The following is a 55,935-nucleotide window of genomic DNA, read 5'->3' as shown; positions in this document are numbered from 1 at the left end:
TCGAGCCTGTCGAAACGACTGAAGACGAGTAAGGGGGTGAGTTGTCGTGGCATCCAGTGACTGGGCGAGCAAGGACTTCTACAAGACGCTCGGGGTCTCCAAGACCGCGTCGCAGGCCGAGATCAAGAAGGCCTACCGGAAGCTGGCGCGCGACAACCACCCCGACTCCAACCCCGGCAACAAGGCCGCCGAGGAGCGCTTCAAGGAGGTCTCCGAGGCGTACGGCGTGCTGTCCTCGCCGGAGAAGCGCAAGGAGTACGACGAGCAGCGCACGCTGTTCGGGCAGTTTCGCGGCGGCTTCCAGGGCGCACCCGGGGGCGGCTTCGGCGCGGGTCCCGGCGTCGACTTCGACCTCAGCGACCTGCTGGGCGGCATCTTCGGCGGGGGCGGCGGTCGCGGCCGTGGGGGCCGCCGCGCGCCGCAGGGTCGTCGGGGCGACGACATCGAGACCGAGGCCACCATCACGTTCCAGCAGGCCGTCGAGGGGGCCACGCTCCCGCTGCGCATGACGTCCGACGATGCGTGCCCCACGTGTCACGGCACGGGCGCGCGACCGGGCACCGTCCCCAAGGTGTGCCCGAAGTGTCAGGGCAGCGGCATGCAGACCGGCACGAGCGGCGGCGTCTTCGCGATGACCGAGCCGTGCGACCAGTGCCGCGGTCGCGGCATGATCGTCGAGGACCCGTGCGCCACCTGCCACGGTTCCGGTCGTGCCCCGTCCAGCCGGACCCTCCAGGTCCGTGTCCCCGCCGGGGTGAAGGACGGCCAGCGCATCCGGTTGAAGGGCAAGGGGGGTCGCGGCGAGGGCCCGGCACCCGACGGCGACCTCTACCTCGTCGTGCACGTCGAGAAGCACAAGGTCTTCGGGCGCAAGGGCGACCATCTCACCATCACGGTGCCGGTCGCCTTCGACGAGGCCGCGCTCGGCGCGACCATCTCGGTGCCGACGCTCGACGGTCCGCCGGTCTCGATCAAGATTCCACCCGGCACGCCGAGCGGCCGCACGTTCCGCGCCAAGGGCAAGGGCGCGCCGATCAAGGGCAGTGCTGGAAAGAATGGGGGCCGCGGCGACCTCCTCGTCACCGTCGACGTGCAGGTGCCGCCCGAGCTCGACGACGAGGCGCGCGCCGCCGTGGAGGCCCTGCGCGCCGCCCGTGGCACCGACGATCCGCGTGCCACGCTGATGGAGGAGGCACGATGAGTCAGCCCTTGGGAGCGCCCGGACCGGAGGCGAAGGTCTTCGTGATCAGCGTCGCGGCCGAGCTGTCCGGCTTGCACCCGCAGACCCTTCGCACCTACGACCGCCTCGGTCTCGTCCAGGCCGGCCGCACCGGGGGCGGCGGTCGCCGCTACTCGCTGCGCGACATCGAGCTGCTCCGCCAGGTCGCCCGCCTCTCCGCGGAGGGCCTCGGCCTCGAGGGCGTCAAGCGCGTCATCGAGCTGGAGAACCAGGTCGCCGCGCTCCAGCAGAAGGTCGCGGAGCTGCAGGCTCAGCTGGCCACGGTCCAGAACCTCCCGGTCCCGATGCGGAGCACGCAGGTCACCCTCTGGCGCCAGCGCTGACCCACGTCACAGGCCGCGAGCGGTGAGGTTGCGGTCGAACGCGACCATGCGCACGGTGTCGACGTAGAAGTCCTCCTGGTGGACGATCTTCCCCCAGCGCGTGCGGCACTTCAGGATCGTGTGGTTCTCGTACACACGATTGCCCTGCTCGTCGTCGGCGTGGTCGTCGAAGGCGGCGAGGATCGTCATCGACCACGGCCAGCCGCCCGTCCAGAGGTCGGTGATCTCGCCCTTCAGGCCGTAGCGGACGAAGTCCTCGAGGAACCGTCCGATCTCGTCGCGGCCGCGGTAGGTGCCGGACCAGCGGTGGTCGCCCTCGGTGAAGACGAGGACGGCGTCCTTCGCGTAGCCGTTCAGCAAGGGGCGGTGGTCGCCGGCCGCCATGGTCGCGACGTCGCGCCGCAGCTTCGCCAACAGCAGTCGCGCGAAGACGATGCGCAGCACGACGAACCCGACGACGCCGATGAGGATCCCGATGACGATGCTCATGCCGTGATTGTCGAACTAAGGTTTCTCCATGGGCAAGACGATCCATGAAGGGCGGCAGAGCGTCCAGATCGACGGCGACTTCATCGTCTTCATCATCGGCGCCCGCCTCGGCCTGCGCGGGCTGCGTGCCGTCCGCCTGCTCTCGACGATGCGCAAGATGCTCAAGGAGGTCGAGGAGAACCCGGAGATCGGACTGCTCGGCTTCCACCAGCACGGTGGCCCGTTCGGGGTCATCGTGCAGTACTGGCGCTCGTTCGACGACCTCGAGCGCTACTCGCGGAGCATGGAGCGCCTGCACCGCCCCGTGTGGCTCGACTGGTACCGGCGGAAGCAGGACAAGAACCGGCACGCCGGCATCTGGCACGAGACCTACGCGGTCCGCGCCGGTGAGTACGAGGCCGTCTACCAGAACATGCCGGACATCGGGCTGATGAAGGCCGGGCGGGTGTTCCCCGTCGGGAGCGGCAGCGACACCGCCCGCACGCGGATCGGCCGCTAGCGCTTCTCGATCGGCGTCATCGGTGGAGCCATGTGGGTCAGCTCGGCGCCGCGGTGCGACCACGGGCTGGCCTTGAGCCACCGGTCGCCCATCGCCGTGCGCTGCCCGTCGCTCCACATCGGCGGCTTGCCGCGCGCCACGGTCAGGGTGCTCGCCGCGGTGACGATGGCGCCGGCGATGCCGCGACGACGCCAGTCCGGCTGGACGTAGACCTGGTCGCCCTCGCCGGTCTCCGGGTACCAGCGGACGGCGGCGACCTGGTCGGCGCTGGTCACCTCGACGTCCGCGAGCGACGTCCCGTCCAGCAGCGTGCCGTCGAGGACGTCGTGCCCCGTGAACGCGACGAGGCTGGTGGCCGGAGGCCTTCCGTCCGGTTCCGGCGCCTCCACGAACCACAGGGGTGGTGCCTTGGGCGCGGCCGCGCGCGGGATCTCGAGTCGGACGACGCGGCCGTCGGCGTCGAAGTGGGCGACGCAGTGGACATCGTTACCCGCGGCCTCACGCGCCTCCGCCTCGGGCAGCTCGACCCGCTCACCGCGTGCATGGGCGTCGGTGTGCACCCCGGCGAACCAGGCGAACGTCCCGTCCTCGCGGCGGGCCCAGCAGTGCCACCAGTCGGTGGCGGAGTCGTCAGTCGGTGACACTGAGCTCGAGACGCCGGCGGCTGCCGGCCGCGACGAGTGCGCCGCCACCGACGACCAGGGCGAGCCCGGTGCCGAGGACCCACGGGTCGCCGCCGCCGGTGTCGGGCAGGACGGCCTCAGGCTCCGGGCACCGCGTGACGTCGACCGTGGCGTCGGCGCTGCCGTTGTCCGTGGTGATGCGGTAGTCGAAGGAGTCGGAGCCGCTGAAGCTCGGGCTCGGCGCGAACCGGATCTTGCGGTCGTCGCCGCTGCCGGTGACGCTCGCGCTGCCCTGGTCCGGGTCGAGGGTCACCTCGAGGTCCGTCAGCGGGGCGCCGCGCAGGGTGTCGTTGTCCAGCACGTCGATGCTTACCGGCTCGCCCGGGTCGACGCAGGTCTCGTCGTCGGCGGCGTCAGGTGGCAGGGGCGCGTCGGTCAGGAGGATGTCGCCGCCGTTGAAGAGGCAGTTCTGGGACTCTTCCGGATCGCAGCTGGGCACGTCGATCTTGGTGCCGTCGACGATGCGCAACCCACCGTTGACGGTGATCTGTGTGATCGTGACCGAGTCGCCGAAGTTCGCCAGGACGAAGTCGTCCAGCGGTGTACCGCTGTCGCCGTTGAGACTTTCGCAGTACGTGGTGGTCGGGTCGACGTCGTCGACGAGCGTCGTCGTGCAGGTGGCGGTGACCTCGCCGCCGGGCACGTTGGGGCCGGTCTCCGTGATCCGGATCTGGCTGCCGAGTGTGGTGACGCCGTCGGGGACGTACCGGCCGTCCTCGATCTGCACGCCGACGCGGAACTTGTTGTAGCCGAAGTCGGGCTCGACGGCGGCAGCCACGGCTGCGGTCGAGCGCTTCTCCGGGGTCGGCTGCTCCGGCTCCTCGGCCGTCTCGCCACCGACAGCCGGGTCCGGCGTCTCCTCGACCCGGTCGTCCGCCGGGGGATCGGCGGGCTCGTCGCTGCCGGGATCGGCGGGCGTCTCAGGCGGCGGCGGGGTGTCCGCCGGCGGCGGGACCTCGACGGTCTGGTCGGCCGGGTCCGGCGTCGTGCCGGTGTCGTCGGCGAGCGCAGCGGGCGCGAGCGTGAGCGCGGACCCCATGACGGCGGCCGCGGCGACGCCGACGGTCGCGGTGGCGCGACGCAGCCGAGCGTGAAGATGACGGTTCCGCATAGATCCCCCTGCGGCCAAGGCCCGAGATCGTCCCGAGACCTCCTGATCATGCTCGTCCGTCGGGCGCTCCTGCAAGCAGTTCAGGACAACTCGGCAGGAATTCCGCGGTACAGCTCGGTCCGGGCGATGACGCGATCACGCTCGTCCGTGTTCGCCGTGCGCCGGGGATCGGCCATGTACGACTCGAACCCTGCCTCGTCGGCGAACGTGATGACCTGCATCTCGGTTGGTGCCGCTGGGTCGTCGCTGCGCAGTCGGGCGTCGACGCGGCCGCCGTGGTCCGGCAGAAGCGCAAGCACGTCGTCCTCGTACGCCGTGAGGTCGTCGGCGAGTCCGGCGTGCGCCCAGAGCAGGACGCCGAAGGTGATGGCCATGACGCGATTCTCTCCCGCTGCGATCGAGGCCGGTCTCGGTAGGTTGGACCTGTGTTCGCCAAGATCCTCGTCGCCAACCGCGGCGAGATCGCCGTGCGGGCGTTCCGGGCGGCGCACGAGCTGGGCGCCCACACCGTCGCGGTGTTCCCGTACGAGGACCGCGGATCCGAGCACCGGGTGCGTGCCGACGAGGCGTACGAGATCGGGGAGCGTGGCCACCCGGTGCGCGCGTACCTCGATCCGGAGGCGATCGTCGGCGCGGCGAAGCGGGCCGGCGCCGACGCCGTCTACCCCGGGTACGGCTTCCTGTCGGAGAACCCCGAGCTGGCCGAGGCGTGCGCCGACGCCGGCATCACGTTCATCGGTCCGCCCGCGTCGGTGCTCGAGCTCACCGGCAACAAGGCGCGCGCCATCGCTGCCGCCCGAGAGGCCGGCGTCCCGGTGCTCGCGTCGGTCGAGCCGTCCGACGACGCGGCCACGCTGGTCGAGGCCGCGGCCGAGCTGACGTACCCGCTGTTCGTGAAGGCCGTCGCCGGCGGTGGCGGACGCGGCATGCGGCGCGTCACGGATCCCGACAAGCTTCGCGACGCCGTGGAGTCCGCGATGCGCGAGGCCGACGGCGCCTTCGGCGACCCCACCTGCTTCATCGAGGAGGCGGTGGTCGACGCCCGGCACATCGAGGTGCAGATCCTCGCGGACACCGACGGGAACGTCGTCCACCTGCGCGAGCGCGACTGCTCGGTGCAGCGGCGCCACCAGAAGGTCGTCGAGATCGCGCCCGCACCGAACATCGACCGCGACACCCGCAAGGCGATGTGCGCGGACGCCGTCCGGTTCGCCGAGTCGATCGGCTACTCGTGCGCCGGCACCGTCGAGTTCCTGCTCGGTGCTGATGGCCGGTACGTCTTCATCGAGATGAACCCGCGCATCCAGGTGGAGCACACGGTCACCGAGGAGGTCACGAACGTCGACCTCGTCCAGGCGCAGATGCGAATCGCAGCGGGCGCCTCGCTCGCCGACCTCGGCCTCGACGTGCAGGAGAACATCAAGGCCCGCGGCTTCGCGCTGCAGTGCCGCATCACCACCGAGGACCCGGGCAACGAGTTCCGGCCCGACACCGGCGTCATCAGCGCGTACCGCTCGCCCGGCGGCCCGGGCGTGCGCCTCGACGGCGGCACCACGTACACCGGCGCCGAGATCAGCGCGCACTTCGACTCGATGCTCAGCAAGATGACGTGTCGCGGCCGCGACTTCGACGCCGCCGTCACCCGCGCCCGCCGGGCGCTGGGCGAGTTCCACGTCGGCGGGGTGTCCACCAACATCGGCTTCCTGCAGGGCCTGCTGGCGCACCCGGACTTCGTGGCCGGCCACGTCACCACCAGCTTCATCGACGAGCACCCTGAGCTGCTGCAGGTGCAGCCTCCCGCCGAGGAGAGCGAGCGGCTGCTCGGTTTCCTCGCCGACGTCACGGTCAACCAGCCGCACGGCCCCGCGCCGGTCAGCGTCGACCCGCGGACGAAGCTGCCCTCCGTCGAGGGGGAACCGCCCGCGGGGTCGCGGCAGAAGCTGTTGGAGGTCGGGCCCACGGAATGGGCTCGCGCGCTCCGGGAGTCGACGACCGTCGGCGTCACCGACACCACGTTCCGCGACGCGCACCAGTCGTTGCTGGCCACGCGGGTGCGAACGCGTGATCTCCTCGAGGTCGCCCCGGTCGTCGCGCGCACCACCCCGCAGCTGCTCAGCGTCGAGTGCTGGGGCGGCGCCACGTACGACGTCGCGCTGCGCTTCCTGCACGAGGACCCGTGGGAGCGGCTCGCCGCCCTGCGCGAGGCGATGCCCAACCTGTGCCTGCAGATGCTGCTGCGCGGGCGCAACACCGTCGGTTACACGCCGTACCCCACCGCCGTCACCGAGGCGTTCGTCCGGGAGGCCACCGCCACCGGCATCGACGTGTTCCGCATCTTCGACGCCCTCAACGACGTGGCACAGATGCGGCCGGCCATCGAGGCCGTCCGCGAGACCGGGCAGGCCGTCGCCGAGGTGGCCCTCTGCTACACCGGCGACCTGTCCGACCCCGGCGAGACGCTCTACACGCTCGACTACTACTTGACCCTCGCCGAGAAGATCGTCGACGCCGGGGCCCACGTCCTCGCGATCAAGGACATGGCCGGCCTCCTGCGGGTGCCGGCCGCGCGCACGCTGGTCACCGCGCTGCGCGAGCGGTTCGACCTGCCGGTCCACCTGCACACCCACGACACCCCGGGCGGTCAGCTGGCCACGCTCGTCGCCGCGATCGACGCCGGAGTCGACGCCGTCGACGCCGCGTCGGCACCGCTGGCCGGCACCACGAGCCAGCCGCCGATGTCGGCTCTCGTCGCGGCCACCGACCACACCGACCGCACCACGGGACTCGACATCGCGGCGGTCAATGCGCTGGAGCCGTACTGGGAGGCGGTCCGCCGGTTGTACGCGCCGTTCGAGTCCGGGCTGCCCGGACCCACCGGCCGCGTCTACCGGCACGAGATCCCCGGCGGGCAGCTGTCCAACCTGCGCCAGCAGGCCATCGCGCTCGGCCTCGGCGAGAAGTTCGAGCAGATCGAGGACATGTACGCCGCGGCCAACGACCTGCTCGGCAACATCGTCAAGGTGACGCCGTCCAGCAAGGTCGTCGGCGACCTCGCCCTGCACCTCGTCGCGGCCGACGCCGATCCCGCCGAGTTCGAGGCGGACCCCACGTCGTTCGACATCCCCGACTCCGTGATCGGGTTCCTCTCCGGCGAGCTGGGCGACCCGCCCGGCGGCTGGCCCGAGCCGTTCCGCAGCAAGGCGCTCGAGGGCCGCAACGCCAAGCCGCGGGTCACCGAGCTCAGCGTCGAGGAGTCGTCCGCCCTGGGCTCCGACGACGCCGGCACCCGTCGCGCGACGCTCAACCGGCTGCTGTTCCCCGGCCCGACCGACGACTACGAGAAGGCCCGCGCGGAGCACGGCGACCTGGCGGCCGTCCCCACGGACGCTTTCCTCTACGGCCTGCGCCCGGACGAGGAGACCGAGGTCGTCCTGGGCGAGGGCACGCTGCACCTGTTCGGCGTCGAGGCCGTGGGCGAGCCCGACGAGCGCGGCATGCGCAACGTGCTGGGCACCGTGAACGGCCAGCTCCGGCCCACCGAGGTGCGCGACCGGTCCGTCGACGCCGCGGTCGCGACAGCGGAGAAGGCAGAACCTTCGGACCCCAAGCAGGTGGCCGTGCCGTTCGCGGGCGTCGTGCACGCGGTGGTGGCGGAGGGCGACCGGGTCGAGGCCGGGCAGACCGTCGCGACGATCGAGGCCATGAAGATGGAGGCCTCGATCACTGCGCCGTCCGCCGGCACCGTCGAGCGGCTGGTCATCGCCGACACCCGGCAGGCCGAGGGCGGCGACCTCCTGCTGGTCCTTGCCTAGTCCTCGACGGTCGTCTTGACGGCGACGTCCCACGGCGTGGGGGCGAGTCCCAGCTCGGCCTCGCTCGCGGAGGAGTCCATGACCAGCGGTCGCTCGAACATGTACAGCATCTCCGCGATGCCGCCGGTCTCCGCGTGCACGCGTCCGACGAGGCGGACGACCCAGGAGGGGAGCCTGCCGACCTTCGGCGTGGGACGCCCGGCGGCGTTCGCGTAGTCCGTGGCGATCTCCCGCTGCGTGCGGGGAGCGTTGGTCGGGGCGAAGAGGATGCGGTCACCCTGCGGCGGCAGCTCGGACGCGGCGATCATCGCGGCGGCGAGGTCCGGCAGGTAGGTCCAGCTGTGCGGCAGGTCGACCGACCCGAGGGCCCGGAAGGTGCCGCCACGTGTGGCCGGCTCGAGCATCCGGTCGCCGGCGTGGGCCCTGGCGCCGGCGCCGGGACCGAAGTAGTCCGACGCCACGACGCTGATGGTGCGAGCCGGGGAGGCCGCGCGGGCAGCCAGGAGCTCCCGGCGGATCGCCGGCTTCCCGCCATTGGTCGAGCGGGGCCCGGACTCGGTGATGACGCCCGAGGTGTCGAACGCGTACAGGCTCTCCGGGAACACGACGACCGCGCCGACCTGCTCGGCGACGTCGAGCACGACCTGCTCCGCGTACGGCAGCTCGCGGCGCCACACGTCCGCGACGTAGGCCGACGCGTGGATGCAGTGGTGGATGACGTCGGCGTCGCGTGCGGCCTTCAGGAGGGCGTCGCGGTCGGTGACGTCGACCTTCCGGCGCTCGACCAGCGGGTGGTCCGGACCGGACCCGGAGCGCGTCAGGATGCGCACGGCGACGCCGCGGTCGGCGTACTGGCGGGCGATGGTGCTGCCGATGGGGCCGGCTCCGGTGATGACGATGGTCATGATCTCTCCAAACTGTGAGCGGTGCTCTCCGTTTCGATCGTGACACGGCCGGGACAGGAAAACAAGAGCAGTGCTCACATTTGTGTCATGATCGGGTCATGACCGGGACACCGCGGCAGCTCGCGCGCGAGCAGACCATGCGCGACATCGTCCGGATCGGCCGCGAGCAGCTCGCCTCCGTCGGTCCGGCGGACCTGTCGCTCCGCGCCGTCGCTCGCGAGCTCGGGGTCGTCTCCTCGGCCGTCTACCGGTACGTCCGCAGCCGCGACGAGCTGCTCACCCTGCTGATCATCGACGCCTATGACGAGATGGCCGACGAGGTCGACGCCGCTCTGGCGGACGCGCCCACGGCGCCCCGGGCGCAGCTGCACGCGCTGGCGTCCGCGGTGCGCGACTGGGCGGTACGGGAACCGTCGCGGTACGCGCTGCTCTACGGCACGCCGGTGCCTGGGTACGACGCGCCCGCCGAGCGCACCACCGAGCCCGGGACGCGCGTGGTCATGTCGCTGATCGCGATCCTGGAGATCGCGTTCGCGGAGGGGCACGTCGAGCACGAGCCGCGGCGCCTCGCGCGCTCGGTGCGCCGCGACCTCGACGCGATCCGGCGCGAGTACGCCCTCACGATGCCCGCCGACCTGCTGAGCCGGGGGTTCGCCGTCTGGTCCGGGCTGTTCGGGGCCGTCTCGTTCGACGTCTTCGGGCAGTACGGCCCGGGGACGTTCTCGGACCCGGCCGCGTTCTTCGAGCACCAGGTCGACGCACTCGCCGACCTCGTCGGCCTCAGTTGACCGCGATCTCCTCGGCGCCGGTCATGGCGAGCAGCTCGTCGTAGGTGGTGGAGAAGATCGCCGCGGGATGGCCGGCGGCGGCCCAGATCTCGTCGTACTGACGCAGGGTCGGGTCCAGGTACGTGCGGATCTCGCGCGGGTGAGCGATCGGGGAGACGCCACCGATCACCTGGCCGGTGTGCTCGCGCACGAACTGGGGCGTGGCCCGCTCGAGCGCCGCGAGGCCGATGGTCCGCGTGACCTTCGTGGTGTCGACGCGGTGCCCGCCGGACGTGAGGATCAGGACCGGCACGTCCTCGCCGTCGTGCTGGACGCCGACGAAGACCAGGCTGTTCGCGATCGCGCCGACCTCGCACCCCACGGCCTCGGCCGCGAGCGCGGCCGTGTGGACGGAGTCCGGGAGGACGACGATCCGCCCGGTGCCGCCCCGCTCCTTGAGAACGGCGCGGAAGTGGGAGATGGACGGGTGCTCGCTCACGGAGGCACCGTACCTCTAGTACTGCGAGAGGGACTTGTCGGCGCCGCGCATGATGAGTCGCGAGATGGCCCGGGTCGTGCGCGGGTTCCGCCGCGCCATCCGGACCCGAGTCCGGTCGAGCGGGCCGAGGTGCTCGTCGACGGACCTGGCCACCGGCTGCGGGTCGACGCCCTCGCCCTCGAGCGCGAACAACGGCCACGTGCCCGGCACGCCCTTCAGCTCGTGCTCCCCGCGCGGGACGAATCGGAAGCCGGAGCCGAACACCAGATCCTTGATGGTCGACGACACGAGCACCTCGCCCCCGCCGGCAGCCGCGCCGATGCGGGCGCCGAGATTCACGGCCATGCCGCCGATGTCGCCGTCGGGGTAGAGCTCCACCTCGCCGGTGTGGACTCCGGCGCGGACCGCGATCCCCAGCTCGCCGACCTCGTCGACGATCGACTTCGCGCAGCGGAGCGCCCGGGCGGGTCCGTCGAACGTGGACAGGAAGCCGTCCCCGATCGTCTTGATCTCGCGGCCTCGGTGGGTGTCGAGCGCCTCCCGCACCAAGGTGTTGTGCTGGTCGAGCAGCCGCCGCCAGGCGTCGTCGCCCAGCTGGGCGTTCTGACTGGTCGACGACACGATGTCGGTGAAGAGCACCGTCGACAGCCCGCGTTCCGGCTCCACCTCGTGCCTGCTGCCGGTGAGGAACTCCTCGATCGCGTTGACGTAGGCGGTCGTGTTGCCCACCCACGGCAGGTGGTCGTCGCCCTCCAGCACCACGAGACGGCCGTCGGGGACCCCGTCGGCGATCTCGCGGGCGTACTCGAGGGGGATCGCCTCCTCGGCACGGTGCACCGCGAGCACGGGCGCCTGCACCGACGGGAGCACCGGCCGGATGTCGATGTTCTTGACGAAGTCCACCAGGGATCGCGCCATGTGCGGGCTGGCGGACGCGCGCTCCAGGAAGCCGAGGGAGCGCCGGAGCAGCGCGCTGGACCGTCGCAGCCCGGGGGACAGCTCGATCGAGACCTGTCCGGTGCCCCACACCTGCGACCCGTCCTCGAGCATCCGCATCATCTCGGACCCGGGCTCGACGTGGCCGAACGATCCGCACACCACGACGGCGTTGGTCCGCTCGGGGTAGGTGGCGGCGAACAGCAGGGAGAGGGGACCGCCCTCGGAGATCCCGATGATGGCTGCGCGGTCCATCCCGACGGCGTCCATGACGGCGCGGATGTCGTCCATCCGTGCGTCGAGCTGCGCCGCCCCGGGAGTCGGGTCGGAGAGGCCGGTGCCGCGCTTGTCGAAGGTCACGACGCGACCGAAGGCGGCGAAGCGCTCCATGAAGTCGCAGAACAGGTCGAACGTGAAGAACAGGTCGAGGTGGGAGAAGATCCCGGGCACGACGACGAGGTTCATCGGCCCGTCGCCGAACACGCGGTAGGCGACGTCGACCTCGCCCGCGTGCGCGTACTTCGTCTCACCGAAGTCCATGAATCCCAGGGTAGAACCGGAACTCGGGTCGAGCCGTCGTTTGCGGCACTCGCCTCAGTTGACCTGGCGCTCGCTGTCCTTCCAGAACGTCTCGCGCAGCTTGAACTTCTGCAGCTTGCCGGTGGCCGTGCGTGCCAGCTCCTCCCGGAACTCGACGCGCTTCGGGCACTTGTAGCCCGCGAGGTTCTCCCGGCAGTGGGCGATGAGCTCGGCCTCGGTGACCTGGCCAGCCTCGGGGTCGAGCACGACGAGCGCGGTGACGAGCTCGCCCCACTTCTCGTCGGGGATGCCGATGACGGCGACCTCCGTGACGGCCGGGTGCGACATCAGGGCGTCCTCGACCTCGATCGACGAGACGTTCTCGCCGCCGGAGATGATGACGTCCTTCTTGCGGTCGGAGATCGAGACGTAGCCGTCCTCGAACGTGCCGCCGTCGCCGGTGTGGAACCAGTTGTCCGCCTGCGCCTCGGCGGTGGCCTCCGGGTTCTCCCAGTACGCCTCGAGGTTGTGGTTGCTCTGCGCCAGCACCTCACCCTCGTCGTCGACCGTGATGCGCACCCCGACGGCCGGGGCGCCTGCGCGGCCCAGGAGACGAGCCTGCTCGTGCGGGTCGAGGTCGTCCCACTCCGCGCGCATGCGGCTCATCGTGAGCAGCGGCGACGTCTCGGTGAGCCCGTAGATCTGGATGAACTCCCAGCCGAGCTCCTCGCGGACGCGCTCGATCGTGCGGGTGGGCGGCGGGGCGCCGGCGACGATGATGCGCACGCGGTCGCGGCCGGGGATCTCGCCGGCCCACGTCTTGGCGCCCTCGAGCGCGGCCGCGACGACGGCCGGTGCTGCGCAGAGGTAGGTGACGCCGTGCTGGTCGATTCTGCGGAGGATCTCGGTGCCGTCGACCTGGCGGAGGACGACGTGCTTCGCACCCATGGCGGTGGCCGCGAACGGCATTCCCCAGCCGTTGGCGTGGAACATCGGCAGCGTGTGCAGGTACACGTCGCGGTCGTCGACCGACGCCTGCCAGCCGAACACCACGGCGTTGAGCCAGTTGTTGCGGTGCGTCAGCTGGACGCCCTTGGGTCGGGCCGTGGTGCCTGACGTGTAGTTGATCGTCGCCGTGGCGCTCTCGTCGCCGTCCCACGGCTGCGGGTCGGCCGAGGAGGACCAGATTTTGTCGTCGTCCTGGCCGAGGACGAACGAGCGCTCGCACTCCACCTCGTCGATCAGGTGCTTCAGCGCGGGGTCCACCATCAGCACCTCGGCGCCGGAGTGCTCCACGATGTACCGCACCTCGGGCACGGACAGCCGGAAGTTGACCGGCACCAGGATGCGGCCCCAGCCGCTGACCCCGAAGAACGACGTCAGGAAGCGCGCGGAGTTCTGCGAGACGATCGCGACGCGTCCGCCCACCGGGACGCCCATCTCGTCGAGCGTCGCGGCCTGCGACCTGGCGCGACGGGCGAGCTCGGCGTACGTGATCTCGCCCCAGGAGTCGGCCGGCTGGTCCGGCTCGTCGACCACCGCCACCCGGTCCGGGTAGACCGTCTCGGCGCGATCGAGGAAGTCACGGATGGTGAGCGGAAAGAACATCAGACCCTCCCTGGATGGTTCCTTCCATCCTGCACCCGGTCACCCGGAGGACGCACGCCACTCGTCGGCTAGCAGGGCGTAGCCGAAGCCGTCGCGCCAGCCGAGCTCGGCGTGCAGGGACTCGTTGACGTTGTGCTGCTCGCGGCGCATGCCGACGCGCTCCATCAGCCGCCACGACGGCTCGTTGTCGGCGAAGCACAGGGCGATGACGCGGCGCAGGCCGAGGCCGTCGAAGCAGATGCCGAACAGGGCGCGCACCGCCTCGGTGGCCAGTCCGCGGCCGCCGACCGCGGGGTCGAACGTCCAGCCGAGCTCGGCCTGGCACTTCGCCACCTGGTCCTTCACCTCGTGCTGGGCCCAGCCGTCCTCGAGCTTCACCATCAGGTCACCGACGATGCGGCCCTCGTGCTCGACGACGAGGGCATCGTCGATCCGCTCCTCACCGAAGAACGACTCCACCCAGGCGTCGTGCTCGGGCGAGAAGCTGCCGGTCCAGCGGCTGACCTCCGGCAGCTGCCGGTACGTCCAGACCGCCTCGGCATCCTCGACGCGGGCGGGCCGCAGCTCGAGGCGCTCGGTGCGGACCGGCCAGGTGAGGTCGGCGAGCGTCGTGGTCATGATCGGACCTTAGCCGCGCGTGTCTCGTCGGTCTGCGCGCGACGGCGCGTGAAGATGGATCCATGCGCATCCCGGCGGCCGCGGCCCTCTCGCTCGTGGTCGTGCTCGGCGCCTGCGGTGGCGGCGGTGACGACACCGCCGAGCCGACCCCGACCCCGACGAGGACGACGGCCTCGCCGTCGCCGGCGGCCTCGAAGGTCACTGGGAAGCCGGCCCCGGCGGACCTCGCCAGCTTCCGGTGCGCCAAGAACGCCGACGGCCGCTGGAACGCGATCGCCGTCGTCAAGAACGGCACGAAGAAGGCGCAGGACTACCAGATCACCGTGCACGTCGGTCCCGCCGAGGGGGAGGCGTCACCGGCCCGCACCCAGAGCGTCGGCCGCGTCAACGCCGGCGGGTCGGTGACCGTCAAGGTGCTGAAGATCCCCGCCTCGGCGCCCGACGGCCCCTGCCAGGTACAGCTGCTCGCGAACCCGGTCTAGCGCGCGAGGTGGCGGCCGATGACGAGCCGCTGGATCTGGTTGGTGCCCTCGAAGATCTGCATGACCTTCGCCTCGCGCATGTAGCGCTCCACGGGGAAGTCACGGGTGTAGCCGGCTCCGCCGAGCACCTGGACGGCGTCGGTGGTCACCTTCATCGCGTTGTCGGTGCACACCAGCTTGGCGATGGAGGCCTGCCGGCTGAACGGCCGGCCGGCGTCCTTCATCCGTGCGGCGGCGAGGTACGTCGCGCGTCCCGACTCGACCGCGGCCGCCATGTCGGCCAGCACGAACGTCAAGCCCTGGTGCTCGATGATGGGCTTGCCGAACGTCTCGCGCTCCTTGGCGTACGCGACGGCGACCTCGAGCGCCTGCTGCGCCAGCCCGGTGGCGACGGCCGCGATGCCGAGCCGGCCGGCGTCGAGGGCCGCGAGGGCGATCTGCAGGCCTTGGCCCTCCTCGCCGAGGCGGCGCTCGGCCGGGATGCGCACGTCGTCGAACATCATCGTCGCCGTGGTGGAACCGGTGAGACCCATCTTCTGCTCGGGGTTGTCGGCGGTGAGCCCGTCCACGTCGGCCGGGACGAGGAAGCAGGTGATGCCGCCCTCGGCCCGGGCCATCAGCTTGTAGTAGTCGGCCTTGCCGCCGTGCGTCGTCCAGGCCTTGACGCCGTTGATGACGTAGTCGTTGCCGTCCCGCACGGCCGTCGTCCGCATCGCCGACGGGTCCGAGCCCGCGTGCGGCTCCGAGAGGCAGTAGGCGCCCAGCAGCTCACCGGACAGCATCTCCGGCAGCCAGCGCTGCTTCTGCTCCTCCGTGCCCGCGGTGAACAGCCCGAAGCACGACAGCGCGTGCACGCTCACCCCGACGCCGATGCTGGCCGATCCGGAGGCGATCTCCTCCAGCGCCTGCAGGTACACCTCGTACGGCTGACCACCGCCGCCGTACTCCTCCGGGTAGGGGAGGCTCATCAGCCCCGCGGCGCCCAGCGTCCGGAACCGCTCCCGGGGGAACGCGGAACGAGCCTCGGTGTCGTTGACGCGCGGCCGGATCTCCTTGTCGACGATCGCGCGCGTCAGGTCGATCAGGTCCTGCGCCTCCTCGGTGGGCATGAGGCGGTCGGCGGGCATCCTTCGCTCCTGTCTGACGATCTACGCCCTCAGTATGGTCGGCGCCCCATACAGTGGAGAGGTGACCACGACCGAGTCCTCCTCGGGCGTCGAGGAGCTGGCGAGCGTCGTCATCCGATTTGCCGGAGACTCCGGCGACGGGATGCAGCTGACCGGCGACCGATTCACCCAGGAGTCGGCGGTGTTCGGGAACGACATCGCCACGCTGCCGAACTTCCCTGCCGAGATCCGCGCGCCGCAGGGCACGCTCCCCGGCGTCTCGTCGTTCCAGCTGCACCTGGCCGACCACGACATCCTCACGCCCGGCGACACCCCCGACGTCCTGGTGGCGATGAACCCGGCGGCGCTGAAGGTGAACCTCGGCGACCTCCGCCGCGGTGGAACGATCATCGTCGACACCCATGACTTCACCGACCGGAACCTCTCCAAGGCCGGCTACGCCTCCAACCCCTTGGAGGACGGCTCGCTCGACGACTACGTCGTGCACGCCATCGACCTCACCGGCATGACCGTCGCGTCGGTCGAGGAGTTCGACCTCGGCCGCAAGGACGCCGCCCGGTCGAAGAACATGTTCGCCCTCGGGCTCGTGTCCTGGATGTACGGCCGCGAGACCGACACCACCGCGGCGTTCATCTCCGCACGGTTCGCGGCCGCGCCGGACGTGCGCGACGCCAACATCGCGGCCCTCACGGCGGGCTACAACTTCGGCGAGACCACCGAGGCGTTCGGCGTCCGGTACGAGATCGGCCCCGCGCCGATGAGGACCGGCACGTACCGCAGCATCACCGGCAACCTCGCGCTGGCGTACGGGATCGTCGCGTCCGGCGTGACGTCCGGCCTGCCGGTGTTCCTCGGCAGCTACCCGATCACCCCGGCGTCGGACATCCTGCACGAGCTCAGCAAGCACAAGCGCTTCGGCGTCACCACGTTCCAGGCCGAGGACGAGATCGCCGGCATCGGCGCCGCCCTCGGGGCGTCGTTCGGCGGCGCTCTCGGCTTCACCACCACGTCGGGTCCGGGCGTCTCGCTGAAGTCGGAGACCATCGGCCTCGCGGTGATGCTGGAGCTGCCGCTCGTCGTCGTGTGCGTGCAGCGCGGCGGCCCGTCCACCGGCCTGCCCACCAAGACCGAGCAGGCCGACCTGCTGCAGGCGATGTTCGGCCGCAACGGCGAGGCGCCGGTGCCGATCGTCGCGCCGCAGTCACCGGCCGACTGCTTCGACGCCGCGCTCGAGGCCGCGCGCATCGCCGTCACCTACCGGACGCCGGTGATCCTGCTCTCCGACGGCTACCTCGCCAACGGCTCCGAGCCGTGGCTCGTGCCCGACGTCGAGGCATTGCCCGCCATCGAGCCGCGGTTCGCCACCGCGCCGCAGAACGGCGACGGGCCGTTCCAGCCGTACGCCCGCGACGCGGCCACGCTGGCCCGTCCATGGGCCGTGCCCGGCGTCGCCGGCCTGGAGCACCGCATCGGCGGGCTCGAGAAGGCCGACGGGTCGGGAGACATCTCCTACGACCCCGACAACCACGACCTGATGGTCCGGCTGCGGCAGGAGAAGGTCGACCGCGTGGCCCAGGACGTCGGCCCCACGTTCGTCGACGACCCCGACGGCGACGCCCGCGTGCTCGTCATCGGCTGGGGCTCGAGCTTCGGCCCGATCGGCGCGGCGTGCCGAGCGGTCCGCGCGTCCGGCATCTCCGTCGCGCAGGCGCACCTGCGCCACCTGAACCCGTTCCCGGCCGACCTCGGCGACGTGCTGCAGCGCTACGACCGGGTGCTCGTGCCGGAGATGAACCTCGGACAGCTGCGCATGCTCCTGCGAGCGAAGTACCTGGTCGACGCCGTCGGCCACAACCGCATGCGGGGGTTGCCACTGCACGTCGACGAGCTGGTCGAGGTCATCACGACGCTCGAGAAGGAGACCCGATGACGATCGAGCTCGAGCTCACCGCGAAGGACTTCTCCAGCGACCAGGAGGTCCGCTGGTGCCCCGGCTGCGGCGACTACGCCATCCTCAAGGCCGTCCAGGGATTCCTGCCCGACCTCGGCCTGCGCCGCGAGAACATCGTGTTCATCTCCGGCATCGGCTGCGCCGCTCGCTTCCCGTACTACCTCGACACGTACGGCATGCACTCCATCCACGGCCGCGCGCCGGCCATCGCCACCGGGCTCGCCACCACGCGGAGCGACCTCTCCGTCTGGGTCGTGACGGGTGACGGTGACGCGCTGTCGATCGGCGGCAACCACCTGATCCACGCGATGCGCCGCAACGTGAACATGACGATCCTGCTGTTCAACAACCGCATCTACGGACTCACCAAGGGCCAGTACTCGCCCACGTCGGAGCCCGGCAAGGTCACCAAGTCGACGCCCATGGGGTCGGTCGACCACCCGTTCAACCCGGTCACGCTGGCGCTCGGCGCGGAGGCCACGTTCGTCGCCCGCACCGTCGACTCCGACCGCAAGCACCTGACGTCGGTGCTCTCGGCGGCCGCCGCGCACCGGGGCACCGCGCTCGTGGAGATCCTGCAGAACTGCCCGATCTTCAACGACGGCGCCTTCGACGCGGTCAAGAAGCCGGACACGAAGGACGACGCGATCATCCCGCTGGTCGAGGGTGAGCCCATCCGCTTCGGCACCGACGGGCGTCGCGGCGTGGTCCGCGACCCCGAGGGCGGCGTGCGCGTGGTCGACGTCGACGACGTCGGGGAGGACGCGCTGCTCGTGCACCGGGTCGGCCTCGCCGACCCGAGCACGGCCTTCGCGCTCTCCCAGCTCAGCGGCGCGGGCGTGCTGCAGCAGACGCCGATCGGCATCTTCCGCCAGGTGGACCGCCCGACCTACGACGACCTCGCCCGCGAGCAGCTCGAGACGGCTGGGGCGGACACGCCGGACACCAAGGCGGCGCTCGGCGCGCTCCTCGCCGGCCACGACACCTGGACGGTCGCCTAGTCCTCGGTGAGCGGGGGCAGCAGCCAGGTGGGGACGCGCTCGCGGCGCATCTCCATGGCGCCCTCGCCGTCGCGCCGGAACGTGACCCGGGTGTCGTCGGGCTCAGGAGCGTCGTCGGTGCAGAGGGCGAACGCGGACTGGATCTGCACCGCCATGCGCGCCAGCGCCGCGAGGTCCTGGTGGGAGTGCTCGCGGACGCCGAGGTCGGTCTGGCCGATCGCGTCGAGTCCGTGCGCGGCGAGCACCTGCAGCAGCATGCCGATCTCGACGCCGTAGCCGGAGACGAACGGCAGCCGCATCATCGGGCCGCGCACGAACGCGGTCTCGCCGGCCAGCGGCTGGACCACCGCGGACAGCTCCGGGGCGAGCCGGCGCAGCAGCGGTCGCGCGACCAGCTCGGTGACTCGTCCGCCGCCGCCCTGGTCCGACGGCCGGTCGTAGAACGCCTTGACGAGGACCAACGACGGATCGCTGATCAGGGCGTCGACGAGCCGCACGACGTACGCGGGGTCGAACGCCCGGACGTCGGAGTCCAGGAACACCCCGACGTCGCCGGTCATGCGGGACAGACCCGCCTGGAGCGCCTCGCCCTTGCCGCCGTCGCGGCCGTGTCGCGGCACGCGGTGCACGATCGCGCCCGACGACCCGGCGCGGATCGTGGTGGCGTCGGTGGAGCGGGAGTCGACCACGATGATCTCGTGCACGAGTGGGATCTCGTCGACGAGCTGCTCGCGAATCGTGGTGACGATCTGGCCGATCGTCGACTCCTCGTTGCGGGCGGGCAGCACGACGCTGACCTGCCGGCCGCGGAGTCGTGCGGCCACCGCGGCGGCGTCATCGGTGCTCGGCAGGGTACGGCGGCGGAACCAGGCCGCTGCCTCGCTAGACAAGGCCGCGCACCGTTCGTGCGGGGGTCCGGTCGCCGGTGATGCTGGCGGTCATCTCCAGCACGCGCCGGGTGGCGACGACGTCGTGCGCGCGGAACGCGGCGCACCCCGCGGCGGCGGCCAGCGCCGTGGCGGCGAGAGTGCCCTCCAGGCGCTCGTCGGGCGGCAGTCCGAGCGTCTCCCCGATGAAGTCCTTGCGCGAGAGCGCCATCAGCACCGGCCACCCGGTGGCGACGAGCTCGTCGACGCGGCGCAGCAGCGCGAGGCCGTGCCAGGTGTTCTTGCCGAAGTCGTGGGTGGGGTCGATGAGGACGCCGTCGCGCGGGACGCCGCGGTCGACCGCCGCCTCCGCCGCCCGGGTCGTCTCGGCGATCACGTCGGCCACCACGTCGTCGTACGCCACCCGGTGCGGCCGGGTGCGCGGCTCGGCCCCGCCGGTGTGCGAGCAGACGTAGCCCGCACCGGCCTCGGCCGCGACGTCGACGAGCTCGGGGTCGGCGCCCTGCCAGGTGTCGTTGACGATGTCCGCGCCCACGGCGAGGCACTGGCGGCCGACCTCGGCCCGCCAGGTGTCGATGCTGATGACCACGTCGGGGAACTCGCCGCGCACGCGCTCGATGAACGGCACCGTGCGGAGTGATTCCTCCGTGGGATCGACCACGTCGCCGGGGCCGGCCTTCACGCCGCCGACGTCGATGATGTCCGCCCCGTCACCGACGGCTCGGCGGACGGCCTCCAGGGCGACGGTGGGCTCGAACGTGGCGCCCTTGTCGTAGAACGAGTCCGGCGTGCGGTTGACGATCGCCATGACCAGCGCCCGGTCGCGCACGACCCGGCGCCCACGGAACGTCAGGTCGGTCGGCACCCCTGAATCCTACGATCGGGCGATCCGCACCATGTCGTTCCGGTCGACAACCTTCACGCGCTCGCGGCTGTGCTCGTGCGCCGCGCCCAGCGCGATCTCGTGCTCGTCGAGCTTCTCCCAGCCCTCCCACGTGGTGACCTCGAGGCCGCGCTCGGCGAAGTACGCGTCGACCGCCTCGCGGGCCGGCTGCTCCAGCTCTTCCCACGTTCCCTGAGCCTGTCGAAGGGCGACGTCGCTGAGCAGCAGCTCGACGGTCTGGGCGGCGTCGGACTTGGTGTGCCCGATCAGGCCGACCGGGCCGCGCTTGATCCACCCGGTGACGTACGCGCCGGGGAGCGGCGAGCCGTCGATGTCGATGACGCGACCACCGTCGTTGGGCACCACGCCGCCGGCGAGGTCGAACGGCAGGCCGGCGAGGTTGTCGGAGTAGTAGCCGACGGCGCGGTAGACCGCCTGCACCGGCCAGTCGACGTGCTCACCGGTGCCGCGGACGTTGCCGGTGCCGTCGAGCTCGGTGACCTCGGTGCGCAGGGCGACGACGCGGCCGTCCTCGCCGAGGATCTCGACCGGGCTCTGGCAGAAGTGGATGTGGATCCGGTGCGGCGCGCCGCTCGGCTCCTTGGCCAGGTAGTTCTGCAGCACGTCGACGACGAGCTTCTGGCTCTTGGCCGCGCGGATGGCGTCCATCGAGCCCTCGTCGAGCTCGAAGCCCTCCGGGTGCACGATGACGTCGATGCTGGGGGAGTGGCTGAGCTCGCGCAGCTCCATCGGCGTGAACTTCACCTGGGCCGGGCCGCGGCGCGCGAACACGTGGACGTCCTTGGTGGCGTTGCGGCGCAGGCCGTCGGCGACGTTGTCCGGGATCTCGGTGACGAGCAGCTCCTCGGCGGTCTTCGCGAGGATGCGGGCGACGTCGAGGCCGACGTTGCCGACGCCGAGGACGGCGACGGTCTCCGCGTCCGGCTCGAACGGCCACTCGCGGTCGACGTCGGGGTGGCCGTCGTACCAGGACACGAAGTCGGCGGCGCCGAACGAGCCCTTGAGGTCGATGCCGGGGATGTCGAGCTCGCGGTCGCGGCGCGCTCCGGTGGCGAAGACGACCGCGTCGTAGAACTGGCGCAGGTGGTCGAGCTTGAGGTCGTCGCCGTAGGAGACGTTGCCGAAGAACCGGATGTCCGGGTTCGACAGCACACGCTTGAGCGCCTTGACGATCTCCTTGATGCGCGGGTGGTCCGGTGCCACGCCGTAGCGGATGAGCCCGAACGGCGTGGGGTCGCGCTCGATGAGGTCGACAGTGACGCTCTCGACGCCCTCGGGGAGCTCGGACTTGGTGAGGATGTCCGCGGCGTAGATGCCGGCCGGACCGGCGCCCACGACGGCGACGCGCAGCTGTCTGCTCATGGGCTCAAACTTAGGGGGCCCTGACAAACGAACTAGAACACGTTCCACCATGTGGACCGTGCCTGACCTGCGGTGATGTGAATCAGGTCACACTCAGGAGGCGAGGATGCCGTCGCGGATGGTCTGCGCCATCTTCGACCACTTGAACGACTCGGTGTACTCGCGACCGGCGTCCAGCTGCTCGGGGGTGCGCTCCAGGGCCTCGTGCATCGCGGCCGCCAGCGTCTCGGGCCGGATGTCGTGGGCGATGGTGGCGTGACCGCCGCTGATCTCCACGACGGCCGGGTCCGTGGAGATGACCACAGGGACGCGGAGTCGCAGGGCCTCGATGGCCGGGAGGCCGAAGCCTTCGAAGTCGGACGGGAAGATCACCAGGCTGGCGCCGGTGAAGCAGCGCTGGAACTCCTTGTCCTCGAGGAACGGCATCAGCTCGACGCGGTCCTGGATGCCGAGCTCGGCGACCAGCGCGGTGCAGACCTCGCGGTCGGCCTTGCTCATGGCGACGAGACGCAGCGTCATGTCGTCGTTCTTCTCGCAGAACAGAGCCCAGCCGTGCAGCACCTCGTGCACGTTCTTGTTGGACGTCTGGCCGAACGCCACCGCCCACGGCGGGGACTCCGGCTTCGGCTCGCCCCAGGTGTCGACGTGGTCGGCGCCGTAGTACGCGACCGTGGTGCGGCCCTTGAGCCACGGGCGGGACTTCTCGAGGTCGTCCTGCGTGCGGCCGGTGATGGTGAAGACCGCGTCGGCGGTGCGCAGCGACCAGCCCCAGGTGACGGCCCGCACGGCGCGGGACTGACGGCTGAACTGGGCCGGGCGCAGCTCGTGGCGGAGGTCGTGGACGACGACGGCGCGCTTCGCCTTCGTGCCGGCGAGCGCGCTCGCGGTGACCGCGCAGACGACGGCGTCGGCGCCGATGGCCTTCGTCTTCCGGCGCAGCCCGAACGAGCGGCGCCAGGCGGTGCCGAGCTTGCCCGAGACGGGCGACTCGACGGACTGGAGCTCGACGCCCGGCGGCAGCGGGAACGGCGACTCACCCTCGGTGAGGACGGTGATCCGGTCGCCGTGCGGGAGCTCCGACCACCCCTGCACCATGTTGCCGATGACGATCGAACCGCTGCCCGGCTTGATGCCGAACGCGTCGAAGACGATGTGCATGCGCGGAACCCTACCCGCGGACTGACCGGCTCCATCTAGAGTGTCCGGGTGACTTCCCCCTCTGCTGATTCTCCTGCGTTCGAGCGCGACGTCGTCGTCGTCGGCGGCTGCGGCCGTGTGGGTCTTCCGTTGGCGATCGCGTTCGCCAAGGAGGGCCAGAACGTGGCCGCGTACGACCTGAACGAGCTCACCGTGAAGACCGTCAACGACGGCACGATGCCGTTCGACGAGCCCGGCGCCGAGGAGGCGTTGCGTGAGGCCGTCGACGCCGGCCGCCTGGTCGCCAGCACGGACGCCTCCGTCGTCGGCAGCGCCCGCCACGTCATCGTGGTCATTGGCACCCCGGTCGACGAGCACCTGAACCCCGACCCCAACTCGCTGCCCCGCGCGCTCTCCGCCTGCTTCGAGCACTTCCGCGACGGTCAGCTCGTCGTGCTGCGCAGCACCGTGTACCCGGGCGTCACCGCGCTGATCGAGCGCAAGTTCGCCGAGGGCGGGATCGACGTCGACGTCGCGTTCTGTCCCGAGCGCATCCTCGAGGGACACGCGATGGAGGAGCTGTACTCGCTCCCGCAGATCATCGGCACCCGCACCGAGTCCGCCAAGGCCCGCGCCACCGAGCTGTTCGGCGTGCTCGCCGACAAGCTCGTCTACACGGGCCCGGAGGAGGCGGAGCTGGCGAAGCTGTTCACGAACGTCTACCGCTACATCCAGTTCGCCACGGTCAACCAGTTCTACATGATGGCCAACGAGCGCGGCCTCGACTTCGAGGAGATCCGCCGAGCCATCACGCAGGACTACGACCGCGCCAAGCACATGCCGCGCGCCGGCTTCGCCGCCGGCCCGTGCCTGTTCAAGGACACGATGCAGCTGGGCGCGTTCAACGACAACAACTTCGCGCTCGGCCACGCCGCGATGCTCGTCAACGAGGGCCTGCCGCTGCACGTCGTCAGCCGGCTGGAGGAGAAGTACGACCTGTCCACGATGACGGTCGCGATCCTCGGCATGGCGTTCAAGGGTGGCTCCGACGACACCCGCGAGAGCCTGTCCTACAAGCTCAAGCGCATCCTCACCTTCAAGGCGGGCGAGGTGCTCACCACCGACCCGTACGTCACCACGGACCCGGAGCTGCGCCCGCTCGACGAGGTGCTCGAGAAGGCCGACCTCGTCATCATCGCGACGCCGCACCCCGACTACCGTGGCCTCGACATCTCCGCACCGGTCGCCGACGTGTGGAACCTCTTCGAGCAGGGAGTTCGCATCTGATGCCCAAGGTGCTCATGACCGGGTCCGCCGGTTTCATCGGTGGCTACCTCGTCGAGGCCATGCTGGCCAAGGGCTGGGACGTCGTCGGGATCGACAACTTCAGCAAGTACGGGCCGGTGCAGCGCTCGTACGACGACCACCCGAACTACCACTTCGTGGAGGGCGACGCCCGCGACACCGACCTGATGGTCGAGCTGCTCGACGGCTGCGACCACCTCATCGCCGCCGCGGCGATGATCGGCGGCATCTCGTACTTCCACGCCCACGCGTACGACCTGATGGCGATCAACGAGCGCATCATCGCGTCGTCGTGCGACGCGGCGATCAAGGTGTTCCCGAAGGGTCAGCTCAAGAAGGTCACGTACCTGTCCAGCTCGATGGCGTACGGGTCCACGGACCGGTGGCCGTCCGTCGAGGGCGACGAGCTGACCATCCCGCCGCCCGGCTCGAGCTACGGCTTCCAGAAGCTGGCCGTCGAGTACTGGGCCCGCGCCGCGTGGCAGCAGTACAAGCTGCCGTACACGATCGTCCGGCCGTTCAACGCCGTCGGCGTCGGCGAGACCCGCGCGCTTGGCGACGTCGCGGAGGAGTCCGGCAACGTCAAGCTCGCGCTGAGCCACGTCGTGCCCGACCTGATCCAGAAGCTGCTCAAGGGTCAGGATCCGCTGCACATCCTCGGAGACGGCAGCCAGGTGCGCTGCTACACGCACGGCTCCGACCTCGCCGCCGGCATCATCGCGACGATGGAGCACGAGGCCGCCACGAACGAGGACTTCAACATCTCCACGCCCACGCCCACCACGGTGCTCGAGCTGGCCGAGGCGGTCTGGCGCAAGATCAAGGGCCCGGACGAGCCCTTGCGCGTCGCGCACGACGACCCGTTCGAGCACGACGTCCAGAAGCGCATCCCGTCGGTCGACAAGGCACGTGACCTGATCGGGTTCGAGGCCAAGGTGACGCTCGACGAGATGCTCGACGAGCTGATCCCGTGGATCGAGGACGCCCTCGAGAAGGATCTGCTCTAGCCGAGCCGATCCTGCAGCCAGGCGATGTCGTCCAGATGACCGTCGCCGGGTGTCTCGAGGATGACCGGGGCACCGGCGTCGCGGACGATCGCGGTGAGCAGATCGGGGTCGACGTGGCCCTGGCCGAGGTTGGTGTGGCGGTCGGCGCCGGAGTCGAAGGCGTCGCGGCTGTCGTTGCAGTGCACGAGGTCGATGCGGCCCGTGATCTTCTTGACGTCGTCGACGATGGTCTCCAACGCGTTGCCGCCGGCATGCGCGTGGCAGGTGTCCAGGCAGAACCCGACGTTCTCGGAGCCCGACGCCGACGAGATGGCGTCGAAGACGCCGGCGATGCGGTCGAGGTAGCGCGTCATGGCGTTGTCACCACCCGCGGTGTTCTCGATCAGCACGGGGACCTTGAGGTCGGTGGCCTCGATGGCCTTGCGCCAGTTGTCGAAGCCGATGGCGGGGTCCTCGCCGGCCTCCAGGTGACCGCCGTGCACGATCAGGCCCTTGGCGCCGATCTCGGCCGCACCGTCGACGTGCTTCTGCAGCAGCTTGCGCGACGGGATGCGGATGCGGTTGTTGGTGGTGGCCACGTTCACGAGGTACGGCGCGTGGACGTAGAGGTCGACGCCGGCCTTCTCGGCGTCGGCCTTGAGCTGCTCGGCGCCGCCGGCGTACTTCACCTCCGGCCCCTTGTAGCCCTGCGGGTTGCCGAGGAAGAACTGGACCAGCGCGACGTCGCGGGCCGCGGCCTCGGCGATCGGATCGACCTGGTCGACGTGGGCTCCGATGGTGATCATGATCGCTAGTCTCCCTCTATGGGTCTCGTCTCACCGAACCTGCCGGACCTCGACGTCGAGGAGTGGCGCGCCAAGCCGCGCGCCGAGCGCACCAAGGCCCTCCAGCAGCACTGGGCCACCAACGGCTTCGGCACCCCGTACGCCGTGTACCTGCTCTACGTCCTGAAGATCGGGCTCTACATGCTCGGCGGGCTGCTGTTCGCCGCGTCGACGCCGGGCATCGGCGGTCTGGGCGACCTGTCGGACTGGTGGAACCAGCCGGTCGTCTTCCAGAAGGTCATCCTCTGGACGCTGATGTTCGAGGTCCTCGGCTTCGGCTGCGGCTTCGGGCCGCTGACGCTGCGGTTCCTGCCGCCGATCGGGACGTTCCTGTACTGGCTCCGGCCCGGCACCATCCGGCTGCCTCCGTGGCCGGACCGCGTTCCCCTCACCCGCGGCTCGCGGCGGACGATCGTCGACGTGGTGCTCTACCTGGGCGTGATCGCCGCGGCGCTCTACGCGCTGCTCGCCCCTGCCGACCGCCTGGTGACGGGCTTGAACGGCGACGGGTTCGCGATCCTCGAGCCGCACCGACTCGTGCCGCTCGCAGTCCTGCTGCCCCTGCTCGGCCTGCGCGACAAGACGATCTTCCTGGCCGCCCGCGCGGAGCACTACTGGGTGACGCTGCTGGTCTTCTTCTTCCCGTTCGTCGACATGATCGTCGCGGCGAAGCTGATCATGGTCGCCATCTGGTGGGGTGCCGCGACGTCGAAGCTCAATGACCACTTCCCGTACGTCGTCGCCACGATGCTGGCGAACTCGCCGCTCGTGCCGCCGTTCCTCAAGCCGTTCCTGTGGCGCGACGTGAAGGAGGACGTCACGCCGTCGCCGTACGCACGGTTCGTCGCGCACGCAGGAACGGTCGTCGAGTTCGGCATCCCCCTCGTGCTGCTGCTGTCGACCGGCGGCTGGTTGACCCTCGTGGCCCTGCTGGTCATCACGCTCTTCCACCTCAACATCCTCAGCGCGATTCCGATGGGCGTCCCGCTGGAGTGGAACGTGATGATGATGTTCGGCGCCTGGGTGCTGTTCGGCGAGTACTCCGACTACGGGTTCGGCGACGTCACCCAGCCGCTCCTCGTCTACGGGCTGCTCGCGCTGATCGTGGCCGCCGTGGCCTGGGGCAACGTGCGTCCGGACCAGTGGTCGTTCCTGCCGTCGATGCGCTACTACGCGGGCACCTGGGCGACGTCGGTCTGGCTGTTCCGGCCGGAGGCCGAGGAGGTCTACGCGCAGAAGATCGCCAAGGCGGCCCAGCTCCCGCAGCGCCAGCTCGCGCGGCTGTACCCGCCGGAGGCCGTGGACCTGATGATGGGCAAGCTCGGCGCCTGGCGCGGCTTGCACCCGCACGGGCGCGCGATGGCGGGCCTGTACCCGCACGCCGCCGACGACCACGAGGACCGGCTGGTCCTCGACGGCGAGATGGTGGCCGGATCGGCGATTGGCTGGAACTTCGGCGACGGGCACCTGCACCACGAGGCGCTCCTCGCCGCCGTCCAGGAGCGCTGCGGGTTCGCGCCCGGCGACCTGCGGGTGATCATGATGGAGTCGCCGCCCATGGGGCGGCCGGTGCAGCAGTACCGGATCCACGACGCCGCGACCGGCCTGATCGAGTCCGGCGAGGTCGACGTCGCCGAGATGATCAGCCGGCAGCCCTGGGACGGGAGCCTGCCGTTCCGGGTGGTTGCACGGACCGACGACTCCGCGCGGTAGCGCGCCGGCCGCGTCACCTTAGGGGCGCGAGATCGTTGAAATCGTGGCAGCATGCATCTACTCCCAGTTGTGCCTTGTGAGCCGTTGCGGGGGACGGGTCACCACTCCCGAAAGGTCCCCTGCACATGAATCACAAGAAGATCAAGGGTGGAGCCCACAAGCGGCCGTCCGCCACCAAGGAGCACATCGCCTCCGCCACGACCAAGGGTGGTCTCCTCGCCGGCAGCGGCGTCCTCGGCCTCGCGGCGATCTTCGCCGGACCGGCCGCAAGCCCGTCGGCGGCCCCGTCGGATGACGTCCAGCTGTCCGCGAACTTCCTGCAGACGCTCGTCAAGAGCCTGATCAGCAACGGCACGAGCAGCGCGACCGGAGACGGTGGCGACGCCGGCCTGCTGCTCGGCAAGGGCGGCAGCTCGGCCCTCGGCACCGGCGGTGACGGCGGCCTGATCGGCAGCGGCGGCAACGGTGGTACCGCGGGCGGCGACGCCGGCCTGATCGGCAAGGGTGGCGACAGCGCGCTCGCCGGCGGTGACGGCGGCGACGTGCTCGGCTTCGGCGGCGGCGCGCTCGTCGGCACCGGTGGCGACGGCGGCCTGATCGGCGGCGGCGGCGACGTCATCGCCGGCGACGGTGGCGACGCCGGCCTGATCGGCAACGGCGGCGACAGCTACACGGTCGGCAGCGGCGGCGAGGGCGGAGCCGTCCTCGGCAACGGCGGAAGCGTCGGGGTGATCGGCGACGGTGGCGACTCCACCGGCCTGATCGGCAACGGCGGTGACGGCGGAGGCTTCATCGGCAATGGCGGTGACGGCGGTGCGGTCATCGGCAACGGTGGCGACGCCGACGGGTTCGGATCCGGCGGTGACGGCGGCCTGATCGGCACCGACGGCTCCTGACCGTCCAGCACCAACGCACGGCGCCCCATCGTCCGCGGTGGGGCGCCGTCGTGTGCGGCACTACGGTGTCTGCATGACCACCGCCGTCGTGATCGGCTCCGGCCCCAACGGGCTGGCGTGCGCGATCGCGCTCGCCCAAGCCGGGCTTGACGTCACGGTGCTGGAGGCGAACGACGAGATCGGCGGCGGCATGCGGTCGGCCGAGCTCACGGTCCCCGGGCTGCTGCACGACGTCTGCTCGGCCGCGCACCCGACCGCCATCGCGTCGCCGTACTTCCAGACGCTGGGGCTGGAGCGGTACGGCCTGGAGTGGGCGTGGACCGACGTCGAGGCCGCGCACCCGCTCGACGGCGGCCGCGCGGGCGCGATGTACCGGGACGTCGGGCGCACGGCCGACGGGCTCGGCGTCGACGGCGAGGCCTGGCGGAAGCTGTACGAGCCGCTCGTGGCCCAGGCCGATCAGCTCGTCGGCGACCTGTTCGGCCCGATCGTCAGCATCCCGCGGCACCCGATCGGCATGGCCCGGTTCGGCCTGCGCGCGCTGCAGCCGGCCACCTGGATCGCCCGGCGCTGGGAGACCGACGAGGCGCGCGGGCTGTTCGCCGGCCTGGCAGCGCACGCGATCTCCCCGCTGGACCGGCCCACCACCGGTGCGCTCGGGATGATGTTCGGCGTCTTCGGCCACGCCTACGGCTGGCCGGTCGCCGTCGGCGGGTCCGCAGCCATTGCCCGCGCGCTCGAGGCGGTGCTGCGCGAAGCGGGTGGCCGGATCGAGACCGGCCACCGGGTCACCGAGCTGCCCGAGGCCGACGTCGTCGTGTTCGACACGTCCCCGGACCAGGTCCTGTCGCTGGCCGGCCACCGCTTGCCGCGACGCGTGGCGAGGCCGCTGCGGCGGTGGAAGCACGGCCCGGCCGCGTACAAGGTCGACCTCGCGGTCGAGGGCGGCATCCCGTGGACGAACGAGGTCGCGCGGCGCGCGGGGACGGTGCACGCGGGCGGCACGATCGAGGAGATCGTGGCGGCCGACAGCGACGCCGTCGCCGGGCGCATGCCGGAGCGGCCGTTCGTGCTCGTCTGCCAGCAGTACCTCGCCGACCCGTCGCGGTCGGTCGGCGACGTCCACCCGGTCTGGTCGTACGCGCACGTGCCGCACGGCTACACCGGCGACGCGACCGAGCACGTGATCCGGCAGATCGAGCGATTCGCACCCGGCGTCCGCGACCGCATCGTCGCGATCTCCACGCGCAACCCGGCCGAGGCGTACGCCGAGAACGCCAACTACATCGGCGGCGACATCACCGGCGGCGCCGGCACGCCGCTGCAGACCGTCTTCCGCCCACGGGTCACGCACAACCCGTACTGGCTGGCCGACGGACTGTTCCTCTGCTCGGCCTCGACCCCGCCCGGGGGCGGGGTGCACGGCATGGGTGGGTACCGCGCTGCGCAGTCGGTCCTGCGTTCGCTATAAGGTAAGCCAAGCCTTACCCCCCATCCCGGAGGTCGAACGATGACCGCACGCCGGCTCGGTGCCGTGCTCGCCGCCCTGCTGACCCTCACCACGCTCAGCGCGTGCGGGGGTGACGACGGCCCGGAGGTCGTCGTGTACAACGCGCAGCACGAGGAGCTCATCGCCGCCGTCGCGAAGGCGTTCGAGAAGAAGACCGGCGTCGACGTCAAGCTCCGCAACGGCTCCGACCTCGAGCTCGCGAACCAGCTCGTCACCGAAGGTGACCGGTCGCCGGCCGACGTGTTCCTCACCGAGAACTCGCCCGCGATGTCGCTCGTCGACGCCGCCGGGCTGTTCGAGCCGCTCGACCAGTCGACGCTGGCCAACATCCCCGACCAGTTCCGCCCCGACAACGGCCACTGGACCGGGTTCGCCGCGCGCTCGACCGTGATGGTCTACAACACGTCGATGGTGAAGCCGGCCGACCTCCCGACCTCGCTGCTGGACGTGGCGAAGCCGGAGTGGAAGGGCAAGATCTCGTTCTCGCCGACCGGCGCCGACTTCCAGGCGATCGTCAGCGCCGTCCTCGCGCTCAAGGGCGAGCAGGCCACGCGTGACTGGCTCAAGGGCCTCAAGGCCAACGGCACCGTCTACGACGGCAACAACGTCGTGCTCGAGTCGGTGAACTCCGGCCAGACCGCCGCCGGGATCATCTACCACTACTACTGGTACCGCGACCAGGAGGAGGCCGGCGACAACAGCGACAACACGAAGCTGCACTTCTTCGGCGAGAAGGACCCGGGCGCGTTCCTCAGCACGTCGGGCGCGGGCGTCCTGGCCGGTGGTGACCACCAGAAGGACGCGCGGGAGTTCGTGAAGTACCTGACGAGCGCCGAGGGCCAGAAGATCATCGCCGACAGCTACGCGCTCGAGTACACGCTGAACCCGGACGTCCCGCTCACCCGCGGCGTGAAGCCGCTCTCCGAGCTCGACCCGCCGGACGTCGACATCAGCTCGCTCAACAGCAAGCGCACGGTCGAGCTGCTCCAGGACGCCGGCTTCCTGTGAGCCGACCCTCTGCGGCGTTGGTCGCGGGTGCCGCCGTCGCGGTGCTCACGCTCATCCCGCTCGGGTACATCGTCTGGGCGACGGTCGAGATGGGGCCGGGCGAGCTGCACGACCTGCTGATCCGGCCCCGAGTCGGGGAGCTGCTCGGCAACACCGTGACGCTGCTCGTGGGCACCGTCGTCGCGACCACGGTCATCGGGGTCGCGGCGGCGTTCGTCGTGGTGCGCACCGACGTGCCGTTCCGCCCGCTGTGGCACGTGCTGCTGGCGGCGCCGCTCGCCGTGCCGGCGTTCGTGAACTCCTACGGCTGGGTCTCGTTGACCCACGCCGTGCAGTCGTACCAGGGCGCCGTCCTGGTCGTGACGCTCTCGTACTACCCGCTCGTGTACCTGCCGGTCGTCGCGGCGCTCATGGGCCTCGAGGCCGCACCGGAGGACGTCGCGCGGTCGCTCGGCCGGTCGTCGTGGCGCACGTTCTGGACCGTCGTGTTGCCAAGGCTCTCGCCCGCCGTGCTCGGCGGCGCCCTGCTCGTCGGCCTCCACGTGCTGGCCGAGTTCGGCGCGCTGCAGCTGCTCGCCTTCCCGACGTTCACCACCGCCATCTACGGGCAGTACCGCTCCGCCTTCGCCGGCGACGCGGGCACGGTGCTCGCCGGGGTGCTGGTCACGCTGTGCGTGCTGCTGCTGACGCTGGAGCTGCTGGCCCGCGGCCGACGGCGCTACGCCCGCGTGGGCCGGGGCGCCGGTCATCCCGCGGAGCGGATCGTGCTCGGCCGCCGGGCTCCCGCCGTGCTGCTGGCGCTGCTCGGCTTCGTGACGCTGACGCTGGGCGTGCCGCTGGCGTCCCTGGCCCACTGGCTCGCGGTCGGATCGTCGACGGAGTTCCCGATGGGTGAGCTGTCCTCCGCCCTCGGCAGCACCGTCGCGCTCGCGCTGGCGGGCACTGCGGTCACCACGCTCCTCGCGCTCCCGGTTGCCTGGCTGGCAGTCCGGCGGCGCGGACCGGCGGCGATGCTCGTCGAGCGCGGCACCTACGTGGCGAACGCCTTGCCAGGCATCGTCGTCGCCCTGGCGCTCGTCGCGGTCTCCATCCGGGCGGTCCCGCCGCTGTACCAGACGCTGCCGCTGCTCCTGGTCGCCTACGCGATCCTCTTCCTCCCGCGCGCCGTGGTCAGCGTGAAGGCGTCCCTCGAGAACGCGCCGCCACTGCTCGACGACGTCTCGCGCAGCCTCGGCCAGTCGGCCTGGTCCACGTTCCGCCGCGTCACGCTGCCGCTCGTCGCCCCCGGCATCGGGTCCGGTGCCGCCCTCGTCTTCCTGGCCATCAGCACGGAGCTCACCGGCACCCTGCTGCTCGCGCCGATCGGCACCACGACGCTGGCGACGGAGTTCTGGAACAACTCCTCGTCCGTGCAGTACGGCGCCGCCGCCCCGTACGCGCTGCTGCTGATCCTCGTGTCCATCCCGGCGACGTTCCTGCTGGCCCGCCAGGCGACCCGCAAGCCGACCGTCGCCGAACCGGTGGTGCTCGCAGCATGAGCGACGTCGCGATCAAGGGACTCTCCAAGGCCTACGGCCCGCAGCCGGTGCTGCGCGCCGTCGACCTCTACGTCCCCGACGGCTCGATCACGTCCGTGCTCGGCGCGTCCGGCTGTGGCAAGACCACCCTGCTGCGCATCGTGGCGGGCTTCGTGCGCTCCGACGCGGGGTCGGTCACGATCGGCGGCCGCCTCGTGGAGGACCCCGTCACCTGCGTCGCGCCGCAGCACCGCGGGGTCGGCTACGTGCCCCAGGAGGGTGCGCTGTTCCCGCACCTCGACGTCGCCGCCAACATCCTCTACGGCCTGCCGCGGCGGGCTCGCACGAAGAGCCGCCTGACCGAGATGCTCGAGATCGCCGAGCTCTCGCCGAGCCTCACCGGGCGCTACCCGCACGAGCTGTCCGGCGGCCAGCAGCAGCGCGTGGCTCTCGCGCGGGCGCTCGCCCCGGCCCCCACCGTGGTCCTGCTCGACGAGCCGTTCTCGTCCCTCGACGCACGACTCCGGGTGAGCGCGGGCCGGGAGGTCGCGCGGGTGCTCCGCCACGCGGAGGCCACGGCGCTCATCGTCACCCACGACCAGGGCGAGGCGCTCTCGCTCGCCGACCAGGTCGCCGTCATGCGCGAGGGCCGCTTCGTCCAGGTCGCGTCGCCCTCCGACGTCTACGACGCCCCGGCTGACCCGGCCACCGCCGAGTTCGTCGGCGGCGGCACCGTGCTCGACGCCGAGGTGCGCGGCGGGGTCGCGAAGACTGCGGCCGGCGAGCTCGTGGTCGAGCCCGCGGTGGAGGGCCACGCCCGGCTCGTCGTCCGGCCGGAGCAGGTCGAGATCGTCGCGGCCGGGGAGGAGACACCCGCCACCGTGAGCGAGGTCGACTACTACGGAGCGCAGGTCGTCGTGCACCTCGAGCTGCGGGACGGCACGGCGATCATGGCACGCGGGCCGGCATCGCGGCCACCGTCGGTCGGCGACCTCGTGGGCGTCGTCGTCCAGGGGTCCGTCCGCGGCTACGGGGTGGACGCATGAGCCTGCAGGTCCAGGGGGTGTTCGACCTCTCCCGCTACGGCGACGCCCCGGCTCTCGTGCTCGACGATCGTCTCGTCACGTATGCGGAGCTGCAGCAGCTGGTGAACGACCGTGCTGCGTGGCTCGGTCCGGTCCGGCGGCTCGTGATGGTGGAGGGGGCGAACGCGCTCGAGCCGATCGTCACCTACCTCGCCGCGCTGGCGGGAGGGCATCCCGTCCTGCTGGTCCCGGGCACGCGCGAGGGGGCGCCCCGGCGGCAGTGGGACCGGTTGCTGGAGTCGTACCGGCCGGACGTCACCCATCGTCGCGACGGAGTCTGGAGCCTCGAGGAGCATCGGGCGGGAACCGTCCACGAGCTGCACCCCGACCTGGCGCTGCTGCTGGGCACGTCCGGGTCCACCGGCACGCCGAAGCTGGTCCGCCTGTCGCGCGAGAACCTCGTGACCAACGCCGAGGCGATCGCCGAGTCGCTGGGCATCACCGCCGACGACCGCGCGGCCACGTCGTTGCCCGTCCACTACTGCTACGGCCTGTCCGTCCTCAACAGCCACCTCGTCCGTGGGGCGTCGCTCTGGCTGACCGAGCGGTCCGTCGTCGAGGACGAGTTCTGGGACGGGTTCGCGCGGCACCGCGCGACGTCGTTCGCCGGCGTGCCCTACACGTTCGAGCTGCTCGAGCAGAGCGGGTTCGAGGGGCGGGACCTCTCCTCGCTCCGCCTCGTCACCCAGGCGGGTGGCGCGATGCCCGCGGACCGAGCTCGGGCTTGGGCCCGGCGCGGCGAGGAGCACGGCTTCGACCTCGTCGTCATGTACGGGCAGACCGAGGCGACGGCGCGGATGGCGTACCTGCCGCCGCACCTGGCCGCCGAGCGGGCCGGGACGATCGGCATCCCGATCCCGGGGGGCGACCTGCGCATCGAGGGCGGAGAGCTCGTCTACTCCGGACCGAACGTCATGCTCGGCTACGCCGAGACGCCGGCCGACCTCGCGCTCGGCCGCACCGTCCACGAGCTCCGCACCGGCGACCTCGCCCGCCAGCACGACGACGGCCTGTACGAGATCACCGGCCGCTGCAACCGGCTGGCGAAGCTGTTCGGCACCCGCCTCGACCTCGACGTCGTCGAGCGGCTTCTCGGCGAGTGCGGCATCGACGCCCGCGCGATCGAGCACGACGGCCGGCTCGCCGTCTTCGTCCGGCGGCACTCGCTCGCCGAGCGCGTGAGCGGATTGATCCAGAGGGAACACTGCCTCCCAGCGCACGCGGTGGACGTGACGATCGTCGACCGGTTCCCCGTGACGCCGAACGGCAAGACCGACTACCCGGCGCTGGCCCGCCACGTCGCGGATCGCCCAACGGTCGACGACTCCGTGCGGGCGATGTACGCCACCGTGCTGGGACGGCCGGACGCCGGCGACGACGACTCGTTCGTGAGCCTGCGCGGCGACTCGCTGTCGTTCGTCGAGGTGTCGTACCGGCTGGAGCGGATGCTCGGGCACCTGCCGCGCGACTGGCCCGAGCGGTCGATCGCCGAGCTCGACGCGAGCACCCGTCGTCGCCGGCGCTGGACGACGCGGCTGGAGACCGCCGTGGTGCTGCGCGCCCTGGCGATCGTGCTGGTCGTCGGGTCGCACGTCGAGCTGTTCGACCTCATGGGCGGGGCGCACGTGATGCTCGGCGTCGTCGGCTTCAACCTGGCGCGGTTCCAGCTGGCGGCCGTGCCGCGTCGCGAGCGACTCGCGCTGGTGGGTGCGTCGCTGCGCGAGCTCGTCGTGCCCGCCGTCCTGTGGATCGGTGGGGTCGCGCTCGTCTCGGGGAAGTACGACCTCTCGACCGTCCTGCTGGCGAACTCCTGGTTCGGCCCGGGCCGCTTCACCGACCAGTGGCAGTTCTGGTTCCTCGAGGCCGTGCTCTGGACGGTGCTCGGGATCGGCGCGCTCGTCGCCGTCCCGGTGGTGGACCGGTGGGAACGCGCTCGCCCGTTCGCGGTCGCGCTCGTCGTGCTGGCCGCGACGCTGGCGCTGCGCCTGGTCCTCGCCGGGATCGAGGCCGGCCCGCTCGAGCGGTACGCGGTCCCGACGGTGGCATGGTCGGTGGCGCTGGGCTGGGTGATCGCCCGGGCGACGTCGGTGCCGCAACGGGTGCTGGCGTCGGCGCTGGTCGTCGTCTCGTGCGCGGGGTTCTTCGGCGAGCCGCGGCGTGAGGTCCTGGTCATCGCGGGGCTCTTGCTGCTCGCGTGGCTCCCGCGGGTCCCGGTGCCGGCACTGCTGGCGCGGGTGATTGTCACCGTGGGCGCGGCGACGTACTTCATCTACCTCACGCACTGGGTCGTCTACCCGCCGCTGGAGGTCGACCACTCGGTGTTGGCGCTGCTCGCGTCGTTGGCGGTGGGCATCGTGACGTGGCAGGCGTACGGCCTGCTGCGACGTCGCCTGACGCGCTGAAATTTCGTAGAGTTGAGCGGAATGGACTCAACTTTGGCGAGGTTGTACCAGGTATGGATCTCTCGACGTTCACCACGCGCAGCCAGCAGGCGCTGGCGAGCGCCATCCAGTCCGCGGCCGCGGCGGGTCAGCCCGCCGTGGAGCCGCTGCACCTCCTCGACGCGCTACTGACCCAGCCGGGCGGCACGACCGCCCCCCTGCTCGCCGCCGCGGGCGTCGACCCGCAGGCCGTCACGGCCCAGGTGAAGGACGCGATCGGACGACTGCCGTCCGCCTCCGGCGCGAGCGTCGCCTCGCCAGGCCTGTCCCGCAGCAGCCACGAGGTGCTGCAGCGCGCCCAGGACCTCGCGGCGCAGCTGGGCGACGAGTTCGTGTCCAGCGAGCACCTGGTGGTCGGCATCGCGACGGTGGAGTCGCCAGCCCGCGACGCCCTGACCTCGGCCGGTGCCACCCCGGACTCGCTGCAGGCGGCCTTCACCGCCGTTCGCGGCAGCACGCGGGCCACGAGCGCCGACGCCGAGGACACCTACCAGTCGCTGGAGAAGTACGGCGTCGACCTCACCGCCGTCGCTCGCGAGGGCAAGCTCGACCCGGTGATCGGCCGTGACGCCGAGATCCGTCGTGTCGTGCAGGTGCTGAGCCGGCGCACCAAGAACAACCCCGTGCTCATCGGCGAGCCCGGCGTCGGCAAGACCGCCGTCGTCGAGGGGCTCGCGCAGCGCATCGTCGCGGGCGACGTCCCGGAGTCGCTGCGCGGCCGCCGTCTCGTCGCGCTCGATCTCGGCGCCATGGTCGCGGGTGCGAAGTACCGCGGTGAGTTCGAAGAGCGCCTCAAGGCCGTGCTCGCGGAGATCAAGGAGTCCGAGGGCCAGGTCATCACGTTCATCGACGAGCTGCACACGGTCGTCGGCGCGGGCGCCGGCGGCGACAGCGCGATGGACGCCGGCAACATGCTCAAGCCGATGCTCGCCCGCGGCGAGCTCCGGATGATCGGCGCCACCACGCTCGACGAGTACCGCGAGCGGATCGAGAAGGACCCCGCGCTGGAGCGTCGCTTCCAGCAGGTCTTCGTCGGCGAGCCGAGCGCCGAGGACACCATCGCCATCCTCCGTGGCCTGAAGGAGAAGTACTCCGCGCACCACGGCGTCCGGATCTCCGACGCTGCGCTGGTCGCCGCCGCGACGCTGTCCGACCGCTACATCCCGGGCCGTCAGCTGCCCGACAAGGCCATCGACCTGATCGACGAGGCCGGCAGCCGCCTGCGCATGGAGATCGACTCCAGCCCCGTCGAGATCGACGAGCTCCGCCGCTCCGTCGACCGCCTCCAGATGGAGGAGATGCACCTCGCCAAGGAGGACGACGACGCCAGCAAGGAGCGGCTCGCCGCCCTGCGCACCGAGCTCGCCGACCAGCAGGAGACCCTGCGCGCCCTCGAGCAGCGGTGGGAGGCCGAGAAGCAGAGTCTCAACGCCGTCGGCGAGATCACCAAGCGCATCGACGAGACCCGCGTGGCCGCCGAGCGGGCCCAGCGCGAGGGCGACCTCGAGACGTCCAGCCGGCTGCTCTACGCCGAGATCCCGGCCATGGAGAAGCAGCTCGCTGAAGCCCAGGCCGCTGAGTCGTCCTCCGCGTCCGAGGAGCGGATGGTGCACGAGGAGGTCGAGGCCGACGACGTCGCCGAGGTGGTGGCGTCGTGGACCGGCATCCCGGTCGGCCGCCTGATGGAGGGCGAGACCGGCAAGCTCCTGCGCATGGAGGAGGTGCTCCACGAGCGCCTGATCGGGCAGGACGCCGCCGTCACCGCCGTGTCCGACGCAGTCCGCCGCTCACGCGCGGGCATCAGCGACCCCGACCGCCCCACCGGCTCGTTCCTGTTCCTCGGCCCCACCGGCGTCGGCAAGACCGAGCTCGCCAAGACGCTCGCGGAGTTCCTGTTCGACGACGAACGGGCGATCATCCGCATCGACATGAGCGAGTACGCCGAGAAGCACAGCGTCGCGCGGCTCGTCGGCGCCCCTCCGGGCTACGTCGGGTACGAGGAGGGCGGCCAGCTCACCGAGGCCGTGCGCCGTCGCCCGTACTCGGTGGTGCTGCTCGACGAGGTCGAGAAGGCGCACCCGGAGGTCTTCGACATCCTCCTGCAGGTGCTCGACGACGGCCGCCTCACCGACGGCCAGGGCCGCACGGTCGACTTCCGCAACACCATCCTGGTGCTGACGTCGAACCTGGGCTCGAGCTTCCTGGCCGACCCGGCCCTCGACGACGCCGCGACGAAGGACGCGGTGATGGAGGTCGTGCGCGCGTCGTTCAAGCCGGAGTTCCTGAACCGGCTCGACGAGGTCGTCATGTTCGACGCCCTCGGCACCGACGAGCTCACCCACATCGTCGACCTGCAGCTCGACGCCCTCGGCAAGCGCCTCGCGCAGCGTCGCATAACGCTCGAGGTCACCGACGCCGCCAAGGAGTGGCTCGCCCTCACCGGCTGGGACCCGGCTTACGGCGCCCGCCCGCTCCGCCGCCTCGTGCAGCAGGCCATCGGCGACCGGCTCGCCAAGGCCCTGCTCTCCGGCGACGTCCGCGACGGCGACACCGTCCGCGTCGACCGCGCCGAGGACGCCGACGAGCTGACGGTCCAGTCGATCTGATCACGCATGTCGCTTCGGTCGCAGAACTCCCTCCCGCGGCTTCGCCGCTAGCGACCGTTACCCTCACCTCGGTCGCTAGGGCCGAAGGCCCGCGAGGGAGCGCCAGCGACCGAAGCGACGACCGCGTCACGGCTGACTGCGGAACGCGTCGGGCGTCGTCGACGCCGACGAGCTGACGGTCCAGTCGATCTGATCACGCATGTCGCTTCGGTCGCAGAACTCCCTCCCGCGGCTTCGCCGCTAGCGACCGTGACCTCACCTCGGTCGCTAGGGCCGGAGGCCCGGGAGGGAGCGCCAGCGACCGAAGCGACGACGTGTCACGGCTGACTGCGGAACGCGCCAGGGGTGGTCGACGCCGACGAGCTGACGGTCCAGTCGATCTGATCACGCATGTCGCTTCGGTCGCAGAGCTCCCTCCCGCGGCTTCGCCGCTAGCGACCGTGACCTCACCTCGGTCGCTAGGGCCGGAGGCCCGGGAGGGAGCGCCAGCGACCGAAGCGACGACGTGTCACGGCTGACTGCGGAACGCGCCGGGGGTGGTCGAGGTCCATTTCTGGAACGCACGGCTGAAGCTGCTGGCGTCGGCGTAGCCGAGGCGGTCGGCGACCTGCGCGACGGACAGTGACGTCGTGTTGAGCAGCCGGACGGCCTCGGCCTTGCGGCCGGCCTCGACGAGCTGACGGAAGCTGGTGCCGTGCTCCTTCAGCCGGCGCTTGAACGTCCGGCTGGACATCGAGAGGCGCTCGGCCACGGTGTCCAGGTCCGGCAGGCTGCCGGGCACCTCGCGCAGCGCGGCCTGCACCTGCACGACGAGGTCGCCGTCGAGGCCGAGCTGCTCCAGCTCGCGCCGCAGCTGCTCCTCCACCATCGCGACGGTGCCGAGGTTCGCGGTCTCAGGGGTCAGCTCGAGGTCCGACGCCGGGAAGCGTGCTTGGTTCACGCCCATGTCGAAGCGCATCGCGGGCAGGCGGTCCTTGAACCGTGCGTGGTAGTCGGGCTCGGGGTAGTCGAACCACAGCTCCAGCTCCTCGGGCCGCCGGAGCCGGTCGGTGAGGATCGGCGCGATGCGGGCGATGCCGACGAGGAACAGGTCGAGCGTGCACTGGCGGACCGGTCCGAGCGGGGCGTTCTCGACGACCTCGATCGCCGCGACGGGGCCGTCGACGGTGAGCGACATCGTGAGCATCGGCAGCCGCGCCGGCATGTACCGCTCGCTGAGGCCGATGGCCTGGCGCACGGTCGGCGAGCTGAGCAGCCCGTAGCCCATCAGCCCGTGCGAGGTCAGGCTGCTGTGCAGGCCGATCTCGTAGCCGATCGCCGGCTCGCCGCTCAGCTCCATCGCGAAGAGCAGGAGGGCGCCGGACTGCAAGGCGGACAGCCGCCCGTTGGGATCGGCCATCAGCTCGGCCGGGACGCCGGCGGCCGCCAGGAGGTCCGCCGGGTCGACGTCGTGCGTGGCGGCGACGTCGAGGATGAGCTGGCCGTACCCGACCGGCACGGCCGGTCGGCTGAGGTCGTCCAGCTTCATGTGGCCCATCCTGCCAACAACTTCGGCCCGTGGCGTCATGGTCTCCGCGCAGGTCCGAGCAGAAACTGAGGCACATGACCAAAGAAGTGAGCCGCCGCACGATGCTCAAGGCCGCCGGTGGCGCGGCCGCCCTGACCTCTCTCACGTCGATCGGTCTCGGGGCCTCGCCCGCGGGCGCCGTCGGCAACGGCTTCGGCCTGACGATCACCGACTACGGCGACTTCGGCCGCATGCAGTACTACCGGTTCGCCACGAGCAACATCGCGTGGCAGCCCGGGGTCAACGTGCTGCTGCCCGACGGCTACGCCACGGAGACATGGCGCCGGTACCCGGTCATGTACCTCCTGCACGGCGGCGTGCAGGACTTCCGGAAGTTCGACATGGAGGACGACATCCGCGGTCTGACCGCCGGGCGCAAGCTCATCGTCGTCATGCCCGACGGCGGTCCGGCCGGCTGGTACAGCAACCCGGTGACCTCCTTCGCGGGAGCGCACAACTGGGAGGCGTTCCACATGAACCAGCTGATCCCGTGGATCGACGCGAACTTCCGCACCTATGCCGAGTACGACGGCCGCGCGGTCTCCGGCTTCTCCATGGGCGGCTTCGGCGCGCTCAAGTACACGGCCAAGTACTACGGCCACTTCGCGTCGGTCAGCGCGCACTCCGGCCCGGCCAGCCTCCGCCGCGACGCCGGCCTGGTCGTCCACTGGGCCAACACCAGCTCGGCGTTCGCCGAGCTCAACGGCGGCACCGTCTACGGCGCGCCGTTCTGGGACCAAGGCCGTGTCACCGCGGACAACCCGGTGGAGCGGCTCGAGAGCTACCGCAACAAGCGCATCTTCCTGGTCTGCGGGCTCGACGAGGACGTCAACGAGACGCCGGTCCGCAACGGCCAGCGCGAGTTCCGCGGCCTGCTCAACCAGCGCGGCATCCCGCACGAGTGGTACGAGCTGCCCGGCGCGCACTTCGTCCGCCGCGACATGCTGCAGCGCGACATCGACGGCGTCATCGCCCGGCTCAAGAAGGCCTGAGCGAGACCTCCAGGCGAGCGCCCAGGTCGACCCCGACGAGGGCGCGACCCTGGTCGTCGGCGATGGTCGACGTCTCCAGCCCGCCGCTGACGACGTACGTGCGGCCCGGCACGAGGCGCTCGACGGCGAGGGTGGTGCGCACCGCGCCCTTGCCCGGCAGGAGCACGAGGTCCAGCGCGTGGCCGTCGGTGACGGCGCGGGCCACCAGCACCTCTGGGTAGGCGGCCTCGGCGAGCACCGGGCCGGTCAGCCAGGCCGACGGGGCGCCGTGCGCGACGAGGTCGCGCAGCCCGTCCCGGCGGCCGAAGCGCCCGAGGTTCGCGTAGTGGTTGGCGAGCCCTGAGGAGTCCGCCAGGCGGCGAGCGCCGTCCTGCTCGGCGACGGGCTCGCGCTCGTCGATCGTCCGCTCGGCGGCGAGCGCGTACTCCTCGTCGCCCACCTCGCGGGCGGCCATCATCGTGACGATCTGGCCGAACGTGTCGCGGCCCATCAGGTAGTTGCCCGGGTCGAGCCCGCTGGTGAGGAACGACGGGAGCTGCAGCTGCCCGTCGCGGATCGTCAGGCGCTCGCGCAGGAGGTACCAGGTGCGCAGCGACAGCTCCGGCATGCCGGCGTGCATCCAGTACGCGGTGGTGGTCTGCACCGACGGACTCGCCCAGAAGTTCCAGGACAGGCCGAGGTGCCGGGCGCGGACACCCACGATCTTGCCGTCGGGTCGCAGGAACTCGGTCTCGTAGCCGCGCACCAGGTGGTCGTGCACGTCGGCCGCGTAGGTGGTGCCGTGCAGCCGGTCGTGGCTGATCAGCGTGTTCAGGCCGAACGTGTTGCAGACCGTGTAGACCCAGTTCGGCTCGCACGGGAACAGCGCGTAGTCCGAGCCCGCCATGTTCCGGTGGATCGACGCGGCGAGCGTGCCGAGGTCGTGGTCGTAGGTGCGCGTCGCGGACCAGCGGTAGGGCAGTCCGCCCGGGCGTGAGTAGCGGTCGTCGTTGAGCGTCTCGTACATGCCGACCATGAGGCCGTGGTAGCCGGTCAGCATGATGTTCTCGTCGTTCTCGACCGGCTCGGGGTCCCAGCGCAGGTTGCCCCACAGGTTCTCGCGGGCCCAGTAGCCCCAGACCTTGCGCTGCAGCATCTTCTCGATGGCGTTGCGCTGCGCCTCGGCGAGGTAGCCGGTGAACGCCGGGGTGCGCGTGTACTGCGCCATCGACAGCCCGTACGACAGCGCGTTGAGCTGGTAGCGGAGCGCCGCCTCCCGGTACTGGTCGAGGTGGGTGAAGCCTTCGAACGACTCGAGCGGCTGGAGCGCGAGGTCGAGCCCGTAGCGGAGCCGGGCGAGGTCCTCGGCCGAGCTCTCGACGACCGGCAGTCCGGCGTCGAGGTCGGGCGGACCGCCGACGGTCATGTCGGTCGTCGCCAGCCGGGCGTTCGCGGCCTCTCCGGCCCGGACCTGGGCGCGGTGGCGCACCACGTGCACGGCGACGGAGAGCGCGAGCAGGACCGGCGCGGCGGCCAGTGCGACGAGGCGACCGGAGTCGGAGACGGCGTCGGCCTGCGCCCCCGCCAGGGCGGCAGCGCCCAGCCAGACGATCGGCGGCAGCACGGTCGCCCCGACGAACCACCAGGTGACGAGCGAGAGGACGAACGCCCCCAGGACGACGACCGCGATCCACGGGTGGCCGGCGGCGAGGAAGCCGCCGCCCGGCAGGGCCACGCTGGCGCCGGTCGCGGTCCAGCCCGGTCCGGCGTCGAGCAGTGTCGGCAGCAGCCCGAGCACCCAGATCACCAGGTAGACGGACGCGGCCCGTCCCATGCGCCGGGCCGTGACCGGGCCGAACGCCTTCTGCGGTGTCGGCAGCAGGATCGCGGTGGTCGTGGTCATGCGGGTGCTCCTCTCAGGAGGGCCGGTGCGCGCATCAGCGCGACGCCGGTGGAGAGCAGGGCGAGGCCCGTTCCGTGGACGACCAGCTCGACGACCGTCGACGCCGCTGCGACCTCGATGCCGCCGAGCAGGTGCATGTCGACGAGGGAGAGGACGGTCCACGCCAGTCCGCTGGCGGCGAGGGCCATGCCGACGTGGTTCCCGCGTGAGGGTGCCGGCTTCGACGAGACGGCCAGCAGCACGCACGCCGCGAGGAGGCCGGCGAGGGCGACGTCGCGGACGAGCGAGGACGGGGTCTCGACGGTCCCCAGCAGGTCCAGGCACCAGGTGACCAGGGCATATGCGGCGACAGTGGCGGCGGCGACGAGGGGGAGACCCAGCCGTGCTGAATCTGCCGTCCACGGCCCGGCACCCCCGCCGGGCGTGGCCTCGAGCCTCGCTCCCGGTGCGGGTCGCGAGGCAGCGGGGGCGAACGTCGCGACCGGGGGACGGCGGTCCGGGAACACCGCGAACCAGGCTCGGCGCACACCGGCGATCAGGAAGGCGGCGAGGAGGCAGCAGCCCATGGCGATCCCATCTGAAACGTCCGCGTATCAGATGGGACGCTAGAACGGGAACGTTCGCGTGTCAAGATGTCGTCATGGCGACCGCACGTCCGTACCGCGGGGTGAGCGCGGACGACCGCAAGGCGTCCCGGCGCGAAGCGCTGGTCGCCGCCACCCTGGACGTCGTCGGCCGCGACGGCGTCGCCGCCGCCACCGTCGAGACCGTCTGCGCCGAGGCCGGCCTCACCAAGCGCTACTTCTACGAGAGCTTCGCCGACCGCGACGCCCTGTTCGAGGCGTTGATCGACGCCATGCTCGACGGCGTCCGCGAGCGCATCGGCGCCGCCCTCGCGGGTGCCGGGGACTCCGCGGAGGAGCGCACCCGGCTCACCGCGGACGCCCTGGTCTCCTTCTTCGACGCCGACCGGCGCCAGGCGCGGCTCTACATCGAGGCCCCGGTGCACCCCGCCCTGAACGCGCGGCGTGAGGCGTCGATGACCGGCTTCGCCGACCTGATCATGGGAGACGTCCTGGGCGTCGACACCGCTGACGCCCGCGTGCAGCTGGCCGGCCTGCTGGTGGTCGGCGGCACCACCGAGGTGCTCAGCCGCTGGCTCGCCGGGGAGATCGACCTGACCCACGACGAGGTCGTCGACGAGATCACGCGGATCGGCCTTGCGGTGGTGCCGACTACCGTGGAGACATGAACGAGCCCCGACCCCGCCCGCCGGCCGTCACCATGGCCTGCACGCTGATCGGGGTCACGGCACTGTTCCTGTTCTTCTCCGTCACCGGGCTGCTCAACGACTGGGGCAGCATCGAGATGCAGGACGCGCTCGAGCCCACGGTCAAGACGCTGCGCGACGACGGCTACGCCGTCTCCCTCCAAGGCCTGCTCGACGCGCTCCGCTGGGTCGCCTTCGTCTACGTGGCGATCACGATCGCCGGCATCGTCCTGTGCGTCTACACCCTGCGGCGCGACCGCTCCGCCCGCATCGGCCTCACGGTCGTCGCCGTCCTGCTCGCCCTCGTCATGCCGGCCCTCGGCCTGCTCGGCGCGCTGCAGGCCGGCCTGCTGTTCGCGTGCGCCGCGACGCTGTGGACGTCCGACGCGCGGGCCTGGTTCGCTCCGGTCGCTCCCGCGTCCTCGACGCCGTCGCCGTTCGCCGCTCCGCCGCCGGTCCAGCCCGCAGCCGTCGAGGCGCCGTCGTCGCCTCCCCCCGCGTCCCGCCCCGAGCCGGTCCGCACCGCGGGGCTCGTCACGGTCATCGCGTCCGCGTTCGCATTGGGGGCGTCGGCGCTCTACGTCCTCGTCTACGCGGCGGCCAGCGACGCCCTGATCGACGCCGCCCGCGACGGCATCGTCGGCCGGATGCTGAACGACGGCGAGATCGACGACGCCTTCCGCACCACGTTCTACATGTGCCTCGCGGCCCTGCCGCTGGCCGTCGCCGGGGTGATCTCCGGCGCCCTGCTGCTCGCCGGCAAGCGTCCGGCGCGGGTCGCGACGCTGGTCGTGTCGTGGGTCACCATCCCGGCGGGGATCCTCGCGCTCCCGGTCGGGCTGATCGGCTCCGCCCTGGCCCTCTTCGTGATCACGCTGCTCAACCGCGAGGAGTCGCGCGCCTGGTTCCGCACGTAAAGTGGAGGTATGACCACTCCGACTCCCGTACCGGCCAAGCGCCCGCACGTCGTCGTCGTCGGAGGTGGGTTCGGCGGGATCGCCGCAGTCCGCAAGCTCAAGCGGGCCGACGTGGACGTCACGCTCATCGACCGGCACACGTACAACACCTTCAACCCGCTGCTGTACCAGGTGGCCACGGCCAGCCTGAACCCCGGCGACATCACCTGGTTCCTGCGCGCCATCCGAGCCAAGCAGAGCAACGTGCGCTTCCTCAAGGGCACGGTCACGGCGATGGACCACGACACCCAGACCGTCCACCTCGAGGGCGGCGTCGAGGTCCGCTACGACTACCTCGTCATCGCCGTCGGCGTCACCACCAACTTCTTCGGCGTCCCCGGCGCTGAGGAGTTCGCGATGCCGCTGTACAAGCGCTCGCAGGCCCTCGCGGTGCGCGACAAGATGTTCGCCAACCTCGAGAACGCGGCCATCAACGGCCAGCGGCGCGACCTCCGCATCGTCGTGGTCGGCGGCGGCGCGACCGGTGTCGAGACGGCCGGCGCGTTCGCCGAGCTGCGCAACCTCGACATGCCCACCACGTACCCCGAGCTCGACCGCAAGCGCGTGCACATCACGCTCGTCGAGATGCTGCCGCACGTGCTCGGCCCGTTCGCGCCGCGCTTGCGCGAGTACGCCAAGAAGTCGCTGATCAAGCGCGACGTCGACCTCCGCCTCGAGACGGCGGTCAAGGAGGTGCGCGAGGACGGCGTCGTCATCGAGCGCGAGGGCAAGGAGGAGTTCCTTCCGGCCGGCATCGTCGTGTGGGCGTCGGGTGTCACGGCCCACTCGACCCTCGGCGACTGGAACATCCCCCAGGGTCGCGGCGGCCGCATCGAGACCGACGAGCAGCGCCGTGTGAAGGGCCTGAAGAACGTCTTCGCGATCGGCGACGTGTCGCTCGGCCCGGAGCAGCTGCCGCAGCTGGCCCAGCCCGCCATCCAGGGCGGCAAGTACGTCGCGAAGCTGATCAAGGCCGAGCAGAAGGGCCGGACGGTCAAGGCGTTCCGCTACCGCGACAAGGGCACGATGGCCACCATCGGCCGCGCGTCCGCCGTGGCGGAGATCAAGTTCATGCCGAAGATGACCGGCTTCTTCGCCTGGATCATCTGGGTCGGCCTGCACATCGTGACGCTGCTCGGCAACCGCAACCGGTTCGCGACTCTGACCAACCTCACGGCCAAGTACCTCACCCGCAACAGCCACAACGCGATCGTCGGCGAGACGCCGCCGGTCATCCCCGTCGAGCCGCTCGTCATCGAGCCGCTCGCGCGCGACGACGACAAGCGCAAGCGTCCGGCCACGCCGCGCGAGGAGTGGGGCAAGCGGGCCGCGGAGCTCGACCAGGAGTACGCGAAGGCGCAGGTCAGCCGAGGTCCGTCGTCAGGCGACGACGAGCCGTGACCAGTGACGGGCCGTACCAGGTGAGCAGACGGCCCGAGACGAGTCGGGTCGGTGCCTTCGTGAAGGCGTGCCGGTCCTTCTCGGCGAACACGTAGGGCTCGTCCGGCAGCACCACGAGGTCGAGGTCCGGGTCGTCGATCTCCGCGAGCTCGACGTGCGGGTAACGCTCGGCGTGGTCGGCATAGGCGTTCACCCAGCCGAGGCGGCGCAGCAGGTCGCCGGCGAACGTGTCGCGCCCGACCACCATCCACGGGTCACGCCAGATCGGGACGGCGACCCGGCCGCGCGGCGCGTCGACCTCGGCCCACTCCTGCTCGGCCTCAGCGAGCCAGTCCGGTGCTCCCCACCCGAGCACGTCGTCGAACATCGTCCGCATCTGCGCGAACGCCTCGTCGACCGTCTCGATCTCCGACACCCAGACCCGCACGCCCTCGGCCTCGAGCCGCTCGACGTCGAGCTTGCGGTTCTCCTCGCGGTTCGCGATCACGATGTCCGGCTCGAGCGCGACGATCGCGGCGCGGTCCGGATTCTTGGTGCCGCGGACCCGGGCGACGTCCAGGTCCTCCGGGTGGGTGCACCAGTCGGTGGCCCCGACGAGCGCGTCGCGACGGGTCTCGGCGATCGCCTCGGTGAGCGAGGGGACGAGCGAGACGACCCGTCGGGCTTCAGGCATGGCCCGAGACTAGTCCGTTGGGACTAGGTCGCAGATCACCTGAAAGGGCCATGACACGCGTGGGGTCAGGTCGTTTGAATAGACATGAATCGATAGCCCACTCCCACTTGTTTCATCCGGCAACTGTCGACTCGTAGGTACGTCCCATCCTCCTGCCGGTGCCCAGGTGCCGGCTCCCTCCCAAGGAGCATCGATGAAACCCTCCAAGACTGGCTGGCGAGTCGCCCTCGCCGGTCTCATGGTGGCCGGCCTCGGCTCGGTCGCCCTCGCCGCCCCGGCAGAAGCCGTGACCAAGCCTGATCCCAAGGTGGCTATCGCCAAGGACCAGTACACGCGAACCCAGTGCCGATTCACGGTGACGTCGGTCAACCTCGCCGCCGGCACCCTCCGGGCCCGACTGACGACCCAGACCAACGGCTACGGGTACGGCGGCTTCCGCAACGCCCACGTGGCCACGTCCTGCACGTTGTTCGCCGGCGGCCTGGTCGGTCCGGCCCTCGCCTTCGTCTACGACGAGGCCAACGGTCCGTACACGTACGAGACCGAGCTCTTCACGCTCCCGTTCCACTTCTCCTATGACGTGGTGGCGGTCGCGGCGTACACGCTGCGCAACGGGACGACCGGCATCCTCTACGGGAACTCACTCCCGTGAGCCGCGGATCGAGGCGCGGACTGCGCATCGCGTCGGGGCTCGCCGGTGCCATCGCCATCACGTCCGGACTGGTGGCCCTGACGCCGGCCGAGTCGGCACCGGTGCCGCCCCGGCGCGAGGTGAACACCTCCGACGGCGTGGTCAAGACGCAGTGTCGCTTCACCGTGACGAGCGTGAACTACGCCGCGGGCACACTCCGCGGCCGGCTCACGCTGCACACCCGACCGGTGAGCTACGCCGCGGGCAAGAACGTGACCCACACCGACGCCCTGTGCGGTCTGTACAGCTCCTACGGCCTGGAGTTCGCCGCGGCGACGTCGGTCAGCGGCTCGTACTCGTACAAGTCGACACTCGTGGCGACGACGCCCGTGGCGATCGGGTACGCCGTGTGCACGCTCACGAGCTGGACCGGCAAGAACAGCACGAGCGGAGGCGCGTTCGGCTGCGACACGCCCTGACCGCGGGGTCTAGAGGTTGATCGCCCGGGCGGCGGCGAAGTCGTCGCCCAGGGCGGTCAGCACCGAGGCAGGAACGTCGCCGTCGGTCGTGACGACGAGAGTGGCCGAGTCGCTCTCGTCGTCCGGCCGGCGGCCGACGGCTGCCGACACGATGTTGATGCCGGCGTCGCCGAGCGCGGTGCCCAGGCGCCCCAGCATGCCCGGGCGGTCCGTGTAGCTGAACACGGCGAGGTGCGGCTCGAGCTGCAGGTTGAAGCGCGAGCCCCACGCCTCGAGCAGGTGTGGGCGGTGCCGGCGGCCGACGACGGTTCCGGCGACGCGGGTGTCGCCCGCAGCGGTGCGGACGGTGACGCGCACGAGGTCGGTGAAGTCGCGAGCGGTGGAGTGGCTCGTGGCGGTGACGGCGAGGCCGCGCTCGGCGGCGAGGGCGAGCGCGTTGACGTCGTTGACCGCCTCCTCGGTGCGACCGGTGAGGGCGCCCTTGACCACCTGGATCGTGAGCAGGCGGTGGTCGCGGTCGGCGACGCGGCCGAGGAACTCGACCTCGAGACCTTCCAGCGACGGCTCCGGTGCGAGGGCGGCGGCGATGCGGCCGAGGGAGACGCAGAGTCCGAGGAACGGCTCCACCGCCGCGAGATCGTCCGCGCCGATGGCCGGCACGTTGACGGCGGTGGTGACGGGCTGGCCGGTGAGCGCGGCGACGACCTGCTCGGCGGCTTGGTAGCCGGCGCGGTCGGTGGCCTCGGCCGTCGATGCGCCGAGGTGCGGCGTGACGACGACGTTCGGGTAGCCGAACAACGGGTGGTCCGTGACGGGCTCCTCGCGGAAGACGTCGAGCGCCGCCCCGGAGACGTGGCCGGAGTCGAGCGCCGCCTTGAGGGCGTCGTCGTCGACCAGCGGCCCGCGGGCGACGTTGAGGATCCGCACGCCGGGCTTCATCGCGGCGAACGCGTCGGCGTCGAGGAAGTTCTCGGTGTCCTTGTTCTTGGGCAGGTGGACGGTGACGAAGTCGGCGACGGCGTAGACGTCCGCGGGGTCGGCGGCCCGCTCGGCGCCGAGCTCGGCGAACCGGTCCTCGGCCAGGTAAGGGTCGTACGCGACGACCTGCATGCCGAAGCCGCGCGCGCGGTGCGCCACCAGCTGGCCGATGCGGCCGAATCCGAGCACGCCGAGCACCTTCCCCTGCAGCTCGACCCCGCTGTACTTGGAGCGGTCCCAGCGCCCGTCGACGAGTGACGCGTGGGCCTGCGGCACGTTGCGCGCGAGTGCGAGCAGCAGCGCCATGGTGTGCTCGGCAGCCGTGACGACGTTCGACTGCGGAGCGTTGGCCACCACGACGCCCTGGCGGGTGGCGGTGTCGACGTCGACGTTGTCGACTCCCACGCCGGCGCGCGCGACGACCTGCAGGTTGCTGGCGCGCGCGAGGAGCTCGGCGTCCGCCTTCGTCGCGGAGCGGATGAGGATGCCCTGGTACTCGCCGATGCGCTCGAGCAGCTGCTCGCGGGTCCAGTCGAAGCCCAGGTCGACGTGGAGGCCCGCGTCGCGCAGCAGGTCGATGCCGGACGCGCCGACGTCCTCGGCGACCAGGACCTTCACTGGCTCACGACCCAGTCGATGCAGGCCGTGAGCGCCTCGACGTCGCTGGGCTCCACCGCCGGGAACATGCCGATGCGCAGCTGGTTGCGGCCGAGCTTGCGGTACGGCTCGGTGTCGACGATCCCGTTGGCGCGCAGCGTCTTCGCGATCGCGGCTGCGTCGACGTCGTCGGAGAAGTCGATCGTGCCGACGACGAGCGACCGGAGCGCCGGGTCGGTGACGAACGGGGTGGCGAACTCCGAGGCGTCGGCCCAGCCGTAGAGGTGTGACGACGACGCGGTGGTGCGCTCGACGCAGAAGTCGAGGCCTCCGCCGGCGAGCATCCACTCGACCTGGTCGGCGAGCAGGAGCAGCGTCGCGAGGGCCGGGGTGTTGTACGTCTGGTTCTGCCGGGAGTTGCTGATCGCGGTAGTGAGCGACAGCGACTCGGGGATCCAGCGGTCGCCGGGGTCCGCGGCCACCTGCTCGGCGCGCTCGATGGCGGCCGGGCTCATCGCGGCGACCCACAGCCCGCCGTCGGAGCCGAACGACTTCTGCGGGGCGAAGTAGTAGACGTCGGTCTGCGAGACGTCGACCGGAAGGCCGCCCGCGCCGGACGTGGCGTCGATGAGCACGAGGCCGTCGCCCGCCGGACGTTTGACGTCGAGCATCACGCCGGTGGACGTCTCGTTGTGCGCCCAGGCGACGACGTCCGCGTCGGGGTCACTGGTGGGCTCGGGCGCGCTGCCCGGCTCGGCAGACACGACGATCGGGTCCTCGAGGAACGGCGCACCCTTGGTGACGTTCGCGAACTTCTGCGAGAACTCGCCGAACGTCAGGTGCAGGGCGCGGCGCTGGACGAGACCGGCGGCGGCGACGTCCCAGAACCCGGTCGAACCGCCGTTGCCGAGCACGATCTCGTAGCCGTCGGGCAGGGAGAAGAGGTTCGTGAGCCCGTCGCGGATCTGCCCGACCACGTCCCGCACCGGCGCCTGCCGGTGCGAGGTGCCCATCAGGTCGTGCCGGATGCCGAGCCGCTCGAGCGCGTCGCGGCGCACCTTGGACGGCCCGCAGCCGAATCGGCCGTCGCGGGGCAGGAGGTCGGCGGGGATCTTCGGTGTGCTGTCGGTCACCCGCCGATGCTATCGACGTGGACTCACGTTCGTGACCGGACCAGGTAGGGCGGGGTGGTGGAGGTGTAGGTGCGTCCGGCGGCGGTGCGCCAGCGGAGGTCGCCGTTCTTGGCTCGGGTGACGTTCCAGCCGGGGAGGTGTTTGAAGGTGTGGGATCGGCGGCAGAGGCCTTGGCCGTTGTCGGGGGCGGTGGGTCCGCCGTGTTGGTGGTCGCGGATGTGGTCGAGGTCGCGGATGCGGCAGTCGCAGCCGGGCTGTCGGCATCTGCGGTCGCGGGCTTTGAGGTAGCCGGCGAGGGGTCCGTCGAACCGGCGGCGTCGTGGGTCGCGGCCGACCAGGGTGTGGTCGAGGGGGTCGGTGATGAGGCGGCGGTAGAAGGCGCGGTGGGCGCGGCTGATGATGGTGTCGGCGAGGTCGGGGGAGATGGGGCCGTAGCCGTCGATCTCGGCGGGCTGGTGGTCGGCGCCGACGAGGGTCTCGGCGCCGACGACGACACCGATCTCGACGTCGAGGTCGTCGACGTGGGTGCGGCCGGTGAGGCGTTCGACGAGGGTTTGGACCATGATCGTGCCGACTGGTCGTTCGTCGCCGGTCGAGCGGAGCCCCAGGGCCCAGGACTCCAACGTCTTGTGGGCGGCGACGAGCTGTTCTGCGGGTCCGCGGACCTGCAGAACAGCGACGCCGTCGAGCTCGGGCATCAGGCTGACGCGCTGGTCGGCGCGGTTGCGTTCTTCACGCCGGCGGGCGGCCTCGGCGTCGATCGCGATGACCAGGCGCCTGGCCAACAGTCGTGCTCGGCCGGGGGTCAGGCCGGTGAGGCGATCGGTGATCTCGCCGTCGAACAACACCAGAGCGTCGCCGTCGAGGGCGACGGTCTCGTTCACCACCGCTTTGGCGGTGGGTTCGCTGATCACGCCGTCTCTCAGCGCGGCGTGGACGGAAGGGAGGCGGGACAGGCCGAGGGCAAATCCGAACTGGTTGCCGGCGGCGCCGGGGGAGATGTTCCGGGCCAGGCTGATCTCGGCGATCGTGGCCGTGGTCATGTCGCTGCCGCCGGACATGTGCAGCGCCTGCGGGTCTTCGTAGAAGTCGACGATGAGCTCCGCCTGTGCCGCTTGCGCGGCCCGGATCAGTCGGTCCAGCGCCCGGATTCCGTCCAGCCGCTGACCGGCGCGCTCCAGCGGATCGCTGAACGCATGACAAGCCACCGCATCCAGGACCTGACCTGCAGGAACGTCCTCGAACATACATACGATTCTAGTGGCATCGACCGACACCCACTAGAGCCGCCAGCCGTGCTGTGGAGAACCCGAAAACCGTCCGCTCATGCCGATGAGCGGAAAACGCTCGCAAGCACCTGGCATCCTCAACTCATGCTCTCGGACGACGATCGACGGACCCTTCTGGAGCAGGTGATCGGGAACACGGTCGCGGAGGAGATCCAGGTCGATTGGTTGGAGTCGCCAGGCTGGTCCGCGCACGCGCGACTTGAAGGCTCAGACGGGCTGGTTGGCTATCTGCTCACCTCACCGGAGTGGCAAGAAGCCCGCTTCGCGGTTCCTCATCGAAGCACCTTCCTTATCACCGCGAGCGACGACGGAGACGATGTCCGGCAAGCACTCGAGCGCCTGGCCCGCGTAGTGGTTGCCTATCTCTCGAACGACTACGAGATTGAAAGCCGTCGAGGCATTTTCGGCGTACGCACGACGCTTGCCATTCACGCCGCGGACGGCACATGGCGAATCGGCAGGAGAATGAGTCAGCCGCCGCCACGTTCTCCCTAAACGCTCGCTCATGCCGCACAACGGTCGTCCCCATCTGCTCAACCGTGAATCCGCGTCATTCCCGATTCCCGACTGAGCGCTAGTGCAACGATGGCGCATGTCGCCGATTCGTCCGCCCGCATGGATGGTGAAGGTCGCCGGTGGCTCGCGTCGTCATCGCAAGGATGTCTCGCCTACTGTCAACAAGACCTCCGGTCCAACCGGTGCGCGCACCGTGGAATACGGCAGGGCCTCCCAGAACTGGATGTCGCCGACGGCGGAAATCGTTCGGGTCCGGGGTGAGAGGAGCTCGTGGTGGTACTTCGCCGCGCTGGCGTCGTGCGCAATGGCTGTGCTTGCAACCCCGCTCCTACTTTGCGCTGTAGCAGCCGGCGAGGCGGAAATGAACGATCTTCCGATCGTCGGCCTCATCGCCGTCGCACTCGCCCTCGCATATGGGCTCGCGTGGGGCGTTTGGTGGCTTGCAGTCACATCGCGGAACGAGTACGTCGTGACCACCACCAATCTCGAAGTGAGACGCGGCGGTCGCACCCTGGCTGCTGTTCCAGTAGCCGACATCGTCGAGTTCGACATTGAGGACCAAATGAACGCGTGGTCCATCATTGCGACGACAACACCGCCGCCTGCATGGCCCACCGGAATCGTGACGTTGCGTGAAGCGCGATTCCGCCGAGTTCTTCCGCAGATTGTGCTCTGGGGCTCCTACTCAGCAGCGGAGGCGGAGTCCGCAGTTCGACGAGCGATATCGATCGCGAGAGGTGAGGCGTAACCGCTCACCGTCGTCTGCTCGCCGGACTTTAAGTGTCCGCTCATGCCGCGTATGGCGCGGAGCTATTGCACTTGTCGGGTCAGAGGACGTCCTCTACGGGCACCATGGCTACACCATGGAGTGCTTCTACCTACTGATGCATGATTCCCGCCCAGTCGGTGCAGCGTGGGTCCACCCTGTCACGATCAAAGTTGCCAACACCTGGCGCGAACGAATCGCGGCCCGTTCGCTCGGGCGTTGGCAAGACGAGCAGTGGATCCAGGCTGATTTCGTCCATGGCCCCTCGGCCGCAGACGCAGAGATGCACTACGACTACGAAGTGTCATGGGCGGACGGCTCAGACTTCTGGTTCAACCAGGACGGCGAAGAACATGAAATCACTGACCAGAACGGCACCCGGACCTACACGATGCGAACCGTCGACAGAGACTCCGTACGGGCCTGGTTTCCGGACCAGCCTGCCTAGAAGCGCGTGTTCCAGAACGTCCGCTCATGCCGCGATTCGGTCCTTGTCGCTCGTGCGTCTGCAGTAGCGAAGTCCGATAGCGAGTCCTAGCGTCGGGTCATGCTGTTGGCCGACGGGTCCTCGAAGACCGACGCCCTGACGGACTGGCGATTCTGGCTGGTCGTGGTGCCGGGCGCAGTGGTGTGGGTCTGGTGGAGTCGGCGGGTTGAGAAGAAGCGCGGTCGCCCGTTTACTGACCGTGAGCGATGGGCTCGGAGGATCAAGTTGAGGGTGCTGACGTTTGGGGTGACAGTTCTGGTGTTGTTCGTGGCCTGGCTGGTGCGCAGCTGAATGGAATCCCCATCGGCACGATCGGTGCAGTCGTCGAAATCGATCCATCGATCGGTCCGCTCATGCCGGGGTAATCAAGAAGCTCAAGCTTGACGAACCTGATGCGCGTCCTCATGTGGTGATCCACGGGACCGCCAGAGTTCTGCCTCGAAGGTCTGAGCACAGCCTGCAGGTACCGGCTTGAAGTGCACGCTCATGCCGCGACGCGGCGAGTAGCGCTGTGCCAGATGGTCCAGCCAAGTGTCCGAGCTGAACGCTGCGTTCGTGTGAGGATCGGACCGTGGTCAATGGGTCGATATCACCGGAGCAGATCAGTCACGGGCGAGTCGTTCGTGATGATGAGCTGCCCGCCCTGGCAGCTCATTGGTTAGCCGACGGTTACGACTCGCCGCTTCTTCGGGAGCTTGCCGGTTTGACTCGACGAGACGCGATGGAGGCTCGCCAGCTCCTACCCGAGGTTGTAGCCGAACTCGGTCATCCGATGACTGGAAGTGACTTCCCATGGGAGTACGAGCCGTGGAGAGGCTACTGGGAGGGGATCTGGTGGGCCGTGGACCGTATGGATGAAACTCATGCGCCATACGCGTCTGCTCAATACGTCCTCGAGATCGTCAGCGACGTGCCCGATCTATGGGAGCCGGCGCGTGGAGACGAGCTGTACGCCTTGTTGCGGGAGTGGGATGAGAACCTCGGTAACCGGGGTGCCATCGCTGATAAGATCCGTGACCACTTGCGATCGCTGAATGAGACCGACGTGCCACCGCTAAGGGCGAGTTCCGGCTAAAGATCTGCAGCAGATCAAGAAGCGCCCGCTCATGCCGCGAACCGGCTGATGGGTCTCGGCAAATCTGAGACAGTGCACGCATGACGGCGCCGAGAGTCTTGATCCTCGTTGCAGTTGCTGGATTGGTCGCCGGACTTCTGCTCGTCCTCGTCTGGGACGGCAGCCCTAGCTGGTTCGCCTACGCGCCCCTGTCCGACGATCCGCTCTCCTTCACGGGCGGGAGGTTCCTCAGCGACGAGGAGATGGTGGGATGGGCCCTCGTGGCGGTTTCGGCGGTTATCGGCGCAGGAGTCGCCGGATATCGAATCGGTCGTCGACACGGCCACGGGTGACGCCGAAACGCTCGCTCATGGCTCCCTTCTGTGTCAAGAGGCGGCCGGGAGCGCGGGCTTAGGCTGGGTTGTGGCGGGTCCGGGAAGAGGCTTTTCCGAAGAGCCAGTTGTGGGCTGTGAGCTGGTCGCGCTGGAGTCA

General features: G+C 70.6%; 51 protein-coding genes (1 of these 51 only partly in view). 29 read left to right on the top strand and 22 right to left on the bottom strand.

The window, feature by feature from the left end; all coding sequences use genetic code 11:
* The 3 genes in view from grpE to FHP06_RS12565 are tightly spaced (at most 14 nt apart) and all read left to right on the top strand, a layout consistent with a single transcriptional unit that may run on beyond the window.
* Nucleotides 1-32, top strand: the 3' end of a protein-coding gene (gene grpE, locus FHP06_RS12575) for a nucleotide exchange factor GrpE (RefSeq protein WP_147687141.1). 550 nt of this gene lie to the left of the window's left edge; 32 of the gene's 582 nt are visible here — the last part of the coding sequence; its start codon lies beyond the left edge, outside the window; its stop codon occupies nt 30-32.
* Nucleotides 33-46: 14 nt separating this feature from the next.
* A complete protein-coding gene (dnaJ, locus tag FHP06_RS12570) occupies nt 47-1,201 on the top strand; it encodes a molecular chaperone DnaJ (RefSeq protein ID WP_147687140.1) in 1,155 nt (384 codons plus the stop codon).
* Nucleotides 1,198-1,563: a heat shock protein transcriptional repressor HspR gene (locus FHP06_RS12565; protein WP_147687139.1), complete on the top strand. Its 366-nt coding sequence runs from the start codon at nt 1,198-1,200 to the stop codon at nt 1,561-1,563. Before dnaJ ends, FHP06_RS12565 begins: the two co-directional genes overlap by 4 nt.
* Nucleotides 1,564-1,569: 6 nt before the next feature.
* Here the strand turns inward: FHP06_RS12565 and FHP06_RS16130 are convergent, their stop codons facing one another.
* Nucleotides 1,570-2,052, bottom strand: coding sequence for a nuclear transport factor 2 family protein (locus FHP06_RS16130; RefSeq protein ID WP_222706475.1), 483 nt, complete (start codon nt 2,050-2,052; stop codon nt 1,570-1,572).
* Nucleotides 2,053-2,080: 28 nt separating this feature from the next.
* Between FHP06_RS16130 and FHP06_RS12555 the strand changes: the two genes are divergently transcribed.
* Nucleotides 2,081-2,551 carry a monooxygenase family protein gene (locus FHP06_RS12555; RefSeq protein ID WP_147687138.1) on the top strand — a complete coding sequence of 157 codons (471 nt, stop codon included), beginning with the start codon at nt 2,081-2,083 and terminating at the stop codon, nt 2,549-2,551.
* Here the strand turns inward: FHP06_RS12555 and FHP06_RS12550 are convergent.
* The 3 genes from FHP06_RS12550 to FHP06_RS12540 form a co-directional block, all read right to left on the bottom strand.
* Nucleotides 2,548-3,195 carry a GNAT family N-acetyltransferase gene (locus tag FHP06_RS12550; RefSeq protein WP_147687137.1) on the bottom strand — a complete coding sequence of 216 codons (648 nt, stop codon included), beginning with the start codon at nt 3,193-3,195 and terminating at the stop codon, nt 2,548-2,550. The two genes, FHP06_RS12555 and FHP06_RS12550, sit on opposite strands and share 4 nt — an antisense overlap.
* Entirely contained in the window at nt 3,182-4,345 is a 1,164-nt protein-coding gene (locus tag FHP06_RS16050) for an Ig-like domain-containing protein (RefSeq protein WP_187271920.1), read from the bottom strand. The genes FHP06_RS12550 and FHP06_RS16050 overlap by 14 nt, the downstream gene beginning before the upstream one ends.
* An 80-nt stretch (nt 4,346-4,425) precedes the next feature.
* Nucleotides 4,426-4,719, bottom strand: coding sequence for a hypothetical protein (locus tag FHP06_RS12540; RefSeq protein ID WP_147687136.1), 294 nt, complete (start codon nt 4,717-4,719; stop codon nt 4,426-4,428).
* Between the two features lie 51 nt (nt 4,720-4,770).
* Here FHP06_RS12540 and FHP06_RS12535 point away from each other — a divergent pair, with 51 nt between their 5' ends.
* A complete protein-coding gene (locus tag FHP06_RS12535; RefSeq protein WP_147687135.1) occupies nt 4,771-8,157 on the top strand; it encodes a pyruvate carboxylase in 3,387 nt (1,128 codons plus the stop codon).
* Here FHP06_RS12535 and FHP06_RS12530 read toward each other — a convergent pair.
* Nucleotides 8,154-9,062: an NAD-dependent epimerase/dehydratase family protein gene (locus tag FHP06_RS12530; RefSeq protein WP_147687134.1), complete on the bottom strand. Its 909-nt coding sequence runs from the start codon at nt 9,060-9,062 to the stop codon at nt 8,154-8,156. The two genes, FHP06_RS12535 and FHP06_RS12530, sit on opposite strands and share 4 nt — an antisense overlap.
* A 98-nt stretch (nt 9,063-9,160) precedes the next feature.
* Between FHP06_RS12530 and FHP06_RS12525 the strand changes: the two genes are divergently transcribed.
* On the top strand, nt 9,161-9,850 hold the full coding sequence (locus FHP06_RS12525) for a TetR/AcrR family transcriptional regulator (protein WP_147687133.1): 690 nt from the start codon (nt 9,161-9,163) through the stop codon (nt 9,848-9,850).
* Here FHP06_RS12525 and FHP06_RS12520 read toward each other — a convergent pair.
* The 4 genes from FHP06_RS12520 to FHP06_RS12505 are packed head-to-tail and all read right to left on the bottom strand — an operon-like array spanning nt 9,843 to nt 14,009.
* Complete coding sequence (locus FHP06_RS12520; RefSeq protein WP_147687132.1) at nt 9,843-10,328, bottom strand: YbaK/EbsC family protein; 486 nt, start codon at nt 10,326-10,328, stop codon at nt 9,843-9,845. The genes FHP06_RS12525 and FHP06_RS12520 overlap by 8 nt on opposite strands.
* A gap of 15 nt (nt 10,329-10,343) precedes the next feature.
* On the bottom strand, nt 10,344-11,804 hold the full coding sequence (locus FHP06_RS12515; RefSeq protein ID WP_147687131.1) for an adenylate/guanylate cyclase domain-containing protein: 1,461 nt from the start codon (nt 11,802-11,804) through the stop codon (nt 10,344-10,346).
* A 54-nt stretch (nt 11,805-11,858) separates the two neighbouring features.
* The gene (locus tag FHP06_RS12510) at nt 11,859-13,391 is read right to left on the bottom strand and encodes an AMP-binding protein (RefSeq protein WP_147687130.1); all 1,533 of its coding nucleotides are present in this window, start codon (nt 13,389-13,391) and stop codon (nt 11,859-11,861) included.
* A 39-nt stretch (nt 13,392-13,430) separates the two neighbouring features.
* Entirely contained in the window at nt 13,431-14,009 is a 579-nt protein-coding gene (locus FHP06_RS12505) for a GNAT family N-acetyltransferase (protein WP_147687129.1), read from the bottom strand.
* Nucleotides 14,010-14,071: 62 nt separating this feature from the next.
* Here FHP06_RS12505 and FHP06_RS12500 point away from each other — a divergent pair, with 62 nt between their 5' ends.
* Nucleotides 14,072-14,491, top strand: coding sequence for a hypothetical protein (locus FHP06_RS12500; protein WP_147687128.1), 420 nt, complete (start codon nt 14,072-14,074; stop codon nt 14,489-14,491).
* On the opposite strand, the gene FHP06_RS12495 is transcribed toward FHP06_RS12500, so the two are convergent.
* Nucleotides 14,488-15,618 (bottom strand): acyl-CoA dehydrogenase family protein, encoded by a 1,131-nt coding sequence (locus tag FHP06_RS12495; RefSeq protein WP_147687127.1) that lies wholly within the window; start codon nt 15,616-15,618, stop codon nt 14,488-14,490. The two genes, FHP06_RS12500 and FHP06_RS12495, sit on opposite strands and share 4 nt — an antisense overlap.
* A gap of 34 nt (nt 15,619-15,652) precedes the next feature.
* Between FHP06_RS12495 and FHP06_RS12490 the strand changes: the two genes are divergently transcribed.
* Both FHP06_RS12490 and FHP06_RS12485 read left to right on the top strand, forming a co-directional pair.
* Complete coding sequence (locus FHP06_RS12490; RefSeq protein ID WP_147687126.1) at nt 15,653-17,548, top strand: 2-oxoacid:acceptor oxidoreductase subunit alpha; 1,896 nt, start codon at nt 15,653-15,655, stop codon at nt 17,546-17,548.
* A complete protein-coding gene (locus tag FHP06_RS12485) occupies nt 17,545-18,570 on the top strand; it encodes a 2-oxoacid:ferredoxin oxidoreductase subunit beta (protein WP_147687125.1) in 1,026 nt (341 codons plus the stop codon). Before FHP06_RS12490 ends, FHP06_RS12485 begins: the two co-directional genes overlap by 4 nt.
* Here FHP06_RS12485 and FHP06_RS12480 read toward each other — a convergent pair.
* The 4 genes from FHP06_RS12480 to FHP06_RS12465 form a co-directional block, all read right to left on the bottom strand.
* Nucleotides 18,567-19,460 (bottom strand): glucosyl-3-phosphoglycerate synthase, encoded by an 894-nt coding sequence (locus FHP06_RS12480; protein WP_147687124.1) that lies wholly within the window; start codon nt 19,458-19,460, stop codon nt 18,567-18,569. The two genes, FHP06_RS12485 and FHP06_RS12480, sit on opposite strands and share 4 nt — an antisense overlap.
* Nucleotides 19,453-20,322 carry a dihydropteroate synthase gene (gene folP / locus FHP06_RS12475; RefSeq protein WP_230973506.1) on the bottom strand — a complete coding sequence of 290 codons (870 nt, stop codon included), beginning with the start codon at nt 20,320-20,322 and terminating at the stop codon, nt 19,453-19,455. Before folP ends, FHP06_RS12480 begins: the two co-directional genes overlap by 8 nt.
* A gap of 9 nt (nt 20,323-20,331) precedes the next feature.
* Nucleotides 20,332-21,723: an FAD-dependent oxidoreductase gene (locus FHP06_RS12470; protein WP_147687123.1), complete on the bottom strand. Its 1,392-nt coding sequence runs from the start codon at nt 21,721-21,723 to the stop codon at nt 20,332-20,334.
* A gap of 93 nt (nt 21,724-21,816) precedes the next feature.
* Nucleotides 21,817-22,881: a glycosyltransferase gene (locus tag FHP06_RS12465; RefSeq protein ID WP_147687122.1), complete on the bottom strand. Its 1,065-nt coding sequence runs from the start codon at nt 22,879-22,881 to the stop codon at nt 21,817-21,819.
* 48 nt (nt 22,882-22,929) lie between these two features.
* Here FHP06_RS12465 and FHP06_RS12460 point away from each other — a divergent pair, with 48 nt between their 5' ends.
* Nucleotides 22,930-24,147: a nucleotide sugar dehydrogenase gene (locus tag FHP06_RS12460; protein WP_147687121.1), complete on the top strand. Its 1,218-nt coding sequence runs from the start codon at nt 22,930-22,932 to the stop codon at nt 24,145-24,147.
* Complete coding sequence (locus FHP06_RS12455) at nt 24,147-25,172, top strand: NAD-dependent epimerase/dehydratase family protein (RefSeq protein WP_147687120.1); 1,026 nt, start codon at nt 24,147-24,149, stop codon at nt 25,170-25,172. Before FHP06_RS12460 ends, FHP06_RS12455 begins: the two co-directional genes overlap by 1 nt.
* Here the strand turns inward: FHP06_RS12455 and FHP06_RS12450 are convergent.
* Nucleotides 25,169-25,957, bottom strand: coding sequence for a deoxyribonuclease IV (locus FHP06_RS12450; RefSeq protein ID WP_147687119.1), 789 nt, complete (start codon nt 25,955-25,957; stop codon nt 25,169-25,171). The two genes, FHP06_RS12455 and FHP06_RS12450, sit on opposite strands and share 4 nt — an antisense overlap.
* 18 nt (nt 25,958-25,975) lie before the next feature.
* Between FHP06_RS12450 and FHP06_RS12445 the strand changes: the two genes are divergently transcribed.
* From FHP06_RS12445 to clpB, 8 genes are all read left to right on the top strand, one after another.
* The gene (locus FHP06_RS12445) at nt 25,976-27,709 is read left to right on the top strand and encodes a DUF3556 domain-containing protein (protein WP_147687118.1); all 1,734 of its coding nucleotides are present in this window, start codon (nt 25,976-25,978) and stop codon (nt 27,707-27,709) included.
* Between the two features lie 125 nt (nt 27,710-27,834).
* Nucleotides 27,835-28,605 carry a hypothetical protein gene (locus tag FHP06_RS12440; RefSeq protein ID WP_147687117.1) on the top strand — a complete coding sequence of 257 codons (771 nt, stop codon included), beginning with the start codon at nt 27,835-27,837 and terminating at the stop codon, nt 28,603-28,605.
* A 73-nt stretch (nt 28,606-28,678) separates the two neighbouring features.
* The gene (locus FHP06_RS12435; protein WP_147687116.1) at nt 28,679-30,076 is read left to right on the top strand and encodes a phytoene desaturase family protein; all 1,398 of its coding nucleotides are present in this window, start codon (nt 28,679-28,681) and stop codon (nt 30,074-30,076) included.
* A 39-nt stretch (nt 30,077-30,115) separates the two neighbouring features.
* Nucleotides 30,116-31,123 carry an iron ABC transporter substrate-binding protein gene (locus FHP06_RS12430; RefSeq protein ID WP_147687115.1) on the top strand — a complete coding sequence of 336 codons (1,008 nt, stop codon included), beginning with the start codon at nt 30,116-30,118 and terminating at the stop codon, nt 31,121-31,123.
* Entirely contained in the window at nt 31,120-32,661 is a 1,542-nt protein-coding gene (locus tag FHP06_RS12425) for an ABC transporter permease (protein WP_230973505.1), read from the top strand. The genes FHP06_RS12430 and FHP06_RS12425 overlap by 4 nt, the downstream gene beginning before the upstream one ends.
* Complete coding sequence (locus tag FHP06_RS12420; RefSeq protein WP_147687114.1) at nt 32,658-33,686, top strand: ABC transporter ATP-binding protein; 1,029 nt, start codon at nt 32,658-32,660, stop codon at nt 33,684-33,686. Before FHP06_RS12425 ends, FHP06_RS12420 begins: the two co-directional genes overlap by 4 nt.
* Nucleotides 33,683-36,127 carry an AMP-binding protein gene (locus tag FHP06_RS12415; protein ID WP_147687113.1) on the top strand — a complete coding sequence of 815 codons (2,445 nt, stop codon included), beginning with the start codon at nt 33,683-33,685 and terminating at the stop codon, nt 36,125-36,127. The genes FHP06_RS12420 and FHP06_RS12415 overlap by 4 nt, the downstream gene beginning before the upstream one ends.
* A 53-nt stretch (nt 36,128-36,180) precedes the next feature.
* Entirely contained in the window at nt 36,181-38,772 is a 2,592-nt protein-coding gene (gene clpB, locus FHP06_RS12410) for an ATP-dependent chaperone ClpB (RefSeq protein ID WP_147687112.1), read from the top strand.
* A 508-nt stretch (nt 38,773-39,280) separates the two neighbouring features.
* On the opposite strand, the gene FHP06_RS12405 is transcribed toward clpB, so the two are convergent.
* Nucleotides 39,281-40,300, bottom strand: coding sequence for an AraC family transcriptional regulator (locus FHP06_RS12405; RefSeq protein WP_187271919.1), 1,020 nt, complete (start codon nt 40,298-40,300; stop codon nt 39,281-39,283).
* Between the two features lie 74 nt (nt 40,301-40,374).
* Between FHP06_RS12405 and FHP06_RS12400 the strand changes: the two genes are divergently transcribed.
* A complete protein-coding gene (locus tag FHP06_RS12400; RefSeq protein WP_147687110.1) occupies nt 40,375-41,331 on the top strand; it encodes an alpha/beta hydrolase in 957 nt (318 codons plus the stop codon).
* On the opposite strand, the gene FHP06_RS12395 is transcribed toward FHP06_RS12400, so the two are convergent.
* Both FHP06_RS12395 and FHP06_RS16045 read right to left on the bottom strand, forming a co-directional pair.
* The gene (locus tag FHP06_RS12395) at nt 41,318-43,213 is read right to left on the bottom strand and encodes a linalool dehydratase/isomerase domain-containing protein (protein WP_147687109.1); all 1,896 of its coding nucleotides are present in this window, start codon (nt 43,211-43,213) and stop codon (nt 41,318-41,320) included. The genes FHP06_RS12400 and FHP06_RS12395 overlap by 14 nt on opposite strands.
* Entirely contained in the window at nt 43,210-43,779 is a 570-nt protein-coding gene (locus FHP06_RS16045; protein ID WP_187271918.1) for a hypothetical protein, read from the bottom strand. Before FHP06_RS16045 ends, FHP06_RS12395 begins: the two co-directional genes overlap by 4 nt.
* 74 nt (nt 43,780-43,853) lie before the next feature.
* Between FHP06_RS16045 and FHP06_RS12385 the strand changes: the two genes are divergently transcribed.
* Genes FHP06_RS12385 through FHP06_RS12375 form a run of 3 tightly spaced genes read left to right on the top strand, consistent with a single transcriptional unit; the run spans nt 43,854 to nt 46,840 of the window.
* The gene (locus FHP06_RS12385; RefSeq protein ID WP_187271917.1) at nt 43,854-44,465 is read left to right on the top strand and encodes a TetR/AcrR family transcriptional regulator; all 612 of its coding nucleotides are present in this window, start codon (nt 43,854-43,856) and stop codon (nt 44,463-44,465) included.
* The gene (locus tag FHP06_RS12380; protein WP_147687106.1) at nt 44,462-45,400 is read left to right on the top strand and encodes a hypothetical protein; all 939 of its coding nucleotides are present in this window, start codon (nt 44,462-44,464) and stop codon (nt 45,398-45,400) included. Before FHP06_RS12385 ends, FHP06_RS12380 begins: the two co-directional genes overlap by 4 nt.
* A 9-nt stretch (nt 45,401-45,409) precedes the next feature.
* Complete coding sequence (locus FHP06_RS12375; RefSeq protein WP_147687105.1) at nt 45,410-46,840, top strand: NAD(P)/FAD-dependent oxidoreductase; 1,431 nt, start codon at nt 45,410-45,412, stop codon at nt 46,838-46,840.
* Here the strand turns inward: FHP06_RS12375 and FHP06_RS12370 are convergent.
* On the bottom strand, nt 46,803-47,513 hold the full coding sequence (locus tag FHP06_RS12370; protein ID WP_147687104.1) for a helical backbone metal receptor: 711 nt from the start codon (nt 47,511-47,513) through the stop codon (nt 46,803-46,805). The two genes, FHP06_RS12375 and FHP06_RS12370, sit on opposite strands and share 38 nt — an antisense overlap.
* Before the next feature lie 193 nt (nt 47,514-47,706).
* Between FHP06_RS12370 and FHP06_RS12365 the strand changes: the two genes are divergently transcribed.
* Nucleotides 47,707-48,165, top strand: coding sequence for a hypothetical protein (locus FHP06_RS12365; protein ID WP_147687103.1), 459 nt, complete (start codon nt 47,707-47,709; stop codon nt 48,163-48,165).
* Nucleotides 48,162-48,623: a hypothetical protein gene (locus tag FHP06_RS12360; protein WP_147687102.1), complete on the top strand. Its 462-nt coding sequence runs from the start codon at nt 48,162-48,164 to the stop codon at nt 48,621-48,623. The genes FHP06_RS12365 and FHP06_RS12360 overlap by 4 nt, the downstream gene beginning before the upstream one ends.
* A 9-nt stretch (nt 48,624-48,632) precedes the next feature.
* Here the strand turns inward: FHP06_RS12360 and serA are convergent, their stop codons facing one another.
* Genes serA through FHP06_RS12345 form a run of 3 tightly spaced genes read right to left on the bottom strand, consistent with a single transcriptional unit; the run spans nt 48,633 to nt 52,578 of the window.
* The gene (gene serA, locus FHP06_RS12355; protein ID WP_222706474.1) at nt 48,633-50,219 is read right to left on the bottom strand and encodes a phosphoglycerate dehydrogenase; all 1,587 of its coding nucleotides are present in this window, start codon (nt 50,217-50,219) and stop codon (nt 48,633-48,635) included.
* The gene (gene serC / locus FHP06_RS12350) at nt 50,216-51,331 is read right to left on the bottom strand and encodes a phosphoserine transaminase (RefSeq protein WP_147687101.1); all 1,116 of its coding nucleotides are present in this window, start codon (nt 51,329-51,331) and stop codon (nt 50,216-50,218) included. The genes serA and serC overlap by 4 nt, the downstream gene beginning before the upstream one ends.
* A gap of 23 nt (nt 51,332-51,354) precedes the next feature.
* Nucleotides 51,355-52,578 (bottom strand): HNH endonuclease signature motif containing protein, encoded by a 1,224-nt coding sequence (locus FHP06_RS12345; protein ID WP_147687100.1) that lies wholly within the window; start codon nt 52,576-52,578, stop codon nt 51,355-51,357.
* A gap of 126 nt (nt 52,579-52,704) precedes the next feature.
* Here FHP06_RS12345 and FHP06_RS12340 point away from each other — a divergent pair, with 126 nt between their 5' ends.
* From FHP06_RS12340 to FHP06_RS12325, 4 genes are all read left to right on the top strand, one after another.
* Nucleotides 52,705-53,115: a hypothetical protein gene (locus FHP06_RS12340; RefSeq protein ID WP_147687099.1), complete on the top strand. Its 411-nt coding sequence runs from the start codon at nt 52,705-52,707 to the stop codon at nt 53,113-53,115.
* A 97-nt stretch (nt 53,116-53,212) separates the two neighbouring features.
* Complete coding sequence (locus FHP06_RS12335) at nt 53,213-53,884, top strand: hypothetical protein (RefSeq protein WP_147687098.1); 672 nt, start codon at nt 53,213-53,215, stop codon at nt 53,882-53,884.
* A gap of 115 nt (nt 53,885-53,999) precedes the next feature.
* A complete protein-coding gene (locus tag FHP06_RS12330) occupies nt 54,000-54,350 on the top strand; it encodes a hypothetical protein (protein ID WP_147687097.1) in 351 nt (116 codons plus the stop codon).
* Between the two features lie 99 nt (nt 54,351-54,449).
* Nucleotides 54,450-54,680 carry a hypothetical protein gene (locus tag FHP06_RS12325; RefSeq protein ID WP_147687096.1) on the top strand — a complete coding sequence of 77 codons (231 nt, stop codon included), beginning with the start codon at nt 54,450-54,452 and terminating at the stop codon, nt 54,678-54,680.
* Nucleotides 54,681-55,935: the final 1,255 nt, after the last annotated feature.

The organism is Aeromicrobium terrae (assembly GCF_008039565.1).
In the GTDB taxonomy this organism is placed as follows: Bacteria; Actinomycetota; Actinomycetes; order Propionibacteriales; family Nocardioidaceae; genus Aeromicrobium; species Aeromicrobium terrae.
Note: the sequence above shows the minus strand (reverse complement) of the source record. Positions and strands in the feature narration are given on the sequence as shown.

Bases quoted from the DNA above. Each gene is read 5' to 3' on its own strand.
- FHP06_RS12565 (WP_147687139.1), top strand. From the start codon at position 1,198: ATGAGTCAGCCCTTGGGAGCGCCCGGACCGGAGGCGAAGGTCTTCGTG.
- FHP06_RS16130 (WP_222706475.1), bottom strand. From the start codon at position 2,052: ATGAGCATCGTCATCGGGATCCTCATCGGCGTCGTCGGGTTCGTCGTG.
- FHP06_RS12555 (WP_147687138.1), top strand. From the start codon at position 2,081: ATGGGCAAGACGATCCATGAAGGGCGGCAGAGCGTCCAGATCGACGGC.
- FHP06_RS16050 (WP_187271920.1), bottom strand. From the start codon at position 4,345: ATGCGGAACCGTCATCTTCACGCTCGGCTGCGTCGCGCCACCGCGACC.
- FHP06_RS12540 (WP_147687136.1), bottom strand. From the start codon at position 4,719: ATGGCCATCACCTTCGGCGTCCTGCTCTGGGCGCACGCCGGACTCGCC.
- FHP06_RS12530 (WP_147687134.1), bottom strand. From the start codon at position 9,062: ATGACCATCGTCATCACCGGAGCCGGCCCCATCGGCAGCACCATCGCC.
- FHP06_RS12525 (WP_147687133.1), top strand. From the start codon at position 9,161: ATGACCGGGACACCGCGGCAGCTCGCGCGCGAGCAGACCATGCGCGAC.
- FHP06_RS12515 (WP_147687131.1), bottom strand. From the start codon at position 11,804: ATGGACTTCGGTGAGACGAAGTACGCGCACGCGGGCGAGGTCGACGTC.
- FHP06_RS12510 (WP_147687130.1), bottom strand. From the start codon at position 13,391: ATGTTCTTTCCGCTCACCATCCGTGACTTCCTCGATCGCGCCGAGACG.
- FHP06_RS12505 (WP_147687129.1), bottom strand. From the start codon at position 14,009: ATGACCACGACGCTCGCCGACCTCACCTGGCCGGTCCGCACCGAGCGC.
- FHP06_RS12500 (WP_147687128.1), top strand. From the start codon at position 14,072: ATGCGCATCCCGGCGGCCGCGGCCCTCTCGCTCGTGGTCGTGCTCGGC.
- FHP06_RS12495 (WP_147687127.1), bottom strand. From the start codon at position 15,618: ATGCCCGCCGACCGCCTCATGCCCACCGAGGAGGCGCAGGACCTGATC.
- FHP06_RS12490 (WP_147687126.1), top strand. From the start codon at position 15,653: ATGGTCGGCGCCCCATACAGTGGAGAGGTGACCACGACCGAGTCCTCC.
- FHP06_RS12485 (WP_147687125.1), top strand. From the start codon at position 17,545: ATGACGATCGAGCTCGAGCTCACCGCGAAGGACTTCTCCAGCGACCAG.
- FHP06_RS12470 (WP_147687123.1), bottom strand. From the start codon at position 21,723: ATGAGCAGACAGCTGCGCGTCGCCGTCGTGGGCGCCGGTCCGGCCGGC.
- FHP06_RS12465 (WP_147687122.1), bottom strand. From the start codon at position 22,881: ATGCACATCGTCTTCGACGCGTTCGGCATCAAGCCGGGCAGCGGTTCG.
- FHP06_RS12455 (WP_147687120.1), top strand. From the start codon at position 24,147: ATGCCCAAGGTGCTCATGACCGGGTCCGCCGGTTTCATCGGTGGCTAC.
- FHP06_RS12450 (WP_147687119.1), bottom strand. From the start codon at position 25,957: ATGATCACCATCGGAGCCCACGTCGACCAGGTCGATCCGATCGCCGAG.
- FHP06_RS12445 (WP_147687118.1), top strand. From the start codon at position 25,976: ATGGGTCTCGTCTCACCGAACCTGCCGGACCTCGACGTCGAGGAGTGG.
- FHP06_RS12440 (WP_147687117.1), top strand. From the start codon at position 27,835: ATGAATCACAAGAAGATCAAGGGTGGAGCCCACAAGCGGCCGTCCGCC.
- FHP06_RS12435 (WP_147687116.1), top strand. From the start codon at position 28,679: ATGACCACCGCCGTCGTGATCGGCTCCGGCCCCAACGGGCTGGCGTGC.
- FHP06_RS12430 (WP_147687115.1), top strand. From the start codon at position 30,116: ATGACCGCACGCCGGCTCGGTGCCGTGCTCGCCGCCCTGCTGACCCTC.
- FHP06_RS12420 (WP_147687114.1), top strand. From the start codon at position 32,658: ATGAGCGACGTCGCGATCAAGGGACTCTCCAAGGCCTACGGCCCGCAG.
- FHP06_RS12415 (WP_147687113.1), top strand. From the start codon at position 33,683: ATGAGCCTGCAGGTCCAGGGGGTGTTCGACCTCTCCCGCTACGGCGAC.
- clpB (WP_147687112.1), top strand. From the start codon at position 36,181: ATGGATCTCTCGACGTTCACCACGCGCAGCCAGCAGGCGCTGGCGAGC.
- FHP06_RS12405 (WP_187271919.1), bottom strand. From the start codon at position 40,300: ATGAAGCTGGACGACCTCAGCCGACCGGCCGTGCCGGTCGGGTACGGC.
- FHP06_RS12400 (WP_147687110.1), top strand. From the start codon at position 40,375: ATGACCAAAGAAGTGAGCCGCCGCACGATGCTCAAGGCCGCCGGTGGC.
- FHP06_RS12395 (WP_147687109.1), bottom strand. From the start codon at position 43,213: ATGACCACGACCACCGCGATCCTGCTGCCGACACCGCAGAAGGCGTTC.
- FHP06_RS16045 (WP_187271918.1), bottom strand. From the start codon at position 43,779: ATGGGCTGCTGCCTCCTCGCCGCCTTCCTGATCGCCGGTGTGCGCCGA.
- FHP06_RS12385 (WP_187271917.1), top strand. From the start codon at position 43,854: ATGGCGACCGCACGTCCGTACCGCGGGGTGAGCGCGGACGACCGCAAG.
- FHP06_RS12380 (WP_147687106.1), top strand. From the start codon at position 44,462: ATGAACGAGCCCCGACCCCGCCCGCCGGCCGTCACCATGGCCTGCACG.
- FHP06_RS12375 (WP_147687105.1), top strand. From the start codon at position 45,410: ATGACCACTCCGACTCCCGTACCGGCCAAGCGCCCGCACGTCGTCGTC.
- FHP06_RS12370 (WP_147687104.1), bottom strand. From the start codon at position 47,513: ATGCCTGAAGCCCGACGGGTCGTCTCGCTCGTCCCCTCGCTCACCGAG.
- FHP06_RS12365 (WP_147687103.1), top strand. From the start codon at position 47,707: ATGAAACCCTCCAAGACTGGCTGGCGAGTCGCCCTCGCCGGTCTCATG.
- FHP06_RS12345 (WP_147687100.1), bottom strand. From the start codon at position 52,578: ATGTTCGAGGACGTTCCTGCAGGTCAGGTCCTGGATGCGGTGGCTTGT.
- FHP06_RS12340 (WP_147687099.1), top strand. From the start codon at position 52,705: ATGCTCTCGGACGACGATCGACGGACCCTTCTGGAGCAGGTGATCGGG.
- FHP06_RS12335 (WP_147687098.1), top strand. From the start codon at position 53,213: ATGTCGCCGATTCGTCCGCCCGCATGGATGGTGAAGGTCGCCGGTGGC.
- FHP06_RS12330 (WP_147687097.1), top strand. From the start codon at position 54,000: ATGGAGTGCTTCTACCTACTGATGCATGATTCCCGCCCAGTCGGTGCA.
- FHP06_RS12325 (WP_147687096.1), top strand. From the start codon at position 54,450: ATGCTGTTGGCCGACGGGTCCTCGAAGACCGACGCCCTGACGGACTGG.